This window comes from Chitinibacter tainanensis DSM 15459 (assembly GCF_000429785.1).
Taxonomy (GTDB): domain Bacteria; phylum Pseudomonadota; class Gammaproteobacteria; order Burkholderiales; family Chitinibacteraceae; genus Chitinibacter; species Chitinibacter tainanensis.
Genome location: NZ_KE386952.1, coordinates 204,178 through 260,796 on the forward strand (window position 1 = coordinate 204,178; position 56,619 = coordinate 260,796).

53 protein-coding genes, 3 tRNA genes and 1 other RNA gene (1 of these 57 only partly in view) are annotated in these 56,619 nt (G+C 56.6%); 28 read left to right on the forward strand and 29 right to left on the reverse strand.

All coding sequences use genetic code 11. The features are described 5' to 3' along the window. Positions 1–22 precede the first annotated feature (22 nt). Positions 23–232 carry a hypothetical protein gene (locus tag G482_RS0113350; RefSeq protein ID WP_028450447.1) on the forward strand — a complete coding sequence of 70 codons (210 nt, stop codon included), beginning with the start codon at positions 23–25 and terminating at the stop codon, positions 230–232. Positions 233–286: 54 nt separating this feature from the next. On the opposite strand, the gene G482_RS0113355 is transcribed toward G482_RS0113350, so the two are convergent. Together G482_RS0113355 and G482_RS18725 are read right to left on the reverse strand one after the other, a co-directional pair. Continuing rightward, positions 287–1,765 (reverse strand): chemotaxis protein CheW, encoded by a 1,479-nt coding sequence (locus tag G482_RS0113355; RefSeq protein WP_028450448.1) that lies wholly within the window; start codon positions 1,763–1,765, stop codon positions 287–289. Further along, positions 1,755–4,607, reverse strand: a complete 2,853-nt coding sequence (locus G482_RS18725) for a methyl-accepting chemotaxis protein (RefSeq protein ID WP_084414693.1) — start codon at positions 4,605–4,607, stop codon at positions 1,755–1,757. Before G482_RS18725 ends, G482_RS0113355 begins: the two co-directional genes overlap by 11 nt. Before the next feature lie 347 nt (positions 4,608–4,954). Here G482_RS18725 and G482_RS0113365 point away from each other — a divergent pair, with 347 nt between their 5' ends. Beyond that, on the forward strand, positions 4,955–5,299 hold the full coding sequence (locus G482_RS0113365; protein WP_028450449.1) for a PadR family transcriptional regulator: 345 nt from the start codon (positions 4,955–4,957) through the stop codon (positions 5,297–5,299). Beyond that, positions 5,286–6,119: a DUF1700 domain-containing protein gene (locus G482_RS19745; RefSeq protein ID WP_051259026.1), complete on the forward strand. Its 834-nt coding sequence runs from the start codon at positions 5,286–5,288 to the stop codon at positions 6,117–6,119. The genes G482_RS0113365 and G482_RS19745 overlap by 14 nt, the downstream gene beginning before the upstream one ends. A gap of 60 nt (positions 6,120–6,179) precedes the next feature. On the opposite strand, the gene G482_RS0113375 is transcribed toward G482_RS19745, so the two are convergent. The 4 genes from G482_RS0113375 to gloA all read right to left on the reverse strand — a co-directional run bounded on the left by G482_RS0113375 (position 6,180) and on the right by gloA (position 12,090). Further along, positions 6,180–6,950, reverse strand: coding sequence for an inositol monophosphatase family protein (locus G482_RS0113375; RefSeq protein ID WP_028450450.1), 771 nt, complete (start codon positions 6,948–6,950; stop codon positions 6,180–6,182). Between the two features lie 184 nt (positions 6,951–7,134). Beyond that, positions 7,135–9,672 carry a phosphoketolase family protein gene (locus G482_RS0113380; protein WP_308417129.1) on the reverse strand — a complete coding sequence of 846 codons (2,538 nt, stop codon included), beginning with the start codon at positions 9,670–9,672 and terminating at the stop codon, positions 7,135–7,137. Positions 9,673–10,207: 535 nt separating this feature from the next. Beyond that, entirely contained in the window at positions 10,208–11,605 is a 1,398-nt protein-coding gene (locus tag G482_RS0113390; protein ID WP_028450452.1) for a sodium:proton antiporter, read from the reverse strand. Positions 11,606–11,709: 104 nt separating this feature from the next. Beyond that, positions 11,710–12,090 (reverse strand): lactoylglutathione lyase, encoded by a 381-nt coding sequence (gene gloA, locus G482_RS0113395; protein WP_028450453.1) that lies wholly within the window; start codon positions 12,088–12,090, stop codon positions 11,710–11,712. Between the two features lie 179 nt (positions 12,091–12,269). On the opposite strand from gloA, the gene G482_RS0113400 reads away from it, so the two are divergent. Together G482_RS0113400 and G482_RS0113405 are read left to right on the forward strand one after the other, a co-directional pair. Beyond that, positions 12,270–12,345: transfer RNA gene (locus G482_RS0113400), tRNA-Lys, on the forward strand. Positions 12,346–12,365: 20 nt separating this feature from the next. Further along, a tRNA-Lys gene (locus G482_RS0113405) sits at positions 12,366–12,438 on the forward strand. Between the two features lie 55 nt (positions 12,439–12,493). On the opposite strand, the gene G482_RS0113410 is transcribed toward G482_RS0113405, so the two are convergent. Then, on the reverse strand, positions 12,494–13,816 hold the full coding sequence (locus G482_RS0113410; protein ID WP_028450454.1) for an ATP-binding protein: 1,323 nt from the start codon (positions 13,814–13,816) through the stop codon (positions 12,494–12,496). Further along, entirely contained in the window at positions 13,813–14,496 is a 684-nt protein-coding gene (locus G482_RS0113415) for a response regulator transcription factor (RefSeq protein WP_028450455.1), read from the reverse strand. Before G482_RS0113415 ends, G482_RS0113410 begins: the two co-directional genes overlap by 4 nt. Positions 14,497–14,659: 163 nt before the next feature. Here G482_RS0113415 and G482_RS0113420 point away from each other — a divergent pair, with 163 nt between their 5' ends. Beyond that, positions 14,660–16,156, forward strand: a complete 1,497-nt coding sequence (locus tag G482_RS0113420) for a S41 family peptidase (protein ID WP_028450456.1) — start codon at positions 14,660–14,662, stop codon at positions 16,154–16,156. A 60-nt stretch (positions 16,157–16,216) separates the two neighbouring features. Here G482_RS0113420 and G482_RS0113425 read toward each other — a convergent pair whose 3' ends face one another. The 3 genes from G482_RS0113425 to yiaY form a co-directional block, all read right to left on the reverse strand. After that, a complete protein-coding gene (locus G482_RS0113425) occupies positions 16,217–17,761 on the reverse strand; it encodes a cyclic-di-GMP receptor FimW-related protein (RefSeq protein WP_028450457.1) in 1,545 nt (514 codons plus the stop codon). Positions 17,762–17,903: 142 nt separating this feature from the next. After that, on the reverse strand, positions 17,904–18,269 hold the full coding sequence (locus G482_RS0113430) for a hypothetical protein (RefSeq protein ID WP_028450458.1): 366 nt from the start codon (positions 18,267–18,269) through the stop codon (positions 17,904–17,906). A gap of 242 nt (positions 18,270–18,511) precedes the next feature. Further along, the gene (yiaY, locus tag G482_RS0113435) at positions 18,512–19,663 is read right to left on the reverse strand and encodes an L-threonine dehydrogenase (RefSeq protein ID WP_028450459.1); all 1,152 of its coding nucleotides are present in this window, start codon (positions 19,661–19,663) and stop codon (positions 18,512–18,514) included. Between the two features lie 273 nt (positions 19,664–19,936). Between yiaY and G482_RS0113440 the strand changes: the two genes are divergently transcribed. The 3 genes from G482_RS0113440 to G482_RS0113450 all read left to right on the forward strand — a co-directional run bounded on the left by G482_RS0113440 (position 19,937) and on the right by G482_RS0113450 (position 22,821). After that, a complete protein-coding gene (locus tag G482_RS0113440) occupies positions 19,937–20,677 on the forward strand; it encodes a TFIIB-type zinc ribbon-containing protein (protein WP_156129099.1) in 741 nt (246 codons plus the stop codon). Between the two features lie 366 nt (positions 20,678–21,043). Further along, positions 21,044–21,850, forward strand: a complete 807-nt coding sequence (locus G482_RS0113445) for a hypothetical protein (protein ID WP_028450461.1) — start codon at positions 21,044–21,046, stop codon at positions 21,848–21,850. 11 nt (positions 21,851–21,861) lie between these two features. Further along, positions 21,862–22,821: a sensor domain-containing diguanylate cyclase gene (locus tag G482_RS0113450; protein ID WP_034619745.1), complete on the forward strand. Its 960-nt coding sequence runs from the start codon at positions 21,862–21,864 to the stop codon at positions 22,819–22,821. Between the two features lie 83 nt (positions 22,822–22,904). On the opposite strand, the gene G482_RS0113455 is transcribed toward G482_RS0113450, so the two are convergent. Both G482_RS0113455 and G482_RS0113460 read right to left on the reverse strand, forming a co-directional pair. Beyond that, entirely contained in the window at positions 22,905–23,612 is a 708-nt protein-coding gene (locus G482_RS0113455; RefSeq protein ID WP_028450463.1) for a site-2 protease family protein, read from the reverse strand. After that, complete coding sequence (locus G482_RS0113460; protein WP_028450464.1) at positions 23,609–24,487, reverse strand: DUF2167 domain-containing protein; 879 nt, start codon at positions 24,485–24,487, stop codon at positions 23,609–23,611. Before G482_RS0113460 ends, G482_RS0113455 begins: the two co-directional genes overlap by 4 nt. A 154-nt stretch (positions 24,488–24,641) precedes the next feature. Here G482_RS0113460 and G482_RS0113465 point away from each other — a divergent pair, with 154 nt between their 5' ends. The 4 genes from G482_RS0113465 to G482_RS0113480 all read left to right on the forward strand — a co-directional run bounded on the left by G482_RS0113465 (position 24,642) and on the right by G482_RS0113480 (position 28,928). After that, positions 24,642–25,490, forward strand: coding sequence for an AraC family transcriptional regulator (locus tag G482_RS0113465; RefSeq protein ID WP_028450465.1), 849 nt, complete (start codon positions 24,642–24,644; stop codon positions 25,488–25,490). 164 nt (positions 25,491–25,654) lie between these two features. Beyond that, the gene (locus tag G482_RS0113470; RefSeq protein ID WP_028450466.1) at positions 25,655–26,248 is read left to right on the forward strand and encodes a histidine phosphatase family protein; all 594 of its coding nucleotides are present in this window, start codon (positions 25,655–25,657) and stop codon (positions 26,246–26,248) included. 166 nt (positions 26,249–26,414) lie between these two features. Further along, a complete protein-coding gene (locus G482_RS0113475; RefSeq protein ID WP_211227630.1) occupies positions 26,415–27,191 on the forward strand; it encodes a substrate-binding periplasmic protein in 777 nt (258 codons plus the stop codon). 99 nt (positions 27,192–27,290) lie between these two features. Then, positions 27,291–28,928 carry a methyl-accepting chemotaxis protein gene (locus tag G482_RS0113480; protein WP_028450468.1) on the forward strand — a complete coding sequence of 546 codons (1,638 nt, stop codon included), beginning with the start codon at positions 27,291–27,293 and terminating at the stop codon, positions 28,926–28,928. Positions 28,929–29,054: 126 nt separating this feature from the next. Here the strand turns inward: G482_RS0113480 and G482_RS0113485 are convergent, their stop codons facing one another. The 3 genes from G482_RS0113485 to G482_RS0113495 all read right to left on the reverse strand — a co-directional run bounded on the left by G482_RS0113485 (position 29,055) and on the right by G482_RS0113495 (position 31,774). After that, entirely contained in the window at positions 29,055–30,197 is a 1,143-nt protein-coding gene (locus tag G482_RS0113485; RefSeq protein WP_156905408.1) for a pyridoxal-phosphate-dependent aminotransferase family protein, read from the reverse strand. A gap of 147 nt (positions 30,198–30,344) precedes the next feature. Continuing rightward, the gene (locus tag G482_RS0113490) at positions 30,345–30,860 is read right to left on the reverse strand and encodes a DUF4188 domain-containing protein (RefSeq protein ID WP_034619746.1); all 516 of its coding nucleotides are present in this window, start codon (positions 30,858–30,860) and stop codon (positions 30,345–30,347) included. 137 nt (positions 30,861–30,997) lie between these two features. Further along, the gene (locus G482_RS0113495; protein WP_028450471.1) at positions 30,998–31,774 is read right to left on the reverse strand and encodes a sporulation protein; all 777 of its coding nucleotides are present in this window, start codon (positions 31,772–31,774) and stop codon (positions 30,998–31,000) included. A gap of 259 nt (positions 31,775–32,033) precedes the next feature. Between G482_RS0113495 and G482_RS0113500 the strand changes: the two genes are divergently transcribed. The 5 genes from G482_RS0113500 (at position 32,034) to G482_RS18735 (ending at position 35,527) form a co-directional block, all read left to right on the forward strand. Continuing rightward, complete coding sequence (locus tag G482_RS0113500) at positions 32,034–32,279, forward strand: sulfurtransferase TusA family protein (RefSeq protein ID WP_028450472.1); 246 nt, start codon at positions 32,034–32,036, stop codon at positions 32,277–32,279. An 80-nt stretch (positions 32,280–32,359) separates the two neighbouring features. Continuing rightward, positions 32,360–33,409 carry a dihydroorotase gene (gene pyrC, locus G482_RS0113505; protein WP_028450473.1) on the forward strand — a complete coding sequence of 350 codons (1,050 nt, stop codon included), beginning with the start codon at positions 32,360–32,362 and terminating at the stop codon, positions 33,407–33,409. Positions 33,410–33,413: 4 nt separating this feature from the next. Beyond that, on the forward strand, positions 33,414–33,836 hold the full coding sequence (locus G482_RS0113510) for a GFA family protein (RefSeq protein WP_028450474.1): 423 nt from the start codon (positions 33,414–33,416) through the stop codon (positions 33,834–33,836). Then, entirely contained in the window at positions 33,827–34,318 is a 492-nt protein-coding gene (locus G482_RS0113515) for a hypothetical protein (protein ID WP_028450475.1), read from the forward strand. Before G482_RS0113510 ends, G482_RS0113515 begins: the two co-directional genes overlap by 10 nt. Positions 34,319–34,435: 117 nt before the next feature. Next, positions 34,436–35,527: a phospholipase A gene (locus G482_RS18735; protein WP_051259029.1), complete on the forward strand. Its 1,092-nt coding sequence runs from the start codon at positions 34,436–34,438 to the stop codon at positions 35,525–35,527. A gap of 34 nt (positions 35,528–35,561) precedes the next feature. Here the strand turns inward: G482_RS18735 and G482_RS0113525 are convergent, their stop codons facing one another. Beyond that, entirely contained in the window at positions 35,562–35,900 is a 339-nt protein-coding gene (locus G482_RS0113525) for a DUF2845 domain-containing protein (protein ID WP_156905409.1), read from the reverse strand. Positions 35,901–36,036: 136 nt separating this feature from the next. Between G482_RS0113525 and G482_RS19750 the strand changes: the two genes are divergently transcribed. Next, complete coding sequence (locus G482_RS19750; RefSeq protein ID WP_051259030.1) at positions 36,037–37,170, forward strand: GGDEF domain-containing protein; 1,134 nt, start codon at positions 36,037–36,039, stop codon at positions 37,168–37,170. A 49-nt stretch (positions 37,171–37,219) separates the two neighbouring features. Beyond that, positions 37,220–37,587, forward strand: an RNA gene (gene rnpB / locus G482_RS19825) — RNase P RNA component class A. Between the two features lie 76 nt (positions 37,588–37,663). Here the strand turns inward: rnpB and G482_RS20375 are convergent. Together G482_RS20375 and G482_RS18745 are read right to left on the reverse strand one after the other, a co-directional pair. After that, complete coding sequence (locus G482_RS20375) at positions 37,664–37,822, reverse strand: hypothetical protein (RefSeq protein ID WP_156129101.1); 159 nt, start codon at positions 37,820–37,822, stop codon at positions 37,664–37,666. A gap of 184 nt (positions 37,823–38,006) precedes the next feature. Beyond that, positions 38,007–38,948, reverse strand: coding sequence for a hypothetical protein (locus tag G482_RS18745; protein ID WP_051259031.1), 942 nt, complete (start codon positions 38,946–38,948; stop codon positions 38,007–38,009). A 200-nt stretch (positions 38,949–39,148) separates the two neighbouring features. Here G482_RS18745 and G482_RS0113550 point away from each other — a divergent pair. Next, positions 39,149–39,224, forward strand: a tRNA-Phe gene (locus G482_RS0113550). A 251-nt stretch (positions 39,225–39,475) separates the two neighbouring features. Continuing rightward, on the forward strand, positions 39,476–40,843 hold the full coding sequence (locus G482_RS0113555; RefSeq protein WP_028450477.1) for a tyrosine-type recombinase/integrase: 1,368 nt from the start codon (positions 39,476–39,478) through the stop codon (positions 40,841–40,843). Positions 40,844–40,918: 75 nt separating this feature from the next. Here G482_RS0113555 and G482_RS18750 read toward each other — a convergent pair whose 3' ends face one another. Continuing rightward, positions 40,919–41,563, reverse strand: a complete 645-nt coding sequence (locus G482_RS18750; protein ID WP_211227632.1) for a hypothetical protein — start codon at positions 41,561–41,563, stop codon at positions 40,919–40,921. Between the two features lie 1,285 nt (positions 41,564–42,848). Then, complete coding sequence (locus G482_RS0113565) at positions 42,849–43,094, reverse strand: helix-turn-helix domain-containing protein (RefSeq protein ID WP_028450478.1); 246 nt, start codon at positions 43,092–43,094, stop codon at positions 42,849–42,851. Positions 43,095–43,240: 146 nt separating this feature from the next. On the opposite strand from G482_RS0113565, the gene G482_RS19755 reads away from it, so the two are divergent. After that, the gene (locus tag G482_RS19755; protein WP_028450479.1) at positions 43,241–43,693 is read left to right on the forward strand and encodes an HNH endonuclease; all 453 of its coding nucleotides are present in this window, start codon (positions 43,241–43,243) and stop codon (positions 43,691–43,693) included. Between the two features lie 416 nt (positions 43,694–44,109). Beyond that, positions 44,110–45,744, forward strand: a complete 1,635-nt coding sequence (locus tag G482_RS0113580; RefSeq protein WP_028450481.1) for an N-6 DNA methylase — start codon at positions 44,110–44,112, stop codon at positions 45,742–45,744. Here G482_RS0113580 and G482_RS19760 read toward each other — a convergent pair. The 6 genes from G482_RS19760 to G482_RS0113615 all read right to left on the reverse strand — a co-directional run bounded on the left by G482_RS19760 (position 45,741) and on the right by G482_RS0113615 (position 50,319). Further along, positions 45,741–46,928 (reverse strand): phospholipase D-like domain-containing protein, encoded by a 1,188-nt coding sequence (locus G482_RS19760; RefSeq protein WP_084414699.1) that lies wholly within the window; start codon positions 46,926–46,928, stop codon positions 45,741–45,743. The genes G482_RS0113580 and G482_RS19760 overlap by 4 nt on opposite strands. A gap of 255 nt (positions 46,929–47,183) precedes the next feature. Beyond that, a complete protein-coding gene (locus G482_RS20160) occupies positions 47,184–47,417 on the reverse strand; it encodes a helix-turn-helix transcriptional regulator (protein WP_084414701.1) in 234 nt (77 codons plus the stop codon). A gap of 408 nt (positions 47,418–47,825) precedes the next feature. Then, a complete protein-coding gene (locus G482_RS19765) occupies positions 47,826–48,398 on the reverse strand; it encodes an SRPBCC family protein (protein WP_028450483.1) in 573 nt (190 codons plus the stop codon). Positions 48,399–48,466: 68 nt separating this feature from the next. Beyond that, positions 48,467–48,889 (reverse strand): ProQ/FINO family protein, encoded by a 423-nt coding sequence (locus G482_RS0113605; protein WP_028450484.1) that lies wholly within the window; start codon positions 48,887–48,889, stop codon positions 48,467–48,469. Between the two features lie 96 nt (positions 48,890–48,985). After that, a complete protein-coding gene (locus tag G482_RS0113610) occupies positions 48,986–49,246 on the reverse strand; it encodes a hypothetical protein (RefSeq protein ID WP_028450485.1) in 261 nt (86 codons plus the stop codon). Between the two features lie 134 nt (positions 49,247–49,380). After that, positions 49,381–50,319: a carbohydrate kinase family protein gene (locus tag G482_RS0113615; protein ID WP_028450486.1), complete on the reverse strand. Its 939-nt coding sequence runs from the start codon at positions 50,317–50,319 to the stop codon at positions 49,381–49,383. Positions 50,320–50,513: 194 nt separating this feature from the next. Between G482_RS0113615 and G482_RS19770 the strand changes: the two genes are divergently transcribed. Together G482_RS19770 and G482_RS0113625 are read left to right on the forward strand one after the other, a co-directional pair. Next, a complete protein-coding gene (locus G482_RS19770) occupies positions 50,514–51,683 on the forward strand; it encodes a GGDEF domain-containing protein (RefSeq protein WP_028450487.1) in 1,170 nt (389 codons plus the stop codon). A 134-nt stretch (positions 51,684–51,817) separates the two neighbouring features. Beyond that, positions 51,818–53,089: an O-acetylhomoserine aminocarboxypropyltransferase/cysteine synthase family protein gene (locus tag G482_RS0113625; protein ID WP_028450488.1), complete on the forward strand. Its 1,272-nt coding sequence runs from the start codon at positions 51,818–51,820 to the stop codon at positions 53,087–53,089. Between the two features lie 56 nt (positions 53,090–53,145). Here the strand turns inward: G482_RS0113625 and G482_RS0113630 are convergent, their stop codons facing one another. Together G482_RS0113630 and pnuC are read right to left on the reverse strand one after the other, a co-directional pair. Beyond that, entirely contained in the window at positions 53,146–53,667 is a 522-nt protein-coding gene (locus tag G482_RS0113630; RefSeq protein WP_028450489.1) for an AAA family ATPase, read from the reverse strand. Further along, positions 53,664–54,233: a nicotinamide riboside transporter PnuC gene (gene pnuC / locus G482_RS0113635; protein WP_028450490.1), complete on the reverse strand. Its 570-nt coding sequence runs from the start codon at positions 54,231–54,233 to the stop codon at positions 53,664–53,666. Before pnuC ends, G482_RS0113630 begins: the two co-directional genes overlap by 4 nt. 192 nt (positions 54,234–54,425) lie before the next feature. Here pnuC and proB point away from each other — a divergent pair, with 192 nt between their 5' ends. Together proB and G482_RS0113645 are read left to right on the forward strand one after the other, a co-directional pair. Then, on the forward strand, positions 54,426–55,547 hold the full coding sequence (proB, locus tag G482_RS0113640) for a glutamate 5-kinase (RefSeq protein ID WP_028450491.1): 1,122 nt from the start codon (positions 54,426–54,428) through the stop codon (positions 55,545–55,547). Between the two features lie 57 nt (positions 55,548–55,604). Continuing rightward, positions 55,605–56,619, forward strand: the 5' portion of a protein-coding gene (locus G482_RS0113645; protein WP_028450492.1) for a tetratricopeptide repeat protein. The gene runs 401 nt beyond the window's last position; 1,015 of the gene's 1,416 nt are visible here — the first part of the coding sequence; the start codon lies at positions 55,605–55,607; the stop codon falls past the right edge of the window.

A 56,619-nucleotide genomic window follows, 5' to 3' on the forward strand; every position in this document is an offset into this window, starting at 1 on the left:
GCACAACCTCAGGAGCTAAGCGATGGGCATCAATTCCGCCAAGCAAGACGCCAAACGCCTGAAACGCGATCATCAGGAAGCCGGCCACCATGAAGATGAGCTGACCAACGAGGCGCGCCGTACCGCGCTCAATGATTGGCTAAGCCAGCGCAAACAAGATGGCCGCGCCGCCGCGGCACAGCGCCATCTCGATAAACAGGCACTGCAACAGTTACAGCGCAAAAAGAAATAAGCAGGGTATTGCCGCGTAGACCTTACCTATTAACGAGTACAGAGCTATACCCCACTAGCGCGCCATCAACTGCTCGGCCAGCTCACGCAAATCCAGCACGCTCAGCAAGCGTGTTTGGCTGCCTTGCCCGGCCATTACGCTTTTCCAGTTTTGTGCCTGTGGGTTCGCGTGCAGACGCTGATGGCCACTCTCAAACGCATGCCCATCTTGCGGCGGCCACTCGGCTTCATCAATACTCATCAGCCGCGCCACGCCAAAGCCGATCAGCGTATCGCCGCATTCCACCACCAGCACACTGGCTGTTGGGGTGAGCGTGGGTGGCTCTAGGCCTAGCACCTGCGCGAGTGAATAAGTCGCAATCGCTCGCCCGCGGTGCACCACCAGCCCGCCGGCGTAATCGCCGCCACCCATCATTTGCTCCTGATGCTGCCAGGGCAAAATCTCCACAATCTGCTCGATCGGGGTACCGACTTCGGCGCATAAATCATAAGTGAGCATCTGGCAGGTGGGGCGCTGTTGGCGGCTACCCACCAGCCCGATTTCACCTTCGCTGCGCATATTCATCCGGCCCAGCCCCTGCAGATCGGTAGCGGCCTGCAATGCCGCCACATCCAGCATCAGGTAATAACCCAGCGCGCGGGTTTGCGCCGAGGTATTGTGCTCGGGTAACTGCCGGCTATCGAGCACCCCGGCCAAATAGCGCTGCTGCGCAAATGAATGCGCGGGAATCGGCGCCAGCGACAGATCATAGGTCGGCACCACATCGTTGATCTCATCCACCAGAAAGGCCACCAGCCCAGCCGGAAACTGCACCAGAAAGGCCTGCTGATTGGCGTGGCGCAATTGGCTATTCAGCCCCAGCATGCGATACAAATCCACGGCCGGAATACTGCTGCCCGCGTGCTCCAGCACGCCAAGGCAAAACCCGCTGGCGAGCGCCGAATCGCGGTCGATATTCGGCGTGAGTATGGTAGTAAACACCGCATCGGAAGGCATGGCCAGAGGCACACCCCCGCAGCGCATCAGCATGACATAGCTCAGCTCCGCCGCGCGGCCCTCGCCCAGCCCGGCGGCCGTTTCAGCGGGCAACACCATCGGTAAATCCGGCAGACGGCTCAAGGCCGCCGGATCGAGCACGCTCACCAAAGCCTGGACATCCCGCCGCTGAAAGCTACCGGCCAGCAAATGCAGCTGGCCTGTTTGCGCACTGACCGGCTGAAAATCACGCTCCTCGGGCTGAAACACTCCTTGTACGCCATGTGCCAAAAGGCCGATCAACTGGCCTTCGTGCGCCATGATCACCACGCTTTGCGCAGGCAACTCGGGCGTGCTCAGGCCGAGCACCCGGCGCAAATCCAGCACCGGGATTAAAGCGCCACGCAGATCGATTGCACCGATAATCCCGCGGGCAGCCGAGGGGTATTCACGCAAACCAAGGCAGGGCGTCACCTCGCGCAAAGCTTGCAAGGGCAAAGCCAGCTGCATCTCATTCAGCAGAAAAACGCCGAATACCCGTTCCAGCTCATTGTTCATGGTATTTCACACTGCGCTGCAGCTCGTCGATCAGCCGCGCCACCACGGTGGCCATTTGCTGTTGTTGCTCGGCGGCTTTGGCAATCTCGCCCGCGCTGCTGCTGCTGCTGTGCACGCTTTGCATAATGCCTTCAAAGTGGCTGGCCGCCACTCGGCTCACTTGCGCCCCCTGATCGACTTGTTGATTCGATTGCTCGATCAGCTGGGTAATTTCTTTCGCGGCCTCCGAGCTACGCTCGGCCAGCTTGCGTACCTCGGCAGCCACCACTGAAAAGCCGACGCCATATTGCCCAGCGCGCGCGGCCTCAATCGCGGCATTAAAGGCCAGCAGATTGGTTTGATTGGCAATCTCGCCAATCACCCGCACGATCTCACCCACTTTGTGCGAGCTGTGCTGAATGCGGTCGATGGCTTCAATTGATTTTTGCACCGATTCAAAGCCGGCCTCGGCCGAATGCGCCGACTCTTGGGCCAACATCGAGGCGGTGGCTGAATTCTCGGCCACCCCGCTAATCCCACCAAGAAGCTGCTGCAATTGCATCGCCATTTCTTTGGTTTTACTGGCGATTTGTAGCTCTAGCTGCACTTCATCGGTGATGTCGAAGGCATATTTAACGATTTTGGCGACCTGACCATTCAAATCAAGAATCGGGTTATAGGTAGCCTGAATCCACACATCGCGGCCAAATTTACCCACCCGCTGAAAACGCCCGGATTTGATCTTGCCTTCGTTTAGATCCAGCCAGAATTCGCGATACTCTTTGCTCTGCACATATTCGGGTGCACAAAATACCGAATGGTGATGCCCCTGAATTTCCCGCAGAGTGTAGCCCATGGTGGCGAGGAAATTACGATTGGCTGTGAGCACATTACCATCCAGATCAAACTCCACCACTGCTTGCCCACGGCTGATCGCATCGACTTTGGCTTTGTACTCGGAGTTTTCCAGCTTGGCCGTGGTGATATCACTGGCAAACTTCACCACCTTCACCGGCTTACCGAGCGGATTAAAGATGGGGTTGTAGCTGGCCTGCAGCCAGACTTCCTTGCCCCCCTTACCAATCCGCTTGTATTCACCGGCCTCATATTCACCGCGCTCCAGTCGCTCCCAAAAGGCCTGGTATTCCGCACTGGCCGCGTGCTGCGGATCGACAAACATGCGATGGTGATGGCCACGAATTTCATCGAGCTGATAGTTCATCAGCTGCAGGAAGTTCTGGTTGGCGGTGAGCACACGCCCACTTAAATCGAATTCAATAATCGCATCCGCACGATCAATGGCGCTGATTTTGCCCTCGGCATCCAGCTGCTGCAGTTTGGTGGCCGTGATATCGCTGGTGATCAAAAGTACCTTTTGCAGGCTGCCATCCAAGGCCATGATCGGGCTCATACTGCCGGTGAGCCAGACTTCACGCCCGCCCAGCGCCTGCAAACGAAACTCCACGCTCACCGCGCGCCCGTCGCGCAGGCTACGCCAGCTTTCCTGATAGCGTGGGGATTCAATATCCTCGGCAAACATGAATTCACGTTCGGTTTTGCCCACCACTTCTCGCTGCGAATGCCCAAGCACTTTCAGCATATTCTCGTTGCAGGCGGTGATGACGCCATCACGGTCTAGTTCTGCCGTGCAATTACTCAGTGAAATGGCTTCGATCCGCGCGGTGACTTCTTGCGCCGCCGATTTACGCTCGGTGATATTGGTGCAAAATTTCACCACTTTCACGACATGACCATCGATATCAAAAATTGGGTTGTAACTGGCCTGCAGCCAGACCCGGCGCCCGGCTTTGCCAAAGCGCTGATATTCGCCGGTCTCGAATTGCCCTTTGCCCAAGCGTTGCCAGAAGGTGCGATAGGCGGCGCTTTGCACTTCTTCATGCTCGACAAACAGGCTGTGATGCTGTTGCAGCACCTCATCCAGCGTGTAACCCATGATCTGCAGAAAATTCTGATTGGCATGCAACACATGCCCGCCCAGATCGAATTCCACCACCCCTTGCGAGCGACTGATAGCCGCCACTTTGCCATCGTCTTCCATTGATTTTTGCTTGGCTGGGGTGATGTCGGTGGCGAATTTCACGATTTTTACCACCGCGCCATCCGGCCCCTGCACCGGGGTGTAGGTGGCCTGTAGCCAGACCGAGTGGCCTTTGTGATGCACCCGGCGGTATTCCCCGCGCTGGGCCATGCCGGCTTGCAGATTATTCCAGAAGGTCTGGTATTCCTCGCTCTCGGCATACTCCGGCAAACAGAATATCCGGTGGTTTTGCCCCATCACCGCCGGCAAACTGTAGCCCATGGTGGCAAGAAAAATCGGATTGGCCGCCAGCACATCGCCCTGCGGGGTGAATTCGATGACGGCTTGCGAGTTGTAAATGGCCTGAATTTTGGCATCGTCTTCCGCCGATTTGGTTTTGGTGGCGGTGATGTCATTCGCAAGCTTGATGACCTTATACGGCTTACCGGCTTTATCTTTCACCGGTGTATAGGTGGCCTGCAACCATACAGGAACGCCCTCTTTAGTGAGCCGCACAAATTCACTCTGGTGGTATTCGCCTTTGTGGAGCTTGGCCCAGAATTCTTTGTAATCATCGCTTTCTACAAAGCGCGGATAACAAAACATACTGTGGTGCTTGCCCACCAGATCGTCCAGCTCATACCCCAGCAGGTTCAGAAACACCGGGTTGGCATCCAGAATCACCCCATCTAGATCAAATTCGATAATCGCCTGATTGCGATTGAGCGCCACCAACAGCTCGGCCAACTCGATCGCGTATTGCTGTTGATTGGCCTGATTTTCAAGTTGCTGCAGGATGGCTTCGTGAGTTTGATTTAACAGCATGGCGAGTTCCTCAATGGGGTGTCTGATTCACTATAAATCAGCGCGCCAAAATTGCTGCACTGCATACACGCCCAGTTTTGCGACAAAACAAACTTAGCCAAACACGGCGCCAAGCCCCAAATACCCCACCTAAGTAATTGCTTGCAAGCCTGTCTAGTAATTGCTCATATTGGCATACCCAAGGAAAAAATCATGCGAAGTGGGCAGTTACACCAGCTACTTAACCGCTATCGCCTCCCACTGCGGGTTATTTTTATTCATCACTACCTTGCATTACAAAGTAGCTTGTTTTACTCTAAACATATCGCCGGATGATGCCGATCTCATCCGCCCTACAGCGAGGACGCATGAAAACGCAATTACGCAAAGGCACATTAGAGATGTGCGTGCTGGCGGTGCTGGCGCAGCAAGATAGCTATGTGTATGAGCTGGTGGGCCGACTATCGGCCAGCATGGAAATCAGCGAGGGCACGATTTATCCGCTGATGCGCCGCCTGCAGGCCGATGCCTGGGTGAGCACTTATCTCACCGAATCCAGTAGCGGCCCGGCCCGCAAGTACTACCGGCTCACCCCGGCAGGGCAAACCGCGCTGGCGCAAATGCAGCAGGAATGGGCAAGTTTTGTGAGTGAAATCAATCAGGTGCTGCACGCTCATGCCGCACCGCAAGGAGTGGATCATGCAACAAACTGAGTTTCTGAATCAGCTGGAAGCCGCTTTGCAGGCCTTGCCAGCAGCCGAGCGAGCTGAAATTTTGGCCGATTACCGCGCTTATTTTGCCGATGGGCTGGCCGATGGCCGCAGCGAGGCGGAAATTGCCATGGCGCTGGGCGATCCGGCGCGGCTGGCGCGTGAGCTATTGGCCGAACGATGCCTGCAAAGCTGGGAAGCACATAAATCCCCGCGCAATCTGTGGGGAGCGCTGGTGGCGCTGGGCGGTCTTGGGATCATTAATGTGCTGCTGGCGCTGCCGTATTTGCTGATGCTCACGGTGTTGTCGAGTTTATGGCTGGGCGCACTGGGGATTACATTCGCCGGTTTACTACTCACCGGCACTTGGGCCACGCAAACCGTGTTTGGCTGGCCCAGCCTTAACCACAGCTGGGCCACGGTGGCGCAGGATGAAACCGGCTGGCCATGGGCGGGCCGGCAAGCGGGTGAAATTTGGGCCAGCGGCCCGGCCGGTGAATCGGTGCATATTCAGCGACAAAGCGATGGCCAGGTAATTATTCAGGCCACCGATGGCGACGATGAACTGCATATCCGCCGGGATGCCAGCGGCGCGGTGCAGGAGATTCGCGCCAGCGATGGAGAAAACGTACTGAATATTGGCGGCTGGATGGGGCCAACGCCGGGGGCGCTGCTGGCCACCGGCTTGGGTCTACTGCTGTTGGGTGGTTTTGGTGTGGTGGTCGGTGGATTGATTTTGCGCGCCATCTGGCGTGGTACCGGGCGCTGGCTCCGCTGGCAAGCCGAGTTGGTGAGCGGGCAAACGACTCAATCAGCAGTCTAAAACTTGAATGCAGGGTATATAGCCACAGCCATTGATTTAAAAAGGCTGCAGGCATATACCCTATTTATTTTTATGCACCCACGCTGACCAGCCACTAAACAGGCTTGGCGTACGGGCGGCAATGGCGCTGCGGTGCCAAGGATTTTCTTCCCAGTAGCTGTCATGAAATAGGCAGCCAACTTCACCGCCGGCTTCCAGCAAGATCAACACCCCGGCCGCGTAATCCCAGAGTTTTTGTGCGCCATGCAGCATGACATCGGTGCGGCCAGCGGCCAGCCAGCACCAGTCGATGGTGGAGGCGCCAAAATTGCGGTGGCTGTGATAGGGGTTTACCGTCACCACCCGCGTGGCCAGATGGCCTGACAGCCATTTGGTTTCGATGGAGGCCATGGCTTGCTTCAGCGGTTTGTCGTCTTGCACTAGCGGTAGCCGATCATCATTTAGCCAAGCGCCGGCGCCCGCTTCGGCGGCAAAACACTCATCCAGCACCGGCAGATACACCACCGCCAACACCGGACGCTGCTGCTGAAACAAGGCAATCGAGACGGCAAAATACGGTAAGCCATGGGCGAAATTACTGGTGCCATCAATCGGGTCGACAATCCACAAGCCATCGGCGTGCGCCGCCCACAGCGCTTCTTGCTGATCCTGACTCATTTCCTCACCCAATACCGGACAATCGACTAACTGTGGCAGCAGGCGTTGCAAGGCGGTTTGCGCGGCCAGATCGGCTTCGGTAAACAGGCTGCCATCGTGTTTGATCTCGGCCGCTACTTTACGAAAACGTGGCATCACTTCGGTGGCGGCGACTTCGCGGGCGATCTGGATCAGGGCTTGCAGCCTTGCACTGGGCTGGGCAGAGGTAGACTTCACGGGCAGGTTTTCCACAGGCAATCAGCGAATACAACAAAGGCTCATTGTATGCCAAAAACGTAAAAAACCCGCGCTGCTTTCGTCAGCGCGGGCTAGGGTATTTCCCAGCGGCGGCGGGCACCGCTGGTCACCGGTCACTGGCTTAGTAAGGCCATTTCCAGTTTTTAACTTCTGGCATGTCATCGCCCACTTGAGAGATGTACTGTTCGTGCTCAACCAGTTTGTCCACCAGTTTTTGGCGAACATGGGCACCGATTTTTTGCAGTTTAGGTACACGGTCGATCACGTCGATAGCCAGGTTGAAGCGGTCCAGCTGATTCACTACCACCATATCGAATGGCGTAGAAGTTGAACCTTCTTCGATGTAACCACGAGCATGGATGTTGCTATGGCCGTTGCGACGATAAGTCAGACGGTGGATCAGCCATGGGTAACCGTGGAAGGCAAACATCACTGGCTTGTCAGTGGTGAAGATCGCGTCGAATTCGCGGTCTGACAGGCCGTGTGGGTGCTCTTCTTTCGGTTGCAGCGTCATCAGGTCACACACGTTCACAAAGCGGATCTTCAGATCTGGGAAGTGTTGACGCAGGATGTCGGTCGCAGCCAGGGCTTCCATGGTCGGGATTTCACCGGCGCACGCCATTACTACATCTGGCTCGCCGCCTTCATCGTTAGATGCCCAGTCCCAAATACCCAGACCTTTGGTCGCGTGTTTGATCGCTTGATCCATAGTCAGGTATTGCAGTGCTGGCTGTTTACCGGCCACGACCACGTTCACATAGTGACGTGAGCGCAGAACGTGATCAGTTACAGACAGCAAGGTGTTCGCATCAGCTGGCAGGTAAACGCGGATCACTTCAGCTTTTTTGTTCACCACGTGATCGATAAAGCCTGGATCTTGGTGAGAGAAGCCGTTGTGGTCTTGACGCCATACGTGTGAAGTCAGCAGATAGTTCAGTGACGGAATCGGTTTACGCCAGTTGATGTGGCGAGTGGTTTTCAGCCATTTCGCGTGCTGGTTAAACATCGAATCGATCACGTGGATGAACGCTTCGTAGCAGCTAAAGAAGCCGTGACGACCGGTCAGGTTGTACGCTTCGAGCCACCCTTGGCAAGTGTGCTCAGACAGAATTTCCATCACACGACCATCTTGTTTCAGATTGTCGTTGTTGTTCACACCGTCCACTTCGAAGTGGTTAGCCAGCCAGTTTTTACCTGAGTACTCAATGGTGGCGTTCCAGCGATTCGATGCAGTTTCATCTGGGCCGAAGATACGGAAGTTTTTCTCGGCTTCGTTTTCTTTCATCACGTCAGCCAGGAAGTTACCCATGACACGGGTCATTTCCGCATTCACAGTACCTGGTTTGTCAAACTTCACTTCGTAGTTACGGAAGTCTGGCATTTTCAGGTCTTTCGACACTTGGCCGTGCACGACTGGGTTGCTACCGATCCGTTTCTGACCTTTAGGTGCAATCGCTACCAGCTCTTCTTTCACCGTACCGTCTTCATTGAAGAGGGTATTGATTTGGTAAGATTTCAGCCAAGTTTCCAGGTTTTGAACGTTTTCGCCATCGATATCAGAGAATGGCACTTGGTGGCTGCGCCAGTAATCTTCTACTTTCTTGCCTTTGATTTCTTTCGGGCCAGTCCAGCCTTTTGGCGTACGCATGATGATCATTGGCCAACGTGGGCGAGTGATCATTTTGCCGGCTGCCACTTCTTCTTTGGCTTTAGCGCGAATCGCGGCAAATTTGTCCATACACAAGTCCATGGCAGCAGCCATTTCTTGGTGGATGTCGTTAAAGCTTTCTGGTTTTTCGTTGAAAGTTTCAGTTTTCAGTTCAACGAAGATCGGCTCGTAACCGTAACCGGTAAACAGGGCCGTAACTTCTTCTTTATCCATCCGGGCCAGCAGCGTCGGGTTGGCGATCTTGTAACCATTCAGGTGCAAGATAGGCAGTACGAAACCGTCGTTGATCGGGTGGATGTATTTAGTAGAGTGCCAAGAAGCCGCCAATGGGCCAGTTTCAGCTTCACCATCGCCCACCACTGCGAACACAACTTGATCTGGATTATCCAGCGCAGCGCCGTAAGCGTGAGATACTGAGTAACCCAGCTCGCCACCCTCGTGCATTGAGCCTGGGGTTTCTGGGGCTACGTGTGATGGGATGCCACGTGGGAAAGAGAACTGTTTGAACAGACGCTGCATACCGGCTTCGGTGCGGTCGATGTTCGGGAAGAACTCTTCGTAAGAACCTTCAACCCAAGTGTTGGCTACGAAACCAGGGCCACCATGGCCAGGGCCAGTGATGTAGATCGCGTTGATGTCGCGGTCGTTAATCAGTCGGTTAGCGTGCACGTAGATGAAGTTCAGACCTGGTGTAGTACCCCAGTGACCCAACAGACGTGGTTTGATGTGTTCACGTACGAGCTTTTCTTTCAGCAATGGGTTATCCAGCAGGTAGATCTGACCAACTGAAAGGTAGTTGGTTGCCTGCCAGTAACGATGCATTTTGTCGAGCAATTCTGCAGATAACGGTTGTTGAGCCACGATACACCTCTTTTCTAGGTTGTGTTGAGTGTCTGAAGTGAGGAGCTTTTGTATCTCCTTACCCGATGGAGCCAGTATACGTAGCCCGTTCTGCCGGCTACTGATACAAATCAAAAACTGCGTTGGCAACTGCCCTAGCGGGCTGCGAATCGTTGATACAACGCAAAAAACCGGGCTCTGCGTGTAATTTTGTTACCGTCTGGGCGGCTAATTCGCCGCACACAAACAACAAAATCCGATTTTCCCTCCATCTGCACCACGTGTTCTGCGCGCTATCGCTAGCGCGCAGGGCAGCGCCTACTGAGCGTGCCATCAGCATATTACAAGACCATAACAAGCAAACTCAACGGATTATTAACACAAATCAATCGCAATACTGACACATAACAAAAGCACGCCAACTCGCCTGCCGCCCAAACACAAAAAAACCCGCCATTGGCGGGCGAGATTGCTGATTAACCCCACTCGCGAAGCGAGCCCCCCTCAAGGAGGGGACGGGAGGGGTGGGAATAGAACATCAAGGCTGCGGATTCAAAGCCATATTGCCTAGGCTCGGCTCTGCTGAGACTTGAAGAATGTGGCCCTGCCACTTTGTCAGTAGCCTGAGCCCGCCAATGGCGGGCTTGGGTTTGCTGCACGCCACGGCTAGCGTGGCGAGTGACGCTTAGTAATGGAAGAACACCAGTGTCATCAAGATATACACCGGCAGCAGGCAGCTCACTGACCAGGCCATATACCCAAAGAAGCTTGGCATTTTCACCCCCCGATCTTCCGCCACCGCTTTCACCATGAAATTGGGCGCATTGCCGATATAACTCATCGCGCCCATAAACACCGCACCGGCGGAGATGGCCATCAGCGTGCTGGCCAGCGGGCCCATCATATGCGCAGCATCACCGTGCGCCAGATTGAAGAACACCAGATACGTGGGCGCATTATCCAAAAATGCCGACAACAGCCCGGTGAGCCAGAAATACATCGCATCATGTGGCGTACCGTCGGGGTTGCTCACTAGCTGCACCAAACCTGCCATGGCGCCGGCCGAGCCGGCTTTCAGAATCGCCAGCGCCGGGGCCATAGCGACAAAGATACCGGCAAACAGCTTACCCACTTCCTGCATCGGGCCCCAGTTAAAGTCATTGCCCGCCCGCACTTGCGCCGGCGTGATTTTCAGCGACAGCAAGGCCACGGCCAGCAATCCCAGATCGCGCACCAGATCTTGCAGCGCCAGCTCCACCCCAAACACCGACCATACCAGCCCCGGCCGCCACATCCCCGAGAGCAAAACCAAACCCACAATCGCGCCCAGCAACCAGAAATTACGCTTGCCATAGATTTTCAGCGCGCTATCTGGGGTTTTATCCATCGGCAGTACGCCTTCTTTGGTGAAGTAATGCCGATCCAGCAGGTAAAACAGGCCCAGCAGCAAGGCGGAAGTGAACGCCACTGGCGCGGCCATATGCTCGACCGTCCACATGAAATCCACGCCTTTCAGAAAACCCAGAAACAGTGGCGGATCGCCCAGCGGCGTGAGGCCACCGCCCACATTGGCCACTAGAAAGATAAAGAACACCACCACATGCACATTATGCTGGCGGTTATCGTTGGCCTTTAGTAGCGGGCGGATCAGCAGCATGGCCGCGCCCGTCGTGCCCATCACCGAAGCCAGCACCGTGCCCAGCGCCAAAATACCGGTATTGAGTTTGGCCGAGCCATGCAGATTGCCCCACACCAAAATCCCGCCCGAAACGGTATACAGCGCAAACAGCAGCAGCAAAAACGGGATATATTCTTCCAGCAAGGCATGCCAGAGCACCCCGCCCATTGCCGGCCACCCCGCCAGCAGCGCATAAGGCAGCGCAAAAGCCGCCGCCCAGAAAGCCGCCACCTTGCCAAAATGGTGATGCCAGAATTTCGGCAAGAAAATCGGGCACAGCGCAATCGATAATAATAAGCCGGCAAACGGCAACATCCACGGCAATGACAGGGCAGCCCCATCAATCTGCGCGGCCTGCGCCAGCGCTGGGCACAGCGCCAATAGCGCAGTAGCAAACTTCCACATTTTTCTTCTCTCCCAAATACCATAGAGCCGTATCATGCTGTAGCACAATACGGCTCTAGGTTAGCTAGGCATACCCCTACAGGCACACCTTTTCCTTACCCCAATCAGGGCTGGATAAACTCGATTTTATAGCCATCCGGGTCTTCGACAAAAGCAATCACGGTTGTGCCATGCTTCATCGGGCCGGGCTCACGGCTTACTTTACCGCCCTTGGCGCGCACCGCTTCACAGGTGGCGTAAATATCATCCGTCTCCAGCGCGATATGGCCATAACCGGTGCCCAGCTCGTAGCTGCTGGTATCCCAGTTATGCGTGAGTTCCAGCACGGTATGGTTGGCCTCATCACCGTAACCGACAAACGCCAGCGTAAAACGCCCTTCCGGATAATCTTTCCGGCGCAAGAGCTGCATGCCCAGCACCTCGGTATAAAACGCAATCGAGCGCTCCAGATCACCGACCCGCAGCATGGTATGTAACATTCGCATCTTTTTTCCTCGTTCAACGAAAAGCGGCCACGCCGATTTTCTCAATGGTGGCAGTAGTTTACCGTGAAGCGCGCTGTTGCGCCCGCACCAACACGGCAATTTTTTTACAGAAATTCGCGCAAAAGTGTTGACGGGCGGCTAAATATCCTTATAATTCGCGCTTCTGTATGCAACGACACGGGTCGGTAGCTCAGTCGGTAGAGCAGCGGACTTTTAATCCGTTGGTCGTGGGTTCGAATCCCACCCGACCCACCAAGCGTTCCATACATCCCTCTGGGTCGGTAGCTCAGTCGGTAGAGCAGCGGACTTTTAATCCGTTGGTCGTGGGTTCGAATCCCACCCGACCCACACGAGATTCTGCAAAAAGCCTCAACTTCGGTTGGGGCTTTTTGTTTTTCAGCGCTCATCTCTCATTCAGGCCGAGCTCGCCTTGCCTGCGCTCAATCAAACTTGCCGGTTCGCCACCCAGCGGCAGCGCCAGGATGAATTTGGCACCGCCGGCGCGCGCGCCCGCTTCAACCCACACATCACCGCCATGCAAACGGGCAATCCGGCGCGTAATCGCCAGACCAAGGCCCGCGCCTTCGCTGGGGGCGCCGGCGCCTAAACGCACGAGCGGGGTAAAAATGCGCTCGTGCTCGCTCTCCGGCACGCCGGGCCCGGCATCTTCGACGATCAGATAGGCATATTGCGCATCCTTGGCGCTCGTTAGCCAGACCGGCACAGCCCCGTGGCGCAAGGCATTGGCCACCAGATTGCGCAAGGCGAACGGCAACAAAGCCGGATCAGCCCATAGCGTCAGATCTGCCGACCATTCATCGTGCAGACCCGCAAAATCCTGCACCGCAGCTCGCAGCATGGCGCGATCTAGCCATTCGCAACGCTGGTGGGGCTCATACATTTCGAGGCTGGCATAGTGCAACACCTGCTCCAATAAAGCCTGCATCTGCCGAATATTAGCCTCTAGCCCGGCGCTGGCAGCGCTCGGGTCGAAGTGCAATTGCTCGAGCTGGAAGAACATCCGCGCCAGCGGCGTGCGTAATTCATGCGCCACCGCATGCAATAAATCGCGCTGGGCGGCGAGTAATTCGCTGATTCTGGCGGCCAGCAAATTCATCCGCGCCGCCAGCGGATACAAGGTAGAGCTCGTCGGCAGCGCCTCGATGCGGGTGGCCAATGCCCCATCCCCCAATGCCTCGACGGCCCGCTGCAAAGTTCGCACCTCGCGCCAGTAGGGCCGGATGAGCGCCAGATACAGCCCGCCTCCAGCCAGTAAGACAAAACACAAGCCAGCCAGCAGCACAGAGTCGAGCAGCGGCGGGATTTGCGGCATTTGCAGCTGCATCACCCACGGCGTATCCCCCAAACGCTGATACACCTGATCCGCCACCCCGTAGCCCGCAGCCGGATACAGCAATTCGCCTTGCCGCAAGCGGCTTTGTTCAGCTGAGGGAAAATTGGCCAAGGGCAACAGCTGCAGCTTTACCTCGCCCAGCGTGTGCTGCAGATGGCTCAGTCGCAGCGGCAAAGCATGCGGGCTATTAGGGTCGAGTAATTGCTGCGCAATCAGGCGCAAAGGGCCTTGGTAAGTTTGCCGGGCATAGTGCTGCTCGCGCCCCGCCAAAAGTTGATCATAAACTGCACTGGCCACGAGCGCCGCCAGCCCCAACACCGCCGCGGCCAGCAAGAGCTGGCGCAAAGTAGGCCACCACAGCCGATCACTCATGCCGCCACCTCGGGCAACAGCATATAGCCCTGACACCAGACTGTTTTTATTTTTTCGGGAGATTTAGGGTGATCGCCCAGTTTGCGTCGCAGCCGCGACACCACCACATCGGCAGAGCGATCTAGGCCGTCAAACTCAATCCCGCGCAGGTATTGCAGCATGGTATCGCGACTCACCGCTTGGCCGGCATGCTCGGCCAGCAGCCAAAGTAATTCAAACTCGCTGTGTGTTAGCTCTAGTGACTGGCCACCCAGCGTGGCGCGGCGGCAGCTGCGCTGCAAATGCAATTGCCCGCGCGTGAGCTCCGCCAGCGGTGCCGGCTGGGCCCGCCGCAACAGCGCCTGAATGCGGGCCAGCAACACCCGCGGCTCGACGGGCTTCACTACATAATCATCGGCCCCGCTTTCCAGGCCATCAATCTGATCCAGATGCTGGTTGCGCGCGGTGAGCATCAACACCGGCAGATTGGAGATGCCGCGCACCAGCCGGCAAACACTAAAGCCATCCAGCCCCGGCAGCATCAAATCCAGCAAGAGCAGATCAGCGCGCTGCTGGCGCAGCCAGGGCAAGACTTCGTCGCCCCGGCTTAAATGACTGAGCTGATACCCTTTGGCGCGCAGGTAATCGACGATCAGTGCGGCGAGCGCGGCATCGTCTTCCACCAGCAAAATATGTGGCATGTGTGCATGACGGTGTACTTGAGATAGCGCCGACTATAGCGCCGGCAGATGACAGGCGACAAATCCAAGTTGTTTCGGTTTTTCACATCCATTCACATCTTCACACAGGCAGCGCGGGCGGGGCTGGCTAGCATGGCGGCGTCATTTCACCGGAGCCTCCCTTATGTACCCAACCCTTTTGCTCGCCAGTGTGGCGGCCGCCTTACTCAGCGCCTGCGGTGGCGGCTTACCCACCCCGGGCAGCACACCCGCCCCGAGCCAGGCCCCAACACCGGCCCCCAGCCCTAGCCCCGCACCGCTGACAGCGGCAGGGGTTTGGCTGGCCCCCGCCTATGGCTATGCACTGCAAATCAGCCCTACGGCACAGGGCTATCGCTGGGCGCGGTTTGATTACACCTCGCAAGGCTGCCTGCTGAGTGAAACCCAGCAACTGGCGGCCAGCGAGCTGGCGCAGCGCTTGCAGATCGACCCGGCCCAGCGGCTGGCGCAATATCGTGAAGCCGGTCAGGTTTACAGCACCGGCATCGAGTTTGCCCCCGCCAGCGCCTTGCCCACGCAGTGTAGTGAAGCACAGCGCCGCCGCAGCGTGGATGAGGCCGGCTATCGCGCCGACCCGAATGCCGATTTACAGCTGATCTGGCACACTTTTGCCGAGCATTATCATGATTTTCACCTGAGCCAGACCGATTGGCGGGCGCTGCGCCCCGCTGCTAATGCTTTAGCGGCCAGCGCAGGCGATGCCGAAGTGTTTGCCGCCGCCTGCACACTGACCAGCGTGCTGCAAGATGGGCATGTCAGCATTTTTCATGGTGAAGACAGCTGCACCACCACCCGCAAACCCATGCTCAGCGATCTGCTTGCCGAGGAATACGCCAGCCAGCAGCAATGGACACCGCCGTTCAGCTCAAGCCAGCAGGCCGCACTGCAAGACTATGTCAGCCAAGGCATTCAGCAGCGCAAAGCTCTGCCGGCCCTGCGTTATGCCCACGCGGGCACGGCTGGCGCCGCGGCTAATCAACAACTGCAATGGTTTATCACTGCACAGGGTTATGGCTATCTGGCCATTCACCAGTTATCGGGCTTCAGTGCGCAGGACACACTGGCCAGCGATGTGGAGGCGCTGGAAGCCGGTCTCGCGCAAGCACTGCAGCAACTTGGCCAAACCAAGGGGCTGATTATTGATTTGCGCTACAACCCCGGCGGCTATGACGAAACGGCGCTACGGGTCATGCGCCGGCTCCTGCCCGCGGCACAAACGCTGTTTAGCAAACAGGCGCGTCTGGGCGAGGCGCGCACCGCTTTGCGCCCAGTGCGCCTCAGCCCAGCGGAGAGTAGCTACCGCCAGCCGATTGCCGCGCTGATCAGCAATAGCACGTTTAGCGCGGGCGAAATTTTGGCGCTGTCTTTACGCAGCCGGCCACGCACGGTGTTGATTGGCGAAGCCAGCGGCGGCGCGCTCTCCGATACCTTGGTAAAACGCACCAGCGGCAAGGTGAATTTCAGTCTCTCGAACGAGTTTTACTATTCACCACAAGGGGAATGGTTTGAAGCGCGTGGGGTGCCAGTGAGCATCCCCGCCGCCCTGCCCAGCAGCGCTGATCTTGCCCAGCAACACGACCCCGGCATGGTGGCAGCGCTGGCTTGGTTGCGCCAGCAATAGCGGGGTATTGGCTGCAAAGCAATAGCGGAAATAGCCTTGATTGCAATACCCCAGTCGGTATCAGCAAATCGTAAAAAACTCGAATAGCTCGTAGCTGGGGGTTTGCTCCAGCAGCCGGCTGGCGCGCAAAACCTGCTCGCCAGCCGCACTGTGCAAATGCAGCTCGCGCATTGGGCCAAAACTGCCGCGCGGGGCGATCAAGAGCGCCGGACGTTCCATCTGTGGCCAGGGCGGCAGCGCCAGGCAATGCAAGGGCGCCGCCCCTGCCACCCCCGGGCTGAGCTGCAACAGCGCTGGCCATGGTGACAGCGATAGAATCTCAATACCGATCTCGGTGCTTTCGGCTTCCAGATCGACGGTTTGCCAGCGCACCGCCGCCAGCAACCAGCCCACCTCGCGCTGATCGCACACCAGCAGTGCATCCCCCACCCGGCAAGGCAAATGATCGCCTTCGATACTCAGCCGCAGGGCGTAGCCACCCGCACCCGCGTTCAGAATTTCCCAATACGCCGGGCCTGCCGCATCTCGGCCGCTTGGCGCGCGGCGTAAGGGCGCAGCGTCGGCCAAACTGAGTGGCTGGCCGGCATTGAGCTGCACCGCGGCCTGGCGCAGGCCATACAGCACGGCGAGGCTGCCTTGCTCGGGCTGGCGCGGGGCCGCCCGGCGAATGTGATTATCAAAACGGCGCGCGAGCTTGCGCCAGAGCAACACCGGAATCTCCGGCTGCACGCCATGATGGATTTGATCGTTTTCGATGCGCTCGATAATCCGGGTAAGCTGGCGCAGCAGCGGCCCCGTTTCCAGCCATAGGGCGATCCCGGTTTGTGGGTCGACTTCCTGATGCGGCAAGACCGGGGGCAAATCTTGATCCAGCAAGAGCAAAAAGCCCGTACGCCCGGGCGCTACATCGCCCAGCTTGCGGATTTCGCAGCTTTCGGTATCGGTTTGGATAATGCGGCGGATTTGCAATTGCTCGAGGCTGCTAAACGCCGGCAGATTGGCCAGCGAAAGCAGCAGGCATTCTTTGTACAGCAACAGCATCGGCGAGGGCGGCGCCGTGCTGATCAGCTGCAAACTGATATCGCCACGCGTGACGGCGTATTTGAATAAGGTATGCAGCTGTAGCCACACGCCATCCGGCACCGGCGCATAGGCGCGCTGGCACGCCCAGATCAGGGCCAGATAGGTACTGAATAAATCCACCAGCACGGCGGCGATTGGCTTGCGGCCCAGATAAAAGCGCGCTTCGGCCAAGTCACGCAGAGTGTGCTTCAGGCCATTGGCCTGCTCCAGCAACAGCGCACACAAAAAGCCCAGCTCTTGCTTAGTGCGGCCCATCGGCTGCTTGCTCAGCGCCTGCTCGGGCTGAATTAGCCGCGCCAGCGTGGCGATAATCGGCTGGTAGCGCTGCATCAGCTGATAGCGCAGCTTGGGCTCCAGCTGGGTGCGATTTAATTGCACCAGCTGATCGAGCACCTGGCTGGCGCTGCTTTGGGTACTTAAGAGCTGCAATGAGCCCAGCCATTCTTCCAGCGCATGCGGATCCCGATCCAGCCGGCTGGCGGGTTGCTGGGTAATTTCCGGAGTGATTAATGCCTCAAGCACAGCGTGTATGCCTTATTGCGCAGCGCGCAAACCAAAGAGAGCCGCCAGTATGCGAGCCTCGCTCGCCGTATGTCATTGGTATTATGCCGTAAATACATAGAGGCCAGCTTGTCGCACCGCAAGCGCTGGCCTGCGCTGCAACTTAGCCCTGCGCGTCGATATCCTGCAGCGACTCTTCGCCTTTGGTAGTCAGGAAATGGCCGACTTGATCAGGGCGCACTTCCAAATGCCCTTTGCGCAGCAGAAAAGCCAGCGCCTCGCCATGCGCCCGAGCGGTTGGGTCGGCTTTCAGTTTGCGCAGGGTTTCCACGCATAAATTCGAAAACAAATACTCGCGCCCTTGCGGGGTGATTTCCAAAATGCCGGTTTTGCGCGCATAGGCCGCAAGCTTATTGCCGGTGAGTGCCCGCACATTTTTGAACACATTGTGGCTCAGGCGGGTGCTGGTCAGGCCGCGGCTCACTTCGATCAGGGCCGCCAGCTCGGCTTTGGATAATTTAAGACTCATACAGATTCATCCGATAACGTTGCCCCGCATGATACGCGCTTTCGCCCCGCCACTGCGTACCACAAGGCCCCAGCGGCAAAGGGCATAGCCTACCCTGGGGCCCTCGCCAGTATTCAGCCCCATATACCTAGGCACGTATAACCACGGAGGCGCCATTATTATTTGCCTTAAAGCACATACCCAGTAAAAACCCGCCAAGCGGCGGGTTTCTTCGGCTTCAGCGGCGCAGCGCGCCGACAGGCTTAGAGGGCAGCAGCGAAAATCGCGCAGACTTCGTCAAAGCTTGGCTGTTTCGGATTGGTCAGACCGCAGGCATCTTTGAGTGCATTTTGGGCCAAGGTAGGGATATCTTCCGCCTTGGCGCCCAGCTGGCCCACACCGCTTGGGATGCCAACATCGGCCGCCAGCGAGCGAATCGCATCCAGACATACATCCGCTGCGGCGTTATCCGAGAGGCCGGCTACCGATTCACCCATCGCGCGGGCCACATCGCCCAGCCGTTTGGCCGCCACCTGCTTGTTATAGGCCTGCACATGCGGCAGCAAGATGGCATTACACACGCCGTGCGGCAAATCGTAGAAGCCCCCCAGCTGATGCGCCATGGCATGCACATAGCCCAGCGAGGCATTATTAAACGCCATCCCGGCCAGGAATTGCGCATAGGCCATTTGCTCGCGCGCTTCCAGATCTTGCCCATTGGCCACCGCGCGGCGCAGATACTGGCTGATGATGTCTACCGCTTTGAGCGCGCAGGCATCGGTAATCGGGGTCGCCGCAGTAGATACATAGGCTTCGATCGCGTGAGTGAGCGCATCCATCCCCGTGGCGGCGGTCAGGCCAGCGGGTTTCAGCAGCATCAGCTCTGGGTCGTTCACCGACAAAATCGGCGTGGTGTGTTTATCCACAATCGCCATTTTCACATGCCGGGCTTCGTCGGTAATGATGCAGAAGCGGGTCATTTCACTGGCCGTACCGGCGGTGGTGTTAATCGCAATCAGTGGCAGTTGAGGCTTGGCCGAACGATCCACGCCTTCGTAATCTTTGATACTGCCGCCATTCACGGCCACCAAGGCAATCCCCTTGGCACAATCATGCGGCGAGCCACCACCCAGTGAAATCACGCAATCACAGCCGTTTTTTTGCAACAGCGCCAGGCCAGCCTCTACATTGCCGGTGGTCGGGTTGGGCTGAACGCCATCAAACACCACACTGGCCACACCGTATTCAGTCAAGAGGCTTGTCACTTTTTGCACGATGCCCACCGCCACCAGCGGCACATCGGTCACGATCAGGGCTTTTTGATAACCATAGGACTGGATGGTTTTCGCGGCATCGGCCAGACAGCCAGCGCCCATCAGATTCACGGTTGGTATAAAAAATGCAGTGGTAGTCATGAGCAATCCCCTTTCAGGATCTGGATCAGGTGCACCCAGCCTACGCCCAGTTTCACTGTAAGAATTTGCGCCAAAGCAAACCCTGCTGACGTCGATTTAGCGAGCGTGCATTTATCCACTTCCGCGCCTTGGCGCTAGCAAAATCGCGGCCTACCGAGCAATACGGCAAAGCATTTAGCTGGCCAATTGGCGCAAAGCGTCGCCGATCTACCACAGCCGGGGCATGCCGTAGTCCATCGCCGGGTACTACCGCTGATAATGGACAAAACTGTGATGGAAACCCTCGGAATGAACTGTACCGGTTGCGGTGCGGCGCTCGCGATCGATGCGCTGGTTTGCCCCTACTGCGGATTGCACAATGCGGTTGACCTATTGGCAATCCGCGATTTCAAAGTGCTGGCTGAACACAGCGAACTGCGCTGCCCGGCAGGCTGCGGCGATCTGCGCTTATTGCAACTGGGTGCGGGCCTGCACACCACGGTGGGACACTGCCCCAGCTGCAATGGTCTGCATTTCGCCCCGGGCGCTTTGCAAATTGCCCTCGATAAAGTCGCTGGCCAGGTGCGCGAAATTAACCACGGCCGGCTGGCGCGAATCAAAGCCGAGCGCATCCCAAGCGATAGCGTGCGCTACCGTCCCTGCCCGGTGTGCCAAAAACTGATGCACCGGCGCGCATTTAGCCCACAGGTACGGATCATCGTCGATGATTGCCATGCCCATGGCCAATGGCTGGATAGCGGGGAATTCACCGTACTGGCCGAATGGCACGAGGCCGGCGGCCAGCAGCTGGCGGCGCAAGAGGCCGAACGCCAACAGCGCATAGCCAGCGTACAGGGCAATCTGCCACCCCCGCCACCCACCGAGCCGACGCCCGTTGGCCAGCGCCCGCTGCCGGATTGGCTCAGTGCGCTCTTGATCGCCGGCGTCATCGCCTGGCTATTTGGCCTGATCTGGCCGGTGTGGCTACTACTCGCTGGTGCGGCAGGCAGCTGGTGGTGGCAACGGCGGGGCTAGCGATATACCTAGCCATGTATACGATCCCAGGCCATTTCTAAAAAGGGCTTCAGTCGTATACCCACTAGGGCGCTGTGCATTGATTCTCCTTTGCGCGGCTAAGCCCTTGTTGCAGCAATACCACGCAGCTGGGCGGCCTTTTTCTTTGTAAGCACCAAGGCCTTCGGTCAGCATGTAGAAAGAAAATCCACGTAGAACGCGTCAAACTTACGTATAGCCACGGGCCTAGTGCACGTAGCGGGCGGCAGCCCGCCACAAAGCCCCGTCAAAGCGGCAGACCGTGTAAGCCCACAACGCCACTGACATCAATCCATCAGCAAACGATGATAATCTGCCGTTTATCACTGGCAAGCATCGGATACCTGCATGGCTGAACCTCGTTTCGATACCCCGGTTTTTATCGTGGAAAAACAAAGCACACCCGTTGATCTGAGCGCGACGCCGTTTTTCTACAATGCCGCCGGCCAACCCAGCTATGTAGCCAGCTTGCCGGCCGGGGTTACGCCACTGAGCCCGGTTGCCACCGACCCTGCACTGGCGGTGGGGCATGAATATCTGGTGCGCGAGGTGGTGGGCGTAAAGCCCAATGCACCCTATGGCATTGAAACCCAGCTGGGCATGCAGGGCGAGCGCATTTCCTACGAGCCGCTGTGGGTAAGCCGCAGCATTGCCGCTGCGTTTGGCATTACGCTGATTGCGCCGGGTGAGGCCATCCAGATCGCGAGCCCGGTGCCAACGCTGGCGCATATCGAATACGAATACGGCGTGTTTGCCGGGCATTGGTCGCCGTATCAGGGCACCGGCAATCAGCTACTGACCGAGGTGTGTACCGATCTGGAGCACCATGATTTTCCGCATGTGTTTGCCTCGACCGATGCCGATTTTCCGCTGGTGATATCGGTCGCCCGCTACTGGCCGGCGCTGGGCAAAATCCGGCTGGCCGATTTATGGGTGCCGACGGGCTATGCGCTGTACATTCCGCCCAAACCGGCCGACCCGGCGCTGCCCTGTATTGATCTGCACAATAACCGCAATTCGGCGCGCGCCTGCTGGGGCCAGCTGCACCGGCACAGCATCCACACCGACACCTTACTGCAAGCTGAGCATGGCTATTTCTACTGGTACTGGAATGCCATCCCCACTCACCACAGCCACCCGGCCCAACCCGGCTAATGGAGCACCGCATGCCGCTCGATGAATTACTCACTCCCGATAGCGCCGTGTATAAAACCCTGCTCGAATCGACCAAGGCGATCCCCTGGCGAATCGATTGGGCCAGCATGGCTTTTACTTATATCGGCCCGCAGATCGAGCCGCTACTCGGCTGGGAGCGCGATAGCTGGCTGAGTGTGAATGACTGGGCGGAGCGTATCCACCCCGATGATCGCGAAGCGGTGGTTAATTTTTGCGTGGCGCAATCGCAAAGCGGCATTGATCACGAGGCCGACTACCGGGCGCTCACGCGTGACAATGGCTATGTGTGGATTCGCGATGTGGTGCATGTGGTGCGCAATGCTGCTGGCGAGGTTGAGGCGCTGGTGGGGTTTATGTTCGATATCAGCGAGCGCAAAAAAACCGAAGAAAAACTCTTAAGCCTGCAAAAAGAGCTTGAAGCGCTGTCATTCAAAGATGGCCTCACCGGCATCGCCAACCGGCGCAAATTCGATGCCCAGCTGCATGCCGAATGGGCCAACGCCCAGCGCAGTAGCGAGCCGCTGTCGCTGATCTTGCTCGATATCGATTACTTCAAGCAATACAACGATTTATACGGGCATTTGCAAGGGGATGAGTGTCTGCGTCAAGTGGCGCAAACTTTACAGCTAGCCGCCGCTGGCCCGCGCGATCTAGCCGCCCGCTTTGGCGGGGAAGAATTTGTGATTTTGCTGCCTAATTCCGATCACAAAGCGGCGCAAAAAGTCGCCGCGCGCTGCTTGCGACTGATTGATAAATTGCAATTACCCCATGCCAATTCCAGTGGCAGCCACCATATCACCGCCAGCTTCGGGGTGGGCACGCTGCCGGCCGGCGATGCGCGCAGCGCGGCCGAGCTAGTTGCTGCAGTCGATCGGCTGCTGTATCGCGCCAAGCAGCAAGGCCGGCATTGCATTGTGAGTGATCAGGCCAGCGAAGCCTGCACGGCCTAAATACCCCGGCAGGTATTGCTGGCAGAGCCAGATAAAACAAAGGCCGGCGCGCAATACACCGGCCTTGTGTTTTGGCGCGCGGCTTAGCGTCCGATCAGCGCGTGCACATCATGACTCATGATGGCCAAATACGCTGCCAGCCCCAGATACAAGAGCCCGTAGCTAAAGCGATCGCCACTGCTGGCCTGATAGTAATGCTGATTAGCCGGATCGTGCGGATCAAACTGCCACGCCAGCTTGAGCTGCGGCAAGGCCAACACGGCCACCAGCACCAGCATCGGGCTGGGCCGATACACAAACAGCGCCAGCAAAATCGGCACGCCCAGCAGCCACAGTCGGGGCGACAAAATGGCGGTAATTCGCCCGCCATCGAACGGCGCCAGCGGTATCAGATTAAACAGATTGAGCATAAAGCCGGCATAGGCCAGCGCATAAAACAGCGGGCCGCCGCCGGCACGGGCATAAAAATAACACGCCACCGCCGCCACGGTACCCGCCAGCGGGCCAGCCAGTGCGATATGGGCTTCGGTTTCCACATTCATCGGCTGCGCCTTAAGTTCGATCCACGCACCAACAAAAGGGATAAACGTCGGCGCGCCCACATCCAGCCCCCGCTGGCGCGCAGCAAGATAGTGGCCCAGCTCATGCACCAGCAGCAGGCCAACGAAGCCCACGGCATACGGCCAGCCAAAGAACCAGCCATACACCAGCACCGACAGCAGCATGCTGCCGCCGGTGGTGAGCAATTTGCCCAGCTTTGCGCTGCTTAAAAGCAGCAACAAGAGCTTCATACTTGCGCCGAATCGTCAGATTTACCGCCAAAGAAGCGCCGGATCGCCGCAAAGCCGCCGACCAGCGCCAAACCGATCAGCTTGGCCGATTTCGCCAGAAAGGCGCCAATCACCGCCAGCAGGCCGAGTTTTTTCGCGGCCACCCCACCGACCAGCGCAGCCAGGCCATATTCGGCCACCTTGTCGGTGCTGGCGTTAAAATCGCTGTAGCGTTTGCCATCGTTAAATTCCAGCGCCGCCAGCAATTGTTTGGCGATGGGTTTTTCTGCTTCTACCGTGCTCATACCGGTCACCAGATTCATGCTGATATAGCCTTCGCGGCCTAGGGCATAGGTGTTGTAATTCACGCCTTGCTCGGCATCGCTGCTCGCGCCTTTATCACGGGTATTGGCCGACCAGACCAAGCGATGGCTGGCCGCTTCGTAAGTTGGCTTTTCCACCCAGCCAATCACCTCAAATTCAGGAATACCGCGCTCTTTGCGCATTTTATTGGTTTCTTCGGTGCCTTCTTTCAGGCTGGTGAGGAGCTCGGCCGCATCCCAGTCTTTGGCATCGTCGTCTTTGATGTAGCCTGATTTTTCATAGCTGACATCAATAAACCAGTTTTGCTGCTCATCTTCCGGCATGATCAGCCCCAAAAGATCATCGCCCACCGAATTGCCCATCGCCACCATCAGCGTTTTGGCCTCGGCTTGTGGAATAAACGCATAGCCGGCAGGTAATTTCAGCCTGGCCTGATCAATCAGCCCGATCTCGGCTGGGCCATGCTGAGCCGCCTTGGCTGCGGCCTGATAGGCACTTTGAATCGCCGGATCACTGGCCCACAACCAGCTACTGCACAGCAAGGCCAGTACGGCCATGAAGAGTTTTTTCATCATCTCACCTTGTTTAGTTTTGGTTTTATGAAAGAAAGATGCTGATCCTGCCAACTGAGTAAGTCAAAATTTAAGCCAACATCTGTCAGACTAAGGGCAAAGTGCGCAACAAAGATCAATCCGCCAGCGCTAAGCTCACCGGCATGGAGACACCATGAAAAAAGCCGCTACCGTTCAAGACTATGCCCGCCGGCTGCAGCGCGCAGTGGGGCTGATCTGGCAACACCCGCAGCAGAGCTATTCGCTGGAACAGCTGGCCGCGGCCGCGCATTTCTCGCCTTACCACTTCCACCGCATTTACCGGGAGATGATGGGCGAAAGTGTGGGCGCCACCCAGCAGCGCCTGCGTTTACTGCAAGCGGCGCGTTCGCTAGGCCAAACGCCTGCGCAGCAGCTCGAACGCCTGGCGCGGCGCAGTGGCTACGGTAGCAGTGCCGCCTTTGTACGGGCGTTTGCCGCCAGCTATGGGCATACCCCGGGCGCCTACCGGCGCATGCGGCTACAGGTACTCCAGCGTCATTTACAACAGGAGCCCAGCATGTACCCGATTCGTCTGCATACCCAAACTAGCCCCTTGCCGCTGGCCTTGTGCCCGCATCTAGGGCCGTATATCCAGATCGGCGAGGCCTTTGCCAAGCTACAGCTGCACAAAACCAGCCTGCCCGTGAGCCTGCCGCTACGCTGGTTCGGGCTGTATTTTGATGACCCGCAATCCGTGGCGCCCGAGCAATTACGCTCGGCCGCCGCACTAACGGTGAACGCCGATGCGCCGCTGCCAGCTGGCATTGAGGCCTTTGCGCTGCCGGCGGGTCGTTACGCCGTGCTGGAGCACATCGGCCCCTATAGCGAGCTAGAGCAAGCCTATCAGTGGCTGTATGGCGTGTGGCTGCCGGCCAGTGGCGAGCAGCCGGGCAATGTACCGGTGATCGAGCAATATCTGAATCTACCGATCGACACCCCGCCCACCGAGCTACGCACCGAAATCTGGGTTGCACTGCAATAACACCCGCCACCCGTATTGCCCTGCAGGCTTTGAATAACATTGCTTGCAGGGCAATACCCTTGATATCAATCACTAGCCGGTAGAAATACCGGCCACCTTGCCATGGGCGATTCACGCCCAGCAGGCTACACTGGCGCTCTTGCCCATCTCGCCCCTGCGCCATCATGACTCGCACGATCTACCTGCTCCGCCACGGCCAAACCGAACTGAATGCACAGCGCCGCATGCAAGGCCATTGTGATTCGCCCCTAACGCCACTGGGCCAAGCTCAGGCTCGCGCCATGGGCCGCACCTTGCGCACCCTCATCACCGAACCTGTTAGCTGGCAGCTGGCCGTCAGCCCACTGGGGCGGGCACAGCACACCGCGCAATTAGTCTGCGCCGAGCTCGGTTTGCCGGCTGCGCATCCGCGCACCGATGCGCGCCTCATTGAAGTAGGCTTTGGCGATTGGGAAATGCAGGCGGTCGAGCCGCTGCATGCGCAAAATCCCGAGCTGGCCGCGCGGCCCGATTGGCATTTCGCCGCCCCCAATGTGGAGCCCATGGCGGCCGTGCAAGCGCGGATTGCCGCGCTATTGGCCGACCCCGCCCTCCCCGCGCAACTGATTATCGTGGCGCACGGCCTGTTGGGGCGCTTTATCCGCGGGGCGTATGCGCAGCTACCGCTGGATGAAATGCTGCAGCAGGAAATGCCGCAAGACGCTTTTTATCGCCTGCAGCATGGGCAGATCGAGCGTATTGCCTGCCTAGACCTGTAATTATCCACAACTTATCGACGGGCTGTGCACGGTTTTATCCACAGTCGCTGCACTGCAACATTACCAGCAGGTTACCGTAAGTCGCTTGCGGACCGGCAAGGCATCGGATACAAACAAATGAACGATGCCAACCCGGAGGTGTGTGATGCGAATAATGGCTGGATGTGTGTTGGCCCTCGCCCTAAGCCCGCTCTGGGTGCAAGCCGCCGGCTGCCAAAAGCCACTGCGGATGGCGGTCGAGCAATGGCCGCCCTATGTGTATAGCGATGCGCAAGGCAAACCGCGCGGCGTGGATATCGAGATTTTGCAGGCGATCTTTGCCGAAGCCGGCTGTAGCCTGCAGATTGGCCCCGAATTACCGCGCAAGCGCCGGCAGGCGATGTTTATCGAAGGCAAAATCGACCTGATGCTGGCCGCCAGCATCACCCCCGAGCGCCAGCAATTTAGCTGGTTTACCGCGCCCTACCGCGATGAATCGGTCAGCCTCTTTAGCAAACCCGAACAAGCGGCCCAATACACCCAGCTCGAAGGTTTTGGCAGTATTTTGCAGCAGCGCATCGCCCTGTTGGCCCCGAATGCCGGCTGGTATGGCGAAGACTACAAAAAACACTATTTCTGGCTCAATGAAGCGCGGCTGCTCTCGCCGTTTGAGACCTTTAATCAGGGCGTACGCATGCTGGCGGCCGGTCGCGCGCCTTTATTGCTGGGCGACACCGGCGCCGTACATTTTGAAGCCGGCCAGCAGCAAATCAGCGTCTATCAGCTACCCCTGCTGGTAATGAGCGAACCGGTACACTTTATGCTCAGCAAAAAAAGCGTAAGCCAAGCTGATAGCGAAAAACTCAACGCCGCCCTGCTGCGATTAGAAAAACGCGGCGTACTGAAGAAAATCCGCAGCCAGTATGGTTTAAGCCTGAACGCCGCGGCCCCAGCCAGCCGCTAGGCTGTTTCCTGGCGTGACAGCCTCACCGTATGCATTGCGCATACTTTCATCGATTGATATTCTGAGTTCAAACTATAGAAAGATCACTCGGAGTATCCCATGCGCCTGTTGCAGCGTTTATCCCTGTTTACCCGTATTTTATTGTGGCTACTGGCCGTACAGCTTTTAGCCATCGTGGTGTTTAGTATCAGCAGCTATCTGGGTAAAGCCGAAGAAGTACGCCATAGCATGGATGCGCGCCTGACCGCCGCGGCCAATTCGGTGCCCTATATGCTGGCCGGCGATTATGTTGGCCGCGCAACTCAAGCGGGCAGCATTGCTGACAGCGAATATCGCCAGCTGGTGCGCCGGCTGGGCGAATATTCGCGCCGCGTCGGTTTAGCTTACTGCTATGTACTCACGGTGCGGGATGGCAAGGTGTTTTACATTGGCGATGGCGCCCCTGAGGCCGAAATCGCCGCTGGCAAATACGCCAAGTACTTTGACCAATACGAAGATGCCGCCCCCGCCATCCTGCAAGCTTGGCAAAGTGGCCAAGCACAGTTCGCCGAATATAGCGACAAATACGGCACGTTCCGCTCCGTATTCCTACCGATGCAGCAAAATGGCCAAACCTACCTGATTGGGGTGGATGTCACGATGGCGCAAGTGGCCGAGGCCAAACAGGCCGAGCTGCTGCGCATTATTCAGCTGGCGATCCTGTGTGTGCTGATTGGCAGCGTGCTGGCGTATTTTGCCGCCCGGCAGATTGCCCATCGCCTGCAGCGCTCCGCACGCCGGATTGGCCAGATTGCCGCCCAGCGCGATTTGCGGCAAACCCTGCACGAACAAGGCGGCGACGAGATCGCCGCGATGATGAGCCAGCTGAATCAATTGCTGCAGCTCTTACGCGAGACCTTGGCCAAGGCCGGCCACAGCGCAGCCAGCAATGCCGGCGCCGTGCGCCAATTTCATAGCTTAACCGAGCAAATGAACAAAAACCTGCTGCACACCACGCAAAACATGCAGGCGCTCAACCAAGATGTGCAAGCCATCGATCACAGCGCGCAACATTCAGCCACGCTAGCCGCCGCCACGCGCGATCGGGTTAATCAGGCCAGCAGCCAGCTGCAGCAAGCCGGCGCAAGCTTCGGGGCCATGCTCAGCGCCGTGAACGACAATGCCGGCTCGACCGAATCCTTGGCGCACGAGCTGGATCAGCTGGCCCGCTCCACTGGCGACATTACCCGGGTTTTGGATGCGATTGGCGCGATTTCGGATCAGATTAACCTATTGGCACTGAATGCCGCGATTGAAGCAGCGCGGGCCGGTGAAGCCGGGCGCGGCTTTGCGGTCGTGGCCGATGAAGTGCGCAAGCTGGCCGGGCAAACGCAGCTTTCGCTGCAAGATTCGCGCAGCGCCATCGCCAAGGTGGTGGACGGCATCACCATCACCGCCACGGATATGAGTGATATGTCGGAACGGGCACGCCAGCTGGTGCAAACTGCCGATCAGGCCGTGAGCCATATCCACGAGCTAGTTACCATGCTGCACCAAACCGCCACCGAAGCCAGCGAAGCCGTGAGCGAGGCCGAGCGCATCGAGCAGGCCGTGCACCACATCGCCACCGAGGCCAGCGAAGCGGATCAACAACTGCAAACCACCGCGGGCCACTCGCGGCAAATTCAGGAGATCGCCGGCCAGATTGGCGAGGCCGCCAGCGAGCTGCAGCGCGAATTGCAGCAATTCCAGACCTAAGCATGAACAGGTTGGCGCTGCGTGCCGTCGTGCCGCTGTGGCCTGTGGCGACAGGGGCAATACCTAGCCAGGTATTGCCCGCCAAGTCATACTAAAGATAGCTCAGCGGAAAATTCCCCCTAAGCATCAACGCCGCAGCACCTCGGCCAGCGCCTGCAGCAGCAGCGCGACATTTTCGCGCCGCGCGCCATACCCCATCAGCCCAATCCGCCAGGCTTTGCCGGCTAGCGCGCCCAGCCCGGCGCCGATTTCTAGGTTGTAATCGTTCAAAAGTGCAGTGCGCACCGCCGCATCATCCACTCCAGCCGGAATTCGCACGGCATTCAATTGCGGCAGGCGAGCGGATTCTTCCACCAGAAACTCGATGCCCAGTTCGGTCAGGCCAGCCAGCAGTAGCTGATGCTGCTGGGCATGCCGCGCCCAAGCGTGCTCCAAGCCTTCGGCCGCCAGCAGGCGCAGGCTTTCGTGCAGTGCATACAGTGCATTCACCGGCGCGGTGTGGTGATAGCTGCGTTTGCTGCCATTGGCATTGCCCCAATAGCCCATCACCAGGGTTTGATCGAGAAACCAGCTTTGCACCGCTGTTTTGCGGGCTTTGAGTTTTTCCACCGCCGCCGGTGAGAATGACAAAGGCGCCAAGCCGGGCACACAAGACAGGCATTTCTGGCTGCCGGAATACACGGCATCAATGCCCCAATCATCCACCCGCAGCTCGATCCCGCCCAGCGCCGTCACGGCATCGACGATGCTGAGGCAACCATATTGCTTGGCCAGTGCGCACAGCGCTTGGGCATCCGAGCGCACGCCAGTGGAAGTTTCGGCATGCACAAAAGCCAGAAAGCGCGCTTGCGGATGCGCTTGTAGCGCCGCTTCTACCGCCTGTGGGTCAACTGGCTTGCCCCATTCGGCATCGACCACCACGGCATGGGCGCCCACTCGCTCCACGTTTTGCCGCATGCGCTCGCCAAACACGCCATTGCGACAGACGATGACGGTTTCACCGGCCTCAACCAAATTCACAAAGCAGGCCTCCATCCCGGCCGAACCAGGGGCCGACACCGCCAGCGTCATTTCATTGCGGGTCTGAAAGGCGTATTGCAGCAGCGCCTTCACCTCATCCATCATGCCGACAAACAGCGGATCGAGATGGCCGAGCGTCGGCTTGGCTTGCGCCGCCAGCACCGATGGATACACATCTGATGGGCCGGGGCCGAGCAGCGTGCGGCGCGGGGGCTGAAACGGGGCAACTTGGGGCGGGACAAGCAGCATGGCAGGCTCCTGAGCGAAGTAGGCAACAGGCTGATTATGGCGCGCAGGCTGGCGCGCGTCACCGGGTTTTTGCTGCAAGTGCACAATAATCGCTGTGCGCATCAGGCCAAGCGGGGCAACACCACGCGCGGCGCTGCGCCGGCCTCGCTAGGGCTGATCGCGGTACAGCTCGTCTTCTGCTACTGGGCTTGGAGTATTGCCCTCGGCGCCTTTTTGCATGCGACTTCTGGCGCTATACATCTTGCCACGCGCCACACATTGCGGTGCAAAAGTGAGAAAGCCGATGTCGGTCGGCAGATCGTCATACACCGCCTCCATCCCGCCTTGCATGCAATAGGTTTCATGCCAGAAACCGGTGCCGCCGCTGTGGCGCATAAACTGCTGCCACCACTGTCGGTGCGGCTCGGAGCGCGCCCAGCGCTCCAGCGACTCGAAATCACGCCAGTATTGCCGCATGCCAACATGCGGTGGAAATAAGGAAAACAGCAAGTTTTCATGCCGCAGCAGGCCATCGGGCTGCTGCTCAACCGCTTGAGCGATTTTGGGCCCCAGGCCCAGCAGGGTTTTGAGACCGGTCCAGGCGTTGACCCGTAAGCCGAGATAAATCACCACCAGATCGGGGTAGGCCGATAAATCCACGGTACGACGATGTACTTTGCTCATGATTCGCTCAGCGGCAAACAGACCGCCTTAGCTTAAACCAGAAGCAGGGCCGCGGCTGCCGCCGCTCGCCCCGCGTAGCGCAGCCGCCGCAGTAAGCGGTGGTTTAGCCTACTACCCCACCGCCCCAGCACCACCGTTTAGCCAATCAGCTGGCGTAGCTGGGTGGCCCAATCCACACGCTGCCAATCCGGGCCCATCCACAGTGCGCGGTAGCTATCGCCACGGAAACGGCGATCCACTTCCACCAGCACATGCACGCCTTCCGGGCGCGGGATGCAGGTGACCTCGACTTCCTGCACGCCGGTGAGGCCGCCAAAGCCGCCCTGCGTCGGGCGGAATTCGAATTCCTGATAGCAGCCCAGCGAGCTGTAAATATCATTGACGCGCACGGTGCCGATTTCGACATCGGTGCTGGCGTGCATATAGCCCAGCTGGCCCAGCGCAGCGATCAGCGCCTGCATTTGTGGCAGCGGCCGTACATCGAGAAAATCACGGTCTTTGGCATCGATCGCCGCGGCAATCGCCAGATCGGTATGCACCCACACCGCCGCGCGGATATGCGGGTAATACGGTGCACCCGGCGTGGTTAGCGCGGTGGCATTGTTCACTGGTAATTCAAGCGGTAACTGGAAAGAAAATGGCAGCCGTTGCTCTTGGCCGGCCTGGATTTGCAGGGCGCCACTGGCACGAAAACGCCCCAATGCATGGGCGACACGGATTTCATCTTCGCCGGCTTCCTGCTCGGCTTCGGTCATCAGCACCAGATCTACGTATTCGATGGTTTGCTCAACGCTACCGCCTTTGATACACACCACCCCGCTCAGCGTACCGCCGGGCACCACTTGCGGATTATCCAGCACCGTATCCACCGTAGCGCCACCCACGCCCACCGCCGCAAACAGTTTCTTAAACATCGTTTCTCTCTAATTATCCGTGCAGCATATGCTGCGCTGGTTCTGATTGGTGGGCCGATAAAAAGTTTCACGCGGCAGTGAACAAAAAGATGGCTTGAGTATCTGGTAGGGTATATCGCTCAACACAAGCATTTACAATGACGACGTGGCAATACCCAAGACTAAAAACCATTCCGCCATTGCCACCCCCTGCACGAGCCACTGCAGCCGTTGACAGCCTTGGTACAATGACTTTTTTGCCTGCTGTCCGAGTCCTGCCATGAGTAGCCGCCCCGAACCGAACCTCAGTGCCGATTTATCCGGGCTTAATTGCCCGCTGCCGATTTTGCGCACCAAAAAAGCCCTGGCTGCGCTCGAAGGTGGCCAGCTGCTGCAAGTGACCTGCACCGATCCGGCCACGCCAACCGACTTTGCCGCCTTTTGCAAACAAACCGGCCATACACTGGTCGAGCACTGGCAAGCTGAGGGCAAGTTTCTGTTTCTGATTCAAAAGCGCAGCGCCTAAGCCCCATACCCGAGCATGTATCGGGCGATAGGCCATAGCCAAATTAAGCCACACGGATATACCCCACAAGGATTGCCAATATGACTACCACCTTGACCATTACCCGCCCCGATGACTGGCACCTGCATTTGCGCGATGGCGCGGGCCTTGCCAGCGTGCTGCCGCATACGGCGCGTGAATTTGGCCGCGCAATTGTGATGCCCAATCTGAAGCCGCCGGTCACCAATGTGCAGCTGGCTGGGGAATACCGTGAGCGCATTCTGGCCGCCCGCCCGGCCGGCAGCGCATTCCAGCCACTGATGACGCTCTACCTCACTGATAACACCACCCCGGCCGACATCGTGGCCGCCAAGGCCAGCGGCTTTGTGCATGGGGTGAAGCTGTATCCGGCTGGCGCCACCACCAATTCGGACGCCGGCTGTACCGACGTCAATAAAGTGCTGCCCACCATCGAAAAAATGGCCGAAGTGGGCCTGCCATTCTTGGTGCATGGCGAAGTGGTGGATGCTGAGATCGATATTTTCGATCGCGAAGCGGTGTTTATCGACCGCATCATGAAACCGCTGCTTGAGCGCTTCCCAACCCTACGCGTAGTGTTTGAACACATCACCACCAAAGACGCCGCCGAATTTGTCGCCAGCGCCGGCCCCAATGTGGCCGCTACCGTCACCGCCCATCACCTGCTGATGAACCGCAACGCCATGCTGGTCGGCGGCATTCGCCCGCATCTGTATTGCCTGCCCGTGCTGAAGCGCGAATTGCATCGCCAGGCGCTGGTGCGCGCGGTTACCGCCCATGATGAGCATGTGCGCCGCAAATTCTTCCTGGGCACCGATAGCGCCCCCCACGCCAAAGGCGCCAAAGAAAGCAGCTGCGGCTGCGCCGGCATGTATACCGCCCATGCGGCCCTGCCACTGTATGCCGAAGTATTTGATGCCGCTGGCGCGCTGGATAAGCTGGAAGCCTTTGCCAGCCTAAATGGCCCGGCCTTCTACGGCCTGCCGACCAATCCGGATAAGGTGACGCTGGTGAAAGAAAGCTGGACCGTGCCCGCCGAATATCAGTTTGGCGATAGCGTGGTGGTGCCATTGCGCGCTAGTGAAAGCATCCACTGGAAACTGCAGGACTAAGGCGATGGACTGGCCTCACCGTGGTTCCTGTTTATGCGGCAGCGTGCGCTATGCGGCAGGCGAATTTGCCCCGAAAATGGCACATTGCCATTGCAGCATGTGCCGCAAATTTCACGGTGCGGCTTTCGCCACCTTTGGCAGCACCCGTGCGTTTCGCTGGCTGAGCGGCGAGGCGCAGCTAGCCAGTTTTACCGCCGCCAATGGCACGGTGCGCCAGTTTTGCCAGCAGTGCGGCAGCAGCCTTACTTTTCAATCGCCCGCCACCCCGGCCGGGGTGGTCGAGATTGCCCTCGGCACGCTGGACACCCCACTGGCACAGCGCCCCGACGCCCATATCTGGGTAGGTAGCGGCGCCGATTGGTACTCCCCCACGGCTGAGCTGCCCTGCCATCACGCCGGACGTTCTTCGGAGCTTGTATGCCCATAATTCGTAGCCCACGCCAGCACAGCTGGCTGCTCTGGGGGTTGGCGCTGCTGGCGCTAGCGGTCTGGGGCCGGCCTTTGATTCAATCCACCCAGTTTGAAAATCATTTCTTCGGGCTGTTTTATTATTCGATTTTGGCAGGGCTGGCGCTGTTTTGGGCGCTACCGAGCGAGCAGCGTCTTATCGCGGGCCAGTTTCAGCGCCGCACCCTGCTGCTGGGTCTGCTGCCGACTCGCACCGTGAGCGCGCCGGTGAGCGCGTTTCGTGAGATCCGCCTCGAGCAAGACCCGAATCTCTTCCGCCGCGATACGGTCTGGCTCATGATCTGCGGCGAGCCGGGCAACCCCGAGCAAGTGGCCCGCTTTGCCTTTGCCCACTGGCCCGCCAGCGCGCGCAATATCGCGGCCGCAAGCCAGCTACAAGCCGAGCTGGCCGCAGCCACCGGGCTGAGCATTGTGCGCGCAGAAGACACCGCTGCCGAATAAACACTTAGCATCGGCTCAAAGCGTTGTAAGCACACCGCGCCACACCGCCAGAACCAGGGCCCAGCAGGCCAGAATGCTATGATCGCGGCATGATCATTTCGCCTGCTGGCCTGTTCCATGTTCAAGCTCCGTACCCTATCCTGGCTATTCGTTCTCAGCGGCGCCGCGCACGCGGCCGACCTCGCTAGTTGCCAAAGCATCGCCGATAATCACGCCCGCTTGGCCTGCTACGATCAGCTGGCCCGCAGCGCGAGCCCGGCGACCACACCAGCTGAAACCAGCACCAGCAGCAGCAGCAGCGCCACAGTAGCCGCAGCGCCGACCGAGCCGACCACGCCAAGCACAACAAATACCGTGAGCCCGGTCGCGGCCACCACGCTGGCCAGTGGCGATGCATTTTCACAGCGCTGGGAGCTCGATGCCGCCGATCAAAAAGGCGTTTTCACTATTCGCCCGCATCAGCCGGTGTATTTCCTGCCGCTCTCTTGGCGGGAAAACGTGAACACCCAGCCTTGCTCGCTCAACCCGCGCAATTGCGCCAAACGCTCGGCCGATAGCTTTAAAAATGTCGAAGCCAAATTCCAGCTCTCATTCAAAACCAAATTCTGGGAAGACATGCTAGGCAGCCCGATTGATCTATGGGGCGCCTACACCCAGCAAAGCTATTGGCAAGTTTACGATCAGGAAACCTCGGCGCCATTCCGCGAAACCGATTACCAGCCGGAAATCTGGGCCACCCTGCCCTTGGCGTTGGGCCCCGACTGGCTGCGGCTACGCATGCTCAATCTTGGCCTGGTGCACCAATCCAATGGCCAAACCTTGCCGCTCTCCCGCTCGTGGAATCGCCTGTATGCCAGCGTGGGCCTGAGCTCGGGTGATTTGTCGGTGATTATCAAACCATGGTGGCGACTCAAAGAAGACCCGGCCGATGATGACAACCCGGCCATCACCGACTACAGCGGCCGTATGGAAACCCTGTTGACCTATCCTTGGGGCAAACATCAGTTTGCGCTCACCTGGCGCAATAATCTGAAATTTAACAGCAGTGTACCCAATCGCTCTTACTGGCTACTGGAATGGGCCTTCCCGCTCGCCGGCCAGCTGCATGGCTATGTACAAGCCTTTGATGGCTATGGCGATTCACTGCAAAACTATAATTTCAAAAATCGCGGCATCGCGCTGGGCGTGTCGCTGGTGAACTGGCAATAAACCGCCGGCCACTCGTTCGCGCCTTGCGCGCTGACTAGTGGCCATAATCCAGCGGCTGAACGTCTTGCAGCGTGCCATTCACAAAGCGCAGCTGCATCATCAGCTTATCGCGGCCAAAGTTATACACCCACACGGTGACTTCGTTGCCGGGCTGGCTGCGATCGACCACCCATTCGCCCCAGCGATTGCGGTAGCGGGCCGGCTCGATCAGCGTACTGATCTCGCTGGGCTCGCCGCATTTGCTGCGGATTGAGGCTTGGCTGTCTTCCACGGTGACCAGCCGATTGCCACAGCGCAAATTCGTATCAGCCCACGCGGGCTCCGTGCCCAATAGCGCCAGCGCTACGGGTATTGCCATCCATGCTTTATTCAAAATAATCTCCAAAGCAATACCTCACACCGGTATTACCATTCATACATCGTATTAACACCCAGCCAGCCCGTGCAGCGCAAGGCCGCAGTCTGGCTGCTAGTATAGAAGCGCCACCCTGAATGGAGCGCGAACCACTGTGCAACTTGGCGATTTCGTTTATGCCCTTACCGTCGCCCTGATCGGCCTGGGCGGCTGGCTGTACGCCCGCCACGAATCTGTGCAGCAAGTGCGCCTGCAGCGCTACTGGCTGCTGGCCTGCCTGTGTATCGCGGGCGGGCTCTGCCTCGAAATCGCCGCCGAACATCTGCCCGCCTGGACTCTCGCCCTGGCCATCAGCCTGATTACCGCTGGCAGCCTGCTGCAAAGCCATAGCTTGGGCTTGCTCCTCAACCCACCGCAAACCCTCTGCCGCTTTAATTGGAGCCTGCTGGGCGTGGCCAGCAGCGCCGAGCTCTTAGCCAGCTTTGGCCTACTGCCTGCGCGCTTGAGCATGCTGCTCACCGCGCTCACGCTAGCCACCTGCTTTTTGCTACTTAGCTGGCGCTTTTGGCAGCACGAGCAAGCCTTTGGCCGGCGCTGGCCGGGTATGTTGCCCCTGTTGGGCCTGCTGGCGGCCAGCTGTTTTCTATTTCGCGCCGGCCGCATCGCCCTGCTGAGCGATAGCTTTTCGCCGCTGCTGGAGCAGTTTTTATTTCTGATCGCCTCTACCTGCAACATCATGATGAGCCTGGGGCTTAATCTCTTGCTGCTACGGCAAACCAATCAGGCGCTTTCTCGCCTGGCGATTCAGGATGCGCTCACCGGCGCCCTGAATCGCCGCGGCCTGTATGACGCCGTTGCGGCATTGCCCGCCCCGACGCGCGAGCCCGTGAGCGTGGCACTGATCGATCTGGATTACTTTAAACAAATCAACGACCACTACGGCCATGCCGTCGGCGACGATATTCTGCGCCAGCTGGTGGGCCATTTGCAGCGCACACTGCGCCCGCACGATCTGATCGCCCGCTATGGTGGCGAAGAGTTTTGCGTGCTGCTGCCCGGGCTTGATCAAACCACCGCCAGCCGGCTGCTGGATGAAATCCGCGCCACGTTTGCCAGCCAAAGCTGGAGCGACACCGTGCCCGAGCTACGCTGCAGCTTCTCGGCTGGGGTCAGCGAGTGGCAAACCGAGCAAGACCCCGACAGCAATTTCGCCCTCGCAGATCAGCGGCTGTATCAGGCCAAAGCTGCTGGCCGCAATCAAATTCACCCGACCCCGCGCGGCCATTGATCATCCTTGGCTTGCGCCCCCGCCGGTGGACGGGGATAATCGCCCCCGCGAAGCGGGACAGATCATCGCTGCCGTGGCAACACGGGGGAGGAAAGTCCGGGCTCCATAGAGCAGAATGCCGGCTAACGGCCGGGCGGCGTGAGCCGACGGACAGTGCAACAGAGAGCTGAACCGCCGATGGCCCCGCAAGGGGATCAGGTAAGGGTGAAAAGGTGCGGTAAGAGCGCACCGCGGCGCTGGTAACAGTCGCTGGCAGGGTAAACCCCATTCGGAGCAAGACCAAGCAGTAGGCGTTGAGGTTGCTCGCTGAGTCTACGGGTAGGTTGCTGGAGCGCGGTAGTAATGCCGCGCCTAGAGGAATGATGATCACGGGTGGCAACACCCGGACAGAACCCGGCTTATCGGCCCGCTTCGCCCTTTCTAAGCCCCACTCAAATCGGCAACACGGCACAATCGCCATTCATACCCGGCCTAGCGACGGTGAATCACCGCTTTACACATACTGCAGTTGCCGACGCTCCGCCTGAATAATCGAGAGATACACCAGCGTGGCGCTCAGGCCAAACTCACTTTTGGCCTCATTCACCGCTTGATTCAGATTCATGCCCTGCGCCATCCGCTGCTGAACAAATTGCTGTACTTGCTCATTCATTGCACTACTCCTGCCAACTGATCATGCAGAAATTGTGCCTGCACTGCCTACCGGCGCGCGTGGTAACAATACCCCGTTGGCATGTGCATAAATTACGTCAAGGCCTGTCAACCAGCGCCAAAGGCCGAAGCAATGCAATCCGCCCCTACAAATCAAACGACAGGTATAAGGCTGCAAGCTTTATCTACTGTGCCTTGCGCGTAAATACCCATACCCCAGCCTGTAATTCAGGCGGCACAATCAGCCGGGATAAAGCCGGCGCTTCGGCCCAATCAAACGCAGTCTGGGTTTCATAATCGGCCCAATTGCCGGTGATAAAGCGCGAATGGCTGCCGATCACAATATACGTCTGCACACAGCGCTGCCGGAAAATCTGCCGCTCAAAGCCATTCCCCGCCGGCGGCCAGCTGCAAATCACCACTTCGGGCTGATAGCGCTGAATCGCCTCAATCGCCCCAAGGCGCTCAACTTCAGACGGATAACTCACCACTTTTTCCCAGCTGTAATCATCGCTGCTGCGCAGCGAGATGCCCGCTTCACGTAAAAACCGGCTTAAAGTACCATCCCCGGCGGCGATTTCCAGCGCCGAGCGCCCCTGCAGCAATTCAGCCAGCGCGCTAATCAATTCACGGGTGTAAAAACACCAGATCCCGCGCTTTTCCACCAGCGGCATTAAGTATTGCTTTTGCCAGATCAGCGGCCAAAGCCAGCGAAACCAGCGCAGCGACACGGGCTTGCGCACCAAATCATGCGCAAAGAGCAGCCGTTGTGCCAGCAGGCCATTCCATAAATTAAAACGCACCTTGCCGCTTTTCACGCCAGTGGCCAGCGAAAACGCATACTGCCGCAAGGCGAGCTCAGCCAAACGCAAGCGCACTTGTTGCTCAACAAACAAGGCAAATGCGCGCCCATCCCGCTCACCGGCCAGAAAACGGGCATCAGGTTGCGCCCGCTGCGCCGCCTTGGCCAACAAGCGCTTGAGTTCAGCCGGATCCCGGCGGGCAAACGTTTGCGCCAGCTCATCGCGCACCCCGGCCCACAATACTGGAAAAGCCGCGGCCAATTCGCTAAAACCCGGGTTTTGCTGCAACCAGGCCCATGTTTGTTCTGCACTTTGCTGCGCCATTTTGCTCCCCTTTGGCCAGCCACTACCGTAGCAAAGCCAAGCCCACCTGCGCAAACCATCCTGCGCCGGCGCCAACAAAGCGCAACGAGCGCCACATTTTTGCCACACATCGGCTCACCTGGGCTATTTTGCGCAATTAACCTTGACGCAAGCTAGTGAATACGCTTTAATTGCAAACCTTGTGAGCAGCAATGCACACTGGCCAATTAGCTCAGTTGGTAGAGCAGCGGATTGAAAATCCGCGTGTCCGTGGTTCGATTCCGCGATTGGCCACCAATAAATACAAGCACTTAGCCGCATCCTCGGATGCGGCTTTTTGCTTTTTCTGACGTTTTTCTGTCAGTCGCCCTTGGTGACCAATGCGGTTCAGTGCGTTTGAATGCGGTTGATTCATGAAAGTTATTCATGATGCCGCCGTTTAACGCTTTATTGAGTCAGTCCTACCCTATACGCAACTCCACTTGAATTGGAGTTGCTCATGCTTTCCTTCTCTGTTGCTACCCTCGGCCGTGCGGCGGAGGTGTGCCATGGCTAAAGCCTATCGCGAGGGTAAAACCTGGTCGTTTCGCTTGCGGCTCAAAGGTCAGGATATTTACCGTATAGGTTTTCCGACGGAAGCCGCCGCCAATCAGGCCCAAGCTGAAATCCGGCAGGCCTCAGCCCAGTCGGCACAGCCTTCGGGTTCCGGTCCATTCTGCACGACGTTGGGGCGTGCATTCATGCAATATGCAAAAGAGCGCCTGCCAAGCCTAAAAGGCGCAGACAAAGACGCGAATCGCATCAATCGATATCTGCGTCCGCTCGGGCTGCCCACGATTCAACTTGAAAAGCTGAACGCCGCTGCTGGTTCAAGCATCTACTGGAAAGTCAGCTTTGTCGGCAAGACTGAGCGCGTTATTCCCAATAGCCTCAAAACACATCGTGCCAAGCAGGAGGAGCGATCCTCCGAGAGTCAGCGACAACGAGCGGCACTGGCGGGCATGAATATGTCGGATGTGACATCGCATCATGTCCAGCAGCTCATTGATGCGATGAAAACTGAAGGCAAAGGTGCCGCCACCATCGACCACGAACGCGCTGAATTGCGCCGCCTATTCAGCTATGCGCGCAAAATCTGGAACTGGCGCGCGCTCAGCGTGAATCCAGCGAGCGATGTCATTGCGCTGAGTCTCGACAGCAAACGGGACCGCATTTTATCTAACGACGAATGCCGCAAGATGTTTGCGGCGCTCCATGAGTACGGCAATCCTTATGCCGTACCGCTGGTATGGCTGATGTTGGAGACAGGTATGCGCTCGTGCGAGCCACTGACTTACGCGAACTGGGGATGCGTCAACTGGACACGCCGGATTTTAGAGCTGCCAGACAGTAAAACCGGTCAACGCAATGTTCCGCTCGGTCCCGGCGCGATGACTGTGCTGAAAATGCTGGCCGAGCGCGCAGGACACTATGCACCTGATGACCCCATTTTCCCAACAACCTACGAAGCCATCAAGAAGGCCTGGGCAACCAGCCGGAAACAGTGCGGCGTCGAAGGTGTCAATCTGCATGACTTGCGCCATACAGCCGCAACGCGGTACGCGCTGGAGTTCAAAGGCGACTTGCCCGTCATTATGCAAATTACTGGGCATAAAACCATCGCCATGGTGATGCGGTATATCAATATCAAAGTCGATGACGTGGTGAATAAACTGCACGGTGAAGAACTTGATGTGGGCTCGGCCCCCGCAGGCTATAAGCAGGCATTGCAAGAAGCCATTGAGTCCAAAGTGCTGAATGCGTCGGCATCAAACTCGAACTCGGCACGCCAACGCAAACAGGCAAGCCAAGTGGAAGTGATAGCACCGACCAACAGCGATAACGTCATCAGCGTTAATTTCGGTAAAGCGGCATAATACGCAACCAGGGCGCGCCGGATACGGCGCGTTCTGCTTTGCAGATAATATCTACCCGAACTGGCAGTTCAAAAGCTAATCGGCATCCGTTAGGAGTAGCTTATCGCCGTGACTGACTTTCTGGAGGTAAAACAGAAACGGCAATTCGCCGGGGTAGCCATTCCGCCTAGCAAACTGGCAGAGCGACCACGATTGTTCGCGCACGCCATGAAAGCCGGGTTGGTTCGCAATGCGAGTCAGCGCATCAGCCACTGCGCCGTAGTGATGCTTGGCCAATGTGTCTTTCAAAAACGCCAAATGTTCTCCCATCTCCGCCTTAGGCCGTTTCCAAGTCCACACCGTTTTGCCGCAAGCAGCATGCCGCACGAGTTCATACCCCAACCAGTTTAATCGCGGCTTATCGGTGATATTACGCAAGTGCTCGCTCTCGGCGCCACTACCTGCCGTAAACAGCATCAGCCATTCGACGTTCTCAGCATCTTCAGGCCAGAACATCACCAGCAGCGCATTAGCAAAGCCATGCTTCTTGCGTGTGACCCGCTGTGCTGGTGTGCAACCTACCCCGTACAGACGGTGAAATTTATTTGCTAGAGCGACGGCCTTACTGACTTTGACTTGGCCACAAGTATATCGAGTGTATCCCTTGGCGAGGCTATCCAGAATCCGCGCCAGCGCGGCAGTTTTTGATTTGGCGATGGGTGTAGCTGCAGACACGAACATGCTCTAAAAATGAAGAAGATGCTCTGTATAGCGCCGGCACGGCGCATGAATGCAGTGTGATTCGTCTCGCGCTAGCGAGACATAATGATGTTCCGACTTTGAAGGACACAATTAACTGCGAGCACACAACCGAAATGCACTATACGCAGACAGGAAAGACGCAATTACAAGGGCAAGCAACCAGACGAAGGTCTGGCTAGCTCGCACGCAAGGCAGCTTGCGCCATGATTTTTTGATGTGAAGAAGTTATGGCGCAGGCTGCCAACTGCAAACACACACTGGGGGAAACTCCACGTTAACGCACGCCAAGCGTTAACAAACCGCCGTAGCTGCGTGCCGGGCAATACTGGCTGGCGCGGCTGCAACGAGCGCTTGGGGCAGGCATGCCCCATTCGACTCAATCCATGCCGAGAAGTTGGGCAACACGGAAACGGGAGCCTAGGTAACTAGGACAAACGCTGTTCAAGTAGAGAGCGGTAGCCAATCCGCCCGTGAGATAGCTGGAAATGAACGGCTATGACGCGGACTAAGCAAGCGGGTTATGAGGTCGTGGAAACACGGCAGGGGCACGAGGAGAAATCTGGACTGCCTGGCACCTCGTTGATAACGCGAGGGTCTATGATAGCTGAAGCTTGTAAGTGGGGGTGCGAGCCCCCCATCTGAGTAATCACCTTGGGTCTGCTCCTGCGGGAGTGATTCATCAATGAAGAGTTGGCGCAGGTAAGCCTAGCTATGGAGCATCGTGGGCTGAAACCGGCAACGGGTAAGCGTATGCGATGCACCATCTCTGAGATGAAAGAACCTTAAATCGTGGTGAGACTACTTGAACTAACGTGGGAACCTCTGACGGCCAGTGATCCGGTAGGCACCGGGTAGGCGCAAGAGGGGGAGAGTGGGTGAGTAGCGCTTGAGCGACTTTCGAGGCCTAATCAGCCAAGCGAGAAGCGAGCGAAAACCGACAGCGGTTGAAAAAGTGTGTGGTTGGGCTTGGCAGCCCTTTGCAGTGATAGCCGGATTCTGCGCCTGGCCGCGTGGAGTACGACAGTGTGACTTGGCAGTCACATGAGCGAGAAAGTGTCCGGTTTTAACCCGGCGAAAATATGGAGGGTAATTAGCCGACTGAGCATCACTCTGCTCGATGTTTCAGTCGTACCGCTGGGCATCTGCCTAGCACTCAGCCACCCCGGTTTCGGGGTGGCTATTTACCTGAGCAGAAGAAATTTACAGGCAGGCCAAGCCCAACCAGCTCGTAGGCATCACAAAAGACCAGTCCATTTTCACCAGTCTATTCGGCATCCTTCGTTATGCCGACCTGCTCAAACTTCAGCAATTCCGCTGGAGGTAGCTGCAAGGTATCTGCTAATCGACAGATATTGACGAGCGACGGATTGCGCTGCCCTCGCTCAATGCCCCCAACATAACTGCGCGCTAGGCCGCTTTCCAAGGCCAGTCGCTCTTGGGACCAGCCCAATTCTTTGCGCAGCATGGCAAGTCGTTTACCGAAAAGGATTAGGTTATCTACAGAGGTCATTGGTCGGCGATCGGAGCTGGAACGCCGGAAAGGTTAATCAAACGAACTAAATAAGGACACGCTCTATGGTGACACTCACTATGAGTGACATTTCAGTGAAGTATCCATACAATTCGTTTTTTAGGTAGGAAAAAGGATTTAGAAAGATGGCTGTTGATGCTGCCACTAGAGCTGCAGTGCTGTTCGGTTGGGCTTACAAGTGTTTTTACTGCGGGCATGATGCTTGTTTAGTGGATCACATTGTCCCAATTGAAAAGGACGGAACAGATGAGCCGCATAACTTAGTTGCCAGTTGCAAGGAGTGCAACAATATGAAAAGTGATCTGTGGCTCCCGCTTTCGGCACTTGAGGAGGCTCTAGCCTCGGCAGCGGTACTAACCCCATTTGTTCTAGAAGCTGCAGATATTTATCGCAAATCAATTCTTGTAGCTAGGGACAGGCTCGCTTACGGGTCACTACAACTAAAAGAAGGTGATAAGGGGCAGTCGCTGTTGAGTCCTGGGGTTCGCAGAATCCCTGCAGCACGCGTCATCGCTGTCGAAGCAGCTGAAATCGCGGAACGTTATAAGGCAAAAAAACAGCCCCAAAAAAAAGCGTAGCGCAAAACCAATGCCAATAATTTGACTTTAATACCTTATTAAAAACAAAAGTTCAAAAAACATCAGGTTTCGGCTCCCGCTGTTTTGTATTGCATATTTACGGACGGAAGAAGTGCGGGTACACAACTAAGAAGGCAATGAAGCATTTGTTAGTTAACTTGCATAGAGACTTTATTATTGACCCGCGGCAGTATCTCAGATAGGATCATGTGATCTATGTAACATCACATAAGGCACACAATGGCTATCGGAGAATCCGGTCGAATAGTTCTAGAAATTGAACCCGACCTGAAAAAAAAATTTTATGCTTGTCTAGCACTAGAACAAATCACATTAAAAGATTGGTTTATAAAAACCATTGAAGAACATATGAAGAACCAACATCCAGAAATTTTCACCATGAAGAACAACAAGAAATGAACTTCATCGAAAATGAATCTGAAAAAAAGCTTCGTGGTGGCTACTACACACCGGAAGACCTCGCCACTTACATTGCAAAATGGATAGCTAAAAGCAATCCTGAACATGTCTTAGAACCAAGCTGTGGTGATGGAATTTTCATCAAAGCATTTCACAACATCGGCAACACCGAAGCTTTACACTTTCACGGCTTTGAATTATTTGATGATGAAGCAGATAAAGCCCAAAAAAGAGCATCACAACTAAAAATCAAATCCATAATTAAGTGTGCTGACTTTTTGGACCATGCCATCAAATTGATGGCAGCGGGGAAAGCTGAATTTGATGCGGTTGTAGGAAATCCTCCATTTATTCGCTATCAATACTTGCCTTCGGAATCCCAAGAAAAATCTGAGATTATTTTCAAAAGCGAGCACTTAAAATTTACTAAGCATACGAATGCTTGGGTTCCGTTTGTCATTGCCGCTATCAAAACCTTAAAACCTGGCGGAAGATTTGGAATGATTTTGCCAGCCGAAATCATTCATGTCATGCATGCTCAATCACTTAGAACATATCTGGGCGAGCAGTGTAGTAAGCTGCTGATTGTTGATCCAGAAGAAATTTGGTTTGAAGGGACTCTTCAAGGAGCAATTATTCTCTTTGCTGAAAAGAAGAAAAAAATTGATGATCACTCTTATGGATTGGGTATTTACAAGGTGGCAGGCAAGGATTTTCTAAATGAAGATCCTGAAAAAGTATTTGAAGATACACCGCGCATTAACGGCGAAACCGTTGAAGGAAAGTGGACTCAAGCCCTCTTAACGAAAGAGGAAAGGACACTCTACAAGCTACTGCTGAATCTTGATGAAGTCCATAAATTCCATCAAATTGCAAAAGTGGATGTTGGCATTGTCACTGGTGCAAACAAGTTTTTCTTGGTTCCAAACAGTGTGGTGCAAGAATATGAATTAGAAAACTATGCTCATCCAATGTTTGGACGAAGTGAGCATTGCCCTGGACTTATCTATGATGAACAACAGCATCAGGAAAATACACAAAAGGGCAACCCTACCAATTTCATTTTGATTAAAGATGAATTGAGCAAGCTACCAAAGAAGGTAAGGGAATATATCGCTCTTGGAGAGGCTGATAACCTGCATACTCGCTACAAATGCCGAATTCGAAAACCTTGGTATACAGTTCCTTCTGTTTACTCAACAAAAATTGGAATGCTAAAACGCAGCCATGACATTCCAAAGTTAATTCTAAATACTGTTGACGCTTATACGACAGACACAGCATACAGAATCACAGCAAAGGAAACCATTGCTGCGGATAAGCTTGTCTTTTGCTTCCCAACAGCATTAACTGCATTGAGTGCAGAGCTTGAAGGCCGGCATTATGGAGGTGGTGTTCTTGAACTCGTTCCTTCCGAGATTGAGGAACTAGCCATTGCCTACCCAAAGAAGCTCACTAAATTTGATTTGGAAGCACTGAATTGCACCTACAAAAAAGAAAGTGCCCCTGAAATTCTTGAACAACAATCAAGAATTGTATTGGGGGCACTTGGCATCACTGCTGAACAACAAGCTGTTTTGCTTAATGCTTGGAAGCGATTGAAGAACAGAAGACAGCGAATCAGTGATTAATCAATCTCAATCATAAACTCTGGTGGGGCAGAGTCCTTTCTATGCAAGCTCATAATTCGCCCCAACAGATCAGTTTGAGCGATCAGACTCTTGGCATCACCCCAACTCACATTAGTCATAGCATTGTTCTGGTTATATGACTTTGAGGTGGTGTCAGTGTTGTGCGAAATCTTCAATTCAAAAGTTCCTCTATATTCACCCTTCGTGAAAATATGAACTTTGATTTGAGCTCTTTCATAGTGAGGCAATGCGGCATCAACTGCCCAACCCACATCAGCAAAAACTTCATCTCGGAAGTAATGTCGCTGATCGATGCCCTCCATTGCACCTTTTTTCCAAAGCATTGAACCAGTTGGATTGGTATTTCCACCAGTGGGAATATTCAGATCTCGCTCTTTCAATTCCTTGCTTTGCCATACCAAGTAATAATCCCGTGAATTTGGTTTTGCAATACTTGGACGATGGGTGACTTCTTCCTGCCCATTTTCCTTGATGATAATTTCATCAACAAACTCTTTACCCGCCTTCTTTTTAGTAACTGGATGAGGAATTTTTTTAAATAACTTCATCAACGGAATGGAATCACCCTTCTCCTTTGATGGTCTAGAACTCTTCTGTTTTATTACGACCGTTTCATCAACAACCCGACCGCTTTCAAACACACTTCTTATATCATCTGAGCTATTTATTTTTATTACATGCTCTGGATGATTTTCAATAAGAGTGTTGAACACTACCTCTGTTTGATCAACAAATTCCTTGTCTTCCGCCAAATTCAAATCAAGATCAAGAATGGAACTTGCTTCAATGTTGTTGTGCAAACCACCAAAGGTAAGATTAGCGCTTCCTATAATTGCGGTTGCTGAGTTCTTGAATTGTGCGAGATATATTTTTGGGTGAAAGATTGTCGTTCTAGAACCGGTATCAACAACATAGAGATCAGCCCCAGTCTCAAGAATAACTTCTAATGCTTGATATGAAGTGATGTCGTTTCGTATACCAACAAAGACAGAACACTTTCCTTTGTTCTTTTCTAATGCGGGTTTAATAACCGCAGCCCCTTGGCTCTTGGCAAAGGCAACACTGATCATTAGCCTTTCCAAATCCTTGCCAAGTGTCTCTCGTATAGCTGATGAGTGATCTTTATCTGTTACTGCTTGTAGTAGGAATCTAGCTTTAGCCATAAATAAAATCGAAGTTGGTATTTGGTTGACGAGGGCAAAAGTCGGAGCAGTTCAACTGCCAATGTTATCTCTCATCACGGGCTAATACCATCCCAAAGCAAATAAATTATCATCATCTACTGTAAGTCTGCCATTAACTCAATCGATCTGCAGCGCCTAACATGCAGAAAGTTATGATTTGTTGGGTGTAAACAGACTTTACGATGGGAAGATAAATTGCAGACTTCTAGTTAGCTCTATGTCGTACAAGCAACATCACCATCGCTCAAGCTTTTCCGTCCATGCGTTTTGTGCAGCAAAGCGAAGCTCTTGCCATTTCACGACTGCAGTTTCAGACCAGTACACATATTTGCCAATCCTGACAGGGGGCGGAAAAACCCCTTGCCTAACCATGTTTTCGAGGGTGCGCTCTGAAATCTTCAGTTGTTCACACAAAGATGCTTTGGTGAGTAATGCATGCACCCCATGCGCCGCAACAGGTCTCAACATCAATTTAACCCCTTCACATCAAATTTGGACACTCTGTATAGTGTTGGCAGTCGTGGTAATTGACGTTCAGTGTTGAGATTTGCAGAAATTTGGTACTAATTAGAAGTTGAATTTATTTCACAGGCTGGGTAAGCTGAGATGGTGGTTGTGCTCTGACATTTTTCTGTCACTGACATCAGCCAATCAGTGCGCTTGACTGCGGTTGATGACGTTTCAAACCGGTTGGGTGCTTGTATTTACTGGCAGTTGCGTATGAGTTCGGCTTGTTCGGCGCGACGGAAAAAATTGAAAATCCGCGTGTCCGTGGTTCGATTCGGCGATTGGCCACCAAGAATTAAACAAAAAAGCCAACCTTCGGGTTGGCTTTTTTGTTTTGCACGCCCCATTTCAAGACGTCATTTGCAAGACCTAGCGCGCCACCTCAATCTGCGGGGCGGAAGCCAGCTGCATTTTGCTGCGGCGTAGCATCTCTTTCTGCATGGCCGCAAATTGCTGCTGCATCTGCTGTTGTACATACTGCTTACCCAGACTGGCCATCCAGCCTGAAGCTGGCTGCCAGTCGGCGGCATAGCTCATGGTGGTGGATTGCGCCTGCTGTCGTAGCTGCATACGGCTACTGAAGGCGCCTTGCTGCGTATCTAAGCTATGCGCCACAATTTCGTCTAGGCCGATTAATTCGATCTCGCGGGTGGAATTGAGCGACCAGCTTAATAAGCCCAGCTGTAATTGACCTTCCTGCTGCACCACCCAACGATTGGCTTTGCGGCTCAACACCTTGCTGCTGCTCATGTTCGGCATGAACTCGCTCATATGCTCAAAATCACTGAGCACTGCGAAGGCCAGCGACTTGGCCACAGGCACACTAAATTGTGCAGAGAAATATAAATGCCCATTGCGTTCTGTGCTTTGCACAGCAATGGGAGCCAAGTCTTGCGCCCAGACCGGCCCAATAAGCAAGATGGCGAGCAATAAACGGCGCATATCCCCTCCTGCGCCCACCGGCAAATCCGCTGGGCAAGTGACTGCCCGCAGCAGTCCGGAGGTTCAGTTTAGTGGCGAGAAAATTTCTGTGCCAGCTGATTCAGCTTTTCGGCACGTTTGCGATCGGCCTCAGCAGCCGCTTCGGCAGCCTGCTTGGCACGGCGCTCGTCCGCTGCTTTTTTGAAATGCTCGTGCAGACTGGTAGCCGCGAATTCACGCTGCTCATCGGTCACAGCATCGGCCTTGCTGCCATCGAGGTTATAACGCTCGGTCGCGGTTTGCATGGCTTTCAGGTAGCGTACTGACCGGGTATGCATCGACAAAGCACTGCGCAATACGCGGCGATTAATCTCTGGCAGCGCGGCAATCACTTGTTTGTCGATCCCGATCGCCAGCGGCTGGCAGTCACGGAATACCGCAAACTGTTTTTGCAGCTCTTTCAGCAAGCCAAAAGTAGTTGGGGTGGCGGGTTTGGTTTCTGGGGTGGTCATTCGATCAATGCTCGTCAAACAGTGGTTCTGCGAGCAGGCATTCTAGCAGATTCGCTTGCGATACCAAGCCTTGCAGATTGACGGCCGACTAAAGTCTTATGACCAACGCTTACGCCGACGCCCCAGCAAGGCAAGCGCACCAATCCCTAGCAAAGCCCAGCCCTCAGCGCCAAAGCGCCCCTGCGCCGGAGCAGCAGGCGCTGGGACGACAGTTTTTGGCAAGGCTGGCGCGGAGAGAGATACGCTCACAGCAGCCGGGTTGGCCGCGATGATGGCGGTTGTAGCCGCCACTTCAACCACTGCCGCTTGCGCTTGAGCGGCAAGCACGAAGGCAAACACCACAAAGATCTGACGCATGCTGGCACCTTAAACAAAGTAATTTTGTTACGTAATATACCAGCAAGATAAGACAATTGCATTACCAATTACAGCCAGCGTAATGACGTGTAATTGTAGTCACAAGCTGCGTCAGTACATTTTCAGCTTTAAATTTATGCTGGTAGCACCTGCCCGAATGCGGTCTGATATTGCTCAGCCAGTTCCACGCGAGTGAACTTGTGATTTTGCCCGCCTTGATGCGCAATCTTGATGCTACCCAGCAATGACGCCAGCCGACCGGTCGTGGGCCAATCCCAACCTTGTAGCAAGCCATGCAATAAGCCGGCCCGGAAGGCATCGCCACAACCTGTTGGGTCCACTACGGCCGCCGCTGGCACAGCTGGGATCTGATGACAAACGCCATTGGCATAAATCTGCGCACCTTGCGCGCCCAACGTAACGATCAAGGCTTCAACCTTGGTGGCCAACTGCGCAATACTGAGTCCGGTGGCTTTGCTGAGCATTTCAGCTTCGTAATCGTTGAGCGTTAAGTAGCTTGCGAGCTCAACCAACTCCAGCAGCTCTTCACCACTAAACATCGGCATACCCTGGCCCGGGTCAAAAATGAATGGCACCTTAGCCGCAGCCAGCTGCCGCGCGTGCTCTTGCATGCCTTGTTTCCCATCCGGGGACACGATCCCGATTTGCAATGGCTCTTTCACCATCGCTACCGTGTTCACATGCGACACCCCCATCGCACCAGGGTGAAAGGCAGCAATCTGATTATCGTCCAGGTCAGTAGTAATAAAACACTGCCCAGTAAAGCCTTCATGCTCGGTAATGTAATCGCGCCGAATCCCTTGCTGATCCAGCCATGTCGCGTAGAGATCAAAGTCTTTGCCCACGGTGGCCATGATCAGCGGCTCAGAACCCAGCAGCTTCAGCGTATAAGCGATATTGCCAGCGCATCCACCAACCTCGCGACGCATTTCGGGCACCAGAAACGACACCGACAAAATATGGATTTGCTCGGGCAGGATGTGCTTTTTGAAGTGATCGGGAAACACCATGATGGTGTCGTAGGCCATAGAGCCGCAAATCAGTGCAGACATGTTTTTCTCCTCAGTGTGGGCTGAATTATACGTGCTGAGGTGGAAACACTGGCGTAATTTGCCCAGTACATTCGCTGTTGCAGCGCAACCACGGTCGGCGGGGATTTCTGGCCTTTCGTCGGAGCTGACTTTACGCTGACACCCAGTCTGGGCATAGTGCCACAAATTAGGGAAATTACTTATTCGTCGTTGGTATGCCGCTCGATCTATTCTCGCTGTCTTTACTTGCCATGCTGGCCGCCTGCCTGGGGGCCGGCATGTATCTGGGCCTTGCCCGGGGCCATCGCTCGGAGCGAGGGGTGAGCACGCTGGCGGCTGGCGGCGCTACGCATCAACTCGGCTGGCTGCTGTGGGCGCTCGCCACTTTTAATAGCCACCAATGGCTCAGCTGGCTGGGTGTGCTGTGTCTGCTGCTGGGTCAGCTGGTGCTTTTGGCGGGCACCCGCCGCACTTTTGCCCGCCCGGCCTTACTCGGCTGGTGGGGGGCCTTGGTCCCCTTGTGGCTGGTGGCCCTCATCATGAGCCTGAGTGGCCTGATTTTGCCGCACCAAGCACCGCTGCTACATGCGCTATTGCTGGCGCCGCTGGCCTTCCAGATTTCCCGCGAAGCGTTTCACCCCGGCAATGACGAGCATTGGAGCGCTCCCCGCTGGCTGCTGGTCGGCTGCATGCAGGGTCTCTCGCTCACGCTAGCGCTGAGTGCCTTAGGTACCGCCAGTGGTGTGCTATCGCTGGAACGCGCCGCCAGCATTTGGGCAATCCTCGCCTGCCTGATCAGCCTTATCTTGCCGTATAGCTATCAACTGCTGGTGGCGCACCGCCTGCATGCCCGCCTCAGCAAACTGGTGCGCTATGACGCGCTCACCGGTCTCCTGAATCGCCGTGGCCTCGAAGAGCACGCTGGGCGCGAGCTGCATCGCACCCGCAAGCACAATGGTTCGATGGGGCTGATGCTGATCGATATTGATCAGTTTCGCGTAGTGAACCAGCGGTATGGCTATGGCGCCGGTGATGTCGCTCTGAAAAAATGCGCCCGCGAATTACGCAAAATCCTGGGTGAAGACGCCCTCATCGGTCGGATTGCTGGCGAAGAATTTTGCGTATTGCTCAACGATTACAACTCGCAGCAATTGCGTACTCTGGCGGTCGAAATCGAAATGAGCCTGCAGGCATTGGCGATTGAGCATGGCGATCACTGCTTTCACCTTTCGGTTACGCTGTCGCTGGTGAAATATGGCCGCCATGGCTATCAGTTTGAATCGCTACTGCAAAAAGCCGAAGAAAAACTGCAATACCGCAAAGGCAATCTGCGCGGTGAAAACCCGGCGGGTAGCGGCGCGATCACCATTACGCCGGCCGCCTAAGCCCCACCCACCCAACCACGCTTGGCCCGACTTTGCCATAGATCAAGCGGCCACAAACTTAGTGCTAACAATCATTTAGCCGCCGATTTCAGCAGTGGTACAGTAGCCTCAACCTTAACCCGAGGATACGCCCAATGAAATTCGATACGCTTGCCATCCACGCCGGCTATAGCCCCGACCCCACCACCAAAGCCGTTGCAGTACCGATCTACCAGACCACCAGCTATGCCTTTGATGACACCCAGCATGGCGCTGATTTGTTCGATCTGAAGGTCAAAGGCAATATCTACACCCGCATCATGAACCCAACCACCGATGTGCTCGAGCAACGGGTGGCGGCGCTCGAAGGCGGGATTGGCGCGCTGGCGCTGGCCTCAGGGCAAGCGGCGATTACCTACGCGATCCTCACCATCGCCGAAGCGGGCGACAACATCATCGCCACCAGCGCGCTGTATGGCGGCACCTACAATCTATTCGCGCACACGCTGCCGCAATATGGCATCAACGTTAAATTTGTCGATGCAAGCGACCCACAAGCCGCTGCCGCGCTGATCGACGAGCGCACCAAGGCCATGTATTGCGAATCGATCGGCAATCCTTTGGGTAATGTCGTTGACTTTGCCGCCTTCGCCGCCGTCGCCCATGCCGGAGGCGTACCGCTGATTGTCGACAACACCGTGCCCACACCGTACATCACTCGCCCGATCGAGCACGGTGCCGATATCGTCGTGCATAGCCTGACCAAATACATGGGCGGCCACGGCACCAGCATTGGCGGCATTATTGTCGATAGCGGCAAATTTCCGTGGGCGGAGCACAAAACGCGCTTCAAACGCCTGAACGAGCCGGAGGTCAGCTACCACGGTGTGATCTATACCGAGGCACTCGGCCCCGCCGCCTTTATTGGCCGCGCGCGCACGGTGCCGCTGCGCAATATGGGCGCGGCAATCTCGCCGTTTAACTCTTTCCTGATCTTGCAGGGGCTGGAAACACTGGCGCTACGGATGGATAGACACGTAGAAAACGCGCTGAAAGTGGCCGATTTCCTTGCGGCACACCCGAAAGTGGAATGGGTAAATTACGCAGGCCAAGCAGGCCACCCCAGCAAACCCTTGGTGGATAAGTACTTCGGCGGCAAAGCATCAGGCTTGTTGACCTTTGGCGTGAAAGGCGGTCGTGAGGCCGGTGCACGCTTCCAGGATGCGCTGCAATTGATCACCCGGCTGGTGAATATTGGCGACGCCAAATCGCTGGCTTGCCACCCGGCCAGCACCACGCATCGTCAGCTCTCGCCCGATGAACTGAAACGCGCCGGGGTTTCGGAAGATATGGTGCGTCTGTCGATCGGGATTGAGCACATCGACGATATTCTGGCCGATCTGGATCAGGCCTTGGCGAAAGCCTAAACCATAGGTATATCGCTACAGGCCAATTTTATTAATGCCTGCAGCGATATACCCAGCTAAAACTCAAACCCAGTCTGCCGCAGCGCCGCAACGGCCTGCTGGCAGCGGGCTTCGCCGCGGCCAGCCACCAGCGCAAACGGCACCTGCGCTTGCTCGAGCGCGGTTTGATAGCGCACTAGCAATGCATCGCGATCTAGCGGGTTTTCGCGCAGCGGGTCGGGCTGCCATGGTAAATCGGTGGCGGTGAGTAAATGCAGCTGATAATCCGCAGGCCGCCACAGGGCGCGTAATTCGGCTGGGCATTCGCCAAAGCGCACCTGCGCCCAAATGATGCAGACCAACACACTGGTATCGCATACCAACCACTCCGCCTCACTCGCCAGCTGCTGCTCCAGCGCCAGCTGACCATGAGCAATCGCCAGAATGTCATCCATGCTGTAGCTGGTGCGCCGCTGCGCGGCAAACCATGGGCGCGAAAACTCGGGCACCCATGGCGCGTGCAAAGTGCGGGCTAGCGCGCGGGCCAGACTGGTTTTGCCGCAGGATTCCGGCCCAACGATCGCGATTTTGCGGGTCATGCCGCCGCCAGCTCACGTTGCCAATTGCGCCAGCCCCATACCGCCAGGCCTGCCAGCAGTAGATACAGCACGCCGGTGATGTGCAGCGATTTGTAGAAATACACCCCGCTGGCCAGCAGATTCAGCACAATCCAGTACGGCCAGTTTTCTAGGCGTTTTTTCGCCTGCATCCACTGTGCCAGTAAGCCAAACACAAAGATCGCCGAATCGAGCACCGGCACATCAGTGGGCAAAAAATGGATCTGCAAATTGGCCACCGCGGCCGTGGCCAGCACACCCACGCCATTAATCAGCCACCACTCATTGCGGCTGAGGCGCTGTACCGGCAATTTGACCACCGTGGTGGCATCCAGCCGGCGCTGCCGCCATTGCAGCCAGCCATACACCGCCAGTACAGCATACACCGCCTGCAGCGTGGCCTCGCCAAACAAATTAAATTGCGCAAACAGCCACACATACAGCACGCTGGCCACCAGCTGCAGCGGCCAGGTTAGCACATGCGAGCGCGCCGCCAAGGCGATGGCCAAAATAGTCAGGGCAAAGCCGATGATCTCCAAAGCAGTCATCCGGGTTCCTTCCGGGGCAAAAGCGCTAGTGTACCGCGCCGCAGCCAGCTGACTAGTGGGGCAGTCCGCCTGCGGGCCGCAAATGCACTGTGCTTTGCGTCACCGCAAGTTGCGCCATGATCAGCCCAAATGCTGGCAGCAAGCGGCGTGGCTCACGGTATAATCAGCCCTAACCAATGCGGAAAGATCGCCATGACCCAAGCAGCCCTGCCACTCGCCCAACGCCTTGTTATCAAAGTAGGCTCCAGCCTTGTTACCAATGATGGTAAAGGCCTCGATCATCAGGCTCTGGCCCGCTGGGCCAAAGAGATTGCCGAGCTGGCTCGCCAAGGCAAGCAGGTGGTGCTGGTATCGTCTGGTGCGGTCGCCGAGGGCGTGGCCCGTCTGGGCTGGAGCAGCAAACCCACCGCCATCCACGAAAAACAAGCGGCCGCAGCAGTGGGCCAAATGGGCCTGTGCCGCGCGTACGAGGCGGCTTTTCAGGCACATGGCCTCACTTGCGCGCAAGTGCTGCTCACCCATGAAGACCTAGCCGATCGCACCCGCTATCTGAATGCTCGGTCAACCTTGCTGACCTTATTGCAGCTGGGCGTGATTCCGATCATTAATGAAAACGATACCGTGGTCACCGCGGAAATTAAATTTGGCGACAACGACACTTTGGGTGCGCTGGTAACCAATCTGATAGAGGGCGACGCACTGGTCATCCTGACCGACCAGCAAGGCCTATTCACCGCCGACCCGCGTAAAGACCCAGCGGCCCAGCTGGTGCAATTTGCCACCGCCGGCGATGAAAGCCTGGAAGCAATGGCCGGTGGCGCCGGCTCAAGCGTCGGCACCGGCGGCATGTACACCAAAGTGATCGCCGCCAAACGCGCCGCGCGCAGTGGCGCGGCCACCATCATTGCTTGCGGCCGCGAAGCTGATGTCTTAACCCGCCTGGCCAAAGGCGAAGCCATTGGCACCCAGCTCACCGCGCACACCACCCCATTGCATGCCAAAAAGCAGTGGATTGCCGATCACCTGCAGCTCAAAGGCCGCGTAACGCTGGATGCCGGTGCCGTACGGGCGCTGAAACAAGGTGGATCAAGCCTGCTGCCGATCGGGGTGATCGCCGTGGACGGCGAATTTTTGCGCGGTGAGGTTGTGAGCTGCATCGATGCCAGCGGGCAAGAAATCGCCCGCGGTCTGATCAATTACAGCTCGCAGGAAACCAGCCGTATTCTGCGCAGCCCCACCGGTCAAATCGAAGCCAAGCTGGGCTACATTGATGAAGCCGAGCTGATTCACCGCGACAACCTGGTAATTTCTTAAGGTATTGCTCGCCAAGTCTTAATCAGCAAGCTTTACACATCAATACAAGGGTGAGGTATGCAAGATCCGGCGCAATTGGCCCAGCTGGCCCGCAGTGCAGCGCAACGCAATGACTGGGCCGCCGCCGAACAGCTGATGGCGCAAGCCCTGGCGCTCGCGCCGCAGGTGGCGCCGCTGCACCTCAATTACGGCAATATCCTCAAACAACTGGGCCGGCTCGATGCCGCCCGCAGCGCCTACGAGCACGCCCTGTACTGGCAGCCGGATTGGGCTGATGCGCATTACAATCTGGGCAATCTGGCACTCGCCCAGCACGACCAGTTGGCCGCGGCCGAGCATTATCGCGCGGCAATCCGCAGCCAGCCCGACTATCTACCGGCGCATTACAGTCTGGGCACCATCCTGACCAATCTGGGCCAACTGCGCCCCGCCCACCAGCATTTTGCTACCGTGCTGCAGCGCGAACCGCAGCATCTGGATGCGCTACACAATCTGGGCCGGCTGTATCGCCGCGAAGGGCGGCTGGACGATGCGCGCGCCTGTTACCAGCAAGTGCTGCAACTGGCACCCGAGCACGCGCTGGCTCGTTACAGCTTGGGCACCCTTGATTTGCTGGAAGGCCACTGGGCAGCCGGCTGGCAAGGCTATGAGGCGCGCTGGGCGGCGCTGGGCAAGGCTTATCCTGCGACCCCGCTGCCACGCTGGCAGGGCGAAGCGGTAGCGCCTGAGGCAAAGCTCTTGGTGATTGGCGAGCAGGGCTATGGCGATATGCTGCAATTTGCCCGCTTCTTGCCGCAGCTCTGCACGCGCTTTGCGCAGATGACCGTTTTAGTGCCCGTAGCCTTGCAACGCTTGTTGCAGCAGAGCTTTCCGCAACTGGAAATCGTTAGCGAGCTAGCCAGCCACACGCGCTTTACTCACCATATTCCGTATATGAGCTTGGCTGGCGCTTTGCAGATTAGCGAAGCCGATCTGAGCGGCGAAGCTTACTTGCAGGTTGATTCAGTCGAGGTGGCCCAGTGGCAAGCGCAATTACCGCCGGGGCGCAAAATTGGGCTCGCCTGGCAGGGCA

Excerpts from the sequence above, each read along its gene's own strand:
- G482_RS0113350 (WP_028450447.1), top strand. The coding sequence starts at position 23 with ATGGGCATCAATTCCGCCAAGCAAGACGCCAAACGCCTGAAACGCGAT.
- G482_RS0113355 (WP_028450448.1), bottom strand. The coding sequence starts at position 1,765 with ATGAACAATGAGCTGGAACGGGTATTCGGCGTTTTTCTGCTGAATGAG.
- G482_RS18725 (WP_084414693.1), bottom strand. The coding sequence starts at position 4,607 with ATGCTGTTAAATCAAACTCACGAAGCCATCCTGCAGCAACTTGAAAAT.
- G482_RS0113365 (WP_028450449.1), top strand. The coding sequence starts at position 4,955 with ATGAAAACGCAATTACGCAAAGGCACATTAGAGATGTGCGTGCTGGCG.
- G482_RS19745 (WP_051259026.1), top strand. The coding sequence starts at position 5,286 with ATGCAACAAACTGAGTTTCTGAATCAGCTGGAAGCCGCTTTGCAGGCC.
- G482_RS0113390 (WP_028450452.1), bottom strand. The coding sequence starts at position 11,605 with ATGTGGAAGTTTGCTACTGCGCTATTGGCGCTGTGCCCAGCGCTGGCG.
- gloA (WP_028450453.1), bottom strand. The coding sequence starts at position 12,090 with ATGCGAATGTTACATACCATGCTGCGGGTCGGTGATCTGGAGCGCTCG.
- G482_RS0113410 (WP_028450454.1), bottom strand. The coding sequence starts at position 13,816 with ATGAGTGATCGGCTGTGGTGGCCTACTTTGCGCCAGCTCTTGCTGGCC.
- G482_RS0113415 (WP_028450455.1), bottom strand. The coding sequence starts at position 14,496 with ATGCCACATATTTTGCTGGTGGAAGACGATGCCGCGCTCGCCGCACTG.
- G482_RS0113420 (WP_028450456.1), top strand. The coding sequence starts at position 14,660 with ATGTACCCAACCCTTTTGCTCGCCAGTGTGGCGGCCGCCTTACTCAGC.
- G482_RS0113430 (WP_028450458.1), bottom strand. The coding sequence starts at position 18,269 with ATGAGTCTTAAATTATCCAAAGCCGAGCTGGCGGCCCTGATCGAAGTG.
- yiaY (WP_028450459.1), bottom strand. The coding sequence starts at position 19,663 with ATGACTACCACTGCATTTTTTATACCAACCGTGAATCTGATGGGCGCT.
- G482_RS0113440 (WP_156129099.1), top strand. The coding sequence starts at position 19,937 with ATGGAAACCCTCGGAATGAACTGTACCGGTTGCGGTGCGGCGCTCGCG.
- G482_RS0113445 (WP_028450461.1), top strand. The coding sequence starts at position 21,044 with ATGGCTGAACCTCGTTTCGATACCCCGGTTTTTATCGTGGAAAAACAA.
- G482_RS0113450 (WP_034619745.1), top strand. The coding sequence starts at position 21,862 with ATGCCGCTCGATGAATTACTCACTCCCGATAGCGCCGTGTATAAAACC.
- G482_RS0113455 (WP_028450463.1), bottom strand. The coding sequence starts at position 23,612 with ATGAAGCTCTTGTTGCTGCTTTTAAGCAGCGCAAAGCTGGGCAAATTG.
- G482_RS0113460 (WP_028450464.1), bottom strand. The coding sequence starts at position 24,487 with ATGAAAAAACTCTTCATGGCCGTACTGGCCTTGCTGTGCAGTAGCTGG.
- G482_RS0113465 (WP_028450465.1), top strand. The coding sequence starts at position 24,642 with ATGAAAAAAGCCGCTACCGTTCAAGACTATGCCCGCCGGCTGCAGCGC.
- G482_RS0113470 (WP_028450466.1), top strand. The coding sequence starts at position 25,655 with ATGACTCGCACGATCTACCTGCTCCGCCACGGCCAAACCGAACTGAAT.
- G482_RS0113480 (WP_028450468.1), top strand. The coding sequence starts at position 27,291 with ATGCGCCTGTTGCAGCGTTTATCCCTGTTTACCCGTATTTTATTGTGG.
- G482_RS0113485 (WP_156905408.1), bottom strand. The coding sequence starts at position 30,197 with ATGCTGCTTGTCCCGCCCCAAGTTGCCCCGTTTCAGCCCCCGCGCCGC.
- G482_RS0113490 (WP_034619746.1), bottom strand. The coding sequence starts at position 30,860 with ATGAGCAAAGTACATCGTCGTACCGTGGATTTATCGGCCTACCCCGAT.
- G482_RS0113495 (WP_028450471.1), bottom strand. The coding sequence starts at position 31,774 with ATGTTTAAGAAACTGTTTGCGGCGGTGGGCGTGGGTGGCGCTACGGTG.
- G482_RS0113500 (WP_028450472.1), top strand. The coding sequence starts at position 32,034 with ATGAGTAGCCGCCCCGAACCGAACCTCAGTGCCGATTTATCCGGGCTT.
- pyrC (WP_028450473.1), top strand. The coding sequence starts at position 32,360 with ATGACTACCACCTTGACCATTACCCGCCCCGATGACTGGCACCTGCAT.
- G482_RS0113510 (WP_028450474.1), top strand. The coding sequence starts at position 33,414 with ATGGACTGGCCTCACCGTGGTTCCTGTTTATGCGGCAGCGTGCGCTAT.
- G482_RS0113515 (WP_028450475.1), top strand. The coding sequence starts at position 33,827 with ATGCCCATAATTCGTAGCCCACGCCAGCACAGCTGGCTGCTCTGGGGG.
- G482_RS18735 (WP_051259029.1), top strand. The coding sequence starts at position 34,436 with ATGTTCAAGCTCCGTACCCTATCCTGGCTATTCGTTCTCAGCGGCGCC.
- G482_RS20375 (WP_156129101.1), bottom strand. The coding sequence starts at position 37,822 with ATGAATGAGCAAGTACAGCAATTTGTTCAGCAGCGGATGGCGCAGGGC.
- G482_RS18745 (WP_051259031.1), bottom strand. The coding sequence starts at position 38,948 with ATGGCGCAGCAAAGTGCAGAACAAACATGGGCCTGGTTGCAGCAAAAC.
- G482_RS0113555 (WP_028450477.1), top strand. The coding sequence starts at position 39,476 with ATGGCTAAAGCCTATCGCGAGGGTAAAACCTGGTCGTTTCGCTTGCGG.
- G482_RS18750 (WP_211227632.1), bottom strand. The coding sequence starts at position 41,563 with ATGTTCGTGTCTGCAGCTACACCCATCGCCAAATCAAAAACTGCCGCG.
- G482_RS0113565 (WP_028450478.1), bottom strand. The coding sequence starts at position 43,094 with ATGACCTCTGTAGATAACCTAATCCTTTTCGGTAAACGACTTGCCATG.
- G482_RS19755 (WP_028450479.1), top strand. The coding sequence starts at position 43,241 with ATGGCTGTTGATGCTGCCACTAGAGCTGCAGTGCTGTTCGGTTGGGCT.
- G482_RS0113580 (WP_028450481.1), top strand. The coding sequence starts at position 44,110 with ATGAACTTCATCGAAAATGAATCTGAAAAAAAGCTTCGTGGTGGCTAC.
- G482_RS19760 (WP_084414699.1), bottom strand. The coding sequence starts at position 46,928 with ATGGCTAAAGCTAGATTCCTACTACAAGCAGTAACAGATAAAGATCAC.
- G482_RS20160 (WP_084414701.1), bottom strand. The coding sequence starts at position 47,417 with ATGTTGAGACCTGTTGCGGCGCATGGGGTGCATGCATTACTCACCAAA.
- G482_RS19765 (WP_028450483.1), bottom strand. The coding sequence starts at position 48,398 with ATGCGCCGTTTATTGCTCGCCATCTTGCTTATTGGGCCGGTCTGGGCG.
- G482_RS0113605 (WP_028450484.1), bottom strand. The coding sequence starts at position 48,889 with ATGACCACCCCAGAAACCAAACCCGCCACCCCAACTACTTTTGGCTTG.
- G482_RS0113610 (WP_028450485.1), bottom strand. The coding sequence starts at position 49,246 with ATGCGTCAGATCTTTGTGGTGTTTGCCTTCGTGCTTGCCGCTCAAGCG.
- G482_RS0113615 (WP_028450486.1), bottom strand. The coding sequence starts at position 50,319 with ATGTCTGCACTGATTTGCGGCTCTATGGCCTACGACACCATCATGGTG.
- G482_RS19770 (WP_028450487.1), top strand. The coding sequence starts at position 50,514 with ATGCCGCTCGATCTATTCTCGCTGTCTTTACTTGCCATGCTGGCCGCC.
- G482_RS0113625 (WP_028450488.1), top strand. The coding sequence starts at position 51,818 with ATGAAATTCGATACGCTTGCCATCCACGCCGGCTATAGCCCCGACCCC.
- G482_RS0113630 (WP_028450489.1), bottom strand. The coding sequence starts at position 53,667 with ATGACCCGCAAAATCGCGATCGTTGGGCCGGAATCCTGCGGCAAAACC.
- pnuC (WP_028450490.1), bottom strand. The coding sequence starts at position 54,233 with ATGACTGCTTTGGAGATCATCGGCTTTGCCCTGACTATTTTGGCCATC.
- proB (WP_028450491.1), top strand. The coding sequence starts at position 54,426 with ATGACCCAAGCAGCCCTGCCACTCGCCCAACGCCTTGTTATCAAAGTA.